Source organism: Candidatus Krumholzibacteriia bacterium (assembly GCA_029865265.1).
In the GTDB taxonomy this organism is placed as follows: Bacteria; Krumholzibacteriota; Krumholzibacteriia; order WVZY01; family JAKEHA01; genus JAKEHA01.
The window spans coordinates 1-57,671 of the sequence record JAOUHG010000017.1; the positions used below are offsets into that span (position 1 = coordinate 1).

At 66.9% G+C, this 57,671-nt stretch carries 43 protein-coding genes (1 of these 43 running past the window's edge); 28 read left to right on the forward strand and 15 right to left on the reverse strand.

All coding sequences use genetic code 11. The features are described from left to right. From OEX18_09200 to OEX18_09220, 5 genes are all read right to left on the reverse strand, one after another. A partial coding sequence (locus OEX18_09200; GenBank protein ID MDH4337432.1) for a phosphoenolpyruvate carboxykinase (ATP) occupies window positions 1-226 on the reverse strand: 226 nt, incomplete at its 3' end. A 172-nt stretch (window positions 227-398) separates the two neighbouring features. Further along, entirely contained in the window at window positions 399-4,355 is a 3,957-nt protein-coding gene (locus OEX18_09205) for an NEW3 domain-containing protein (GenBank protein MDH4337433.1), read from the reverse strand. Next, window positions 4,355-10,048 (reverse strand): OmpA family protein, encoded by a 5,694-nt coding sequence (locus OEX18_09210; GenBank protein MDH4337434.1) that lies wholly within the window; start codon window positions 10,046-10,048, stop codon window positions 4,355-4,357. The genes OEX18_09205 and OEX18_09210 overlap by 1 nt, the downstream gene beginning before the upstream one ends. Before the next feature lie 181 nt (window positions 10,049-10,229). Further along, a complete protein-coding gene (locus tag OEX18_09215) occupies window positions 10,230-12,926 on the reverse strand; it encodes a hypothetical protein (GenBank protein ID MDH4337435.1) in 2,697 nt (898 codons plus the stop codon). Between the two features lie 12 nt (window positions 12,927-12,938). Beyond that, a complete protein-coding gene (locus OEX18_09220) occupies window positions 12,939-13,424 on the reverse strand; it encodes a hypothetical protein (protein MDH4337436.1) in 486 nt (161 codons plus the stop codon). A gap of 440 nt (window positions 13,425-13,864) precedes the next feature. Between OEX18_09220 and OEX18_09225 the strand changes: the two genes are divergently transcribed. The 3 genes from OEX18_09225 to OEX18_09235 all read left to right on the forward strand — a co-directional run bounded on the left by OEX18_09225 (window position 13,865) and on the right by OEX18_09235 (window position 19,324). Next, a complete protein-coding gene (locus OEX18_09225; protein ID MDH4337437.1) occupies window positions 13,865-14,920 on the forward strand; it encodes an ATP-binding protein in 1,056 nt (351 codons plus the stop codon). A gap of 4 nt (window positions 14,921-14,924) precedes the next feature. Continuing rightward, a complete protein-coding gene (locus OEX18_09230) occupies window positions 14,925-16,277 on the forward strand; it encodes a sigma-54 dependent transcriptional regulator (protein ID MDH4337438.1) in 1,353 nt (450 codons plus the stop codon). A gap of 116 nt (window positions 16,278-16,393) precedes the next feature. Then, a complete protein-coding gene (locus OEX18_09235; GenBank protein ID MDH4337439.1) occupies window positions 16,394-19,324 on the forward strand; it encodes a M1 family metallopeptidase in 2,931 nt (976 codons plus the stop codon). Here the strand turns inward: OEX18_09235 and OEX18_09240 are convergent. After that, a complete protein-coding gene (locus OEX18_09240; protein MDH4337440.1) occupies window positions 19,321-20,421 on the reverse strand; it encodes a DegT/DnrJ/EryC1/StrS family aminotransferase in 1,101 nt (366 codons plus the stop codon). The genes OEX18_09235 and OEX18_09240 overlap by 4 nt on opposite strands. Window positions 20,422-20,650: 229 nt before the next feature. Between OEX18_09240 and OEX18_09245 the strand changes: the two genes are divergently transcribed. Next, the gene (locus OEX18_09245) at window positions 20,651-21,778 is read left to right on the forward strand and encodes a glycosyltransferase family 39 protein (protein ID MDH4337441.1); all 1,128 of its coding nucleotides are present in this window, start codon (window positions 20,651-20,653) and stop codon (window positions 21,776-21,778) included. On the opposite strand, the gene gpmI is transcribed toward OEX18_09245, so the two are convergent. Both gpmI and OEX18_09255 read right to left on the reverse strand, forming a co-directional pair. Next, window positions 21,775-23,310 (reverse strand): 2,3-bisphosphoglycerate-independent phosphoglycerate mutase, encoded by a 1,536-nt coding sequence (gene gpmI, locus OEX18_09250; protein MDH4337442.1) that lies wholly within the window; start codon window positions 23,308-23,310, stop codon window positions 21,775-21,777. The genes OEX18_09245 and gpmI overlap by 4 nt on opposite strands. A 2-nt stretch (window positions 23,311-23,312) precedes the next feature. Further along, complete coding sequence (locus OEX18_09255; protein ID MDH4337443.1) at window positions 23,313-25,574, reverse strand: alkaline phosphatase family protein; 2,262 nt, start codon at window positions 25,572-25,574, stop codon at window positions 23,313-23,315. A gap of 146 nt (window positions 25,575-25,720) precedes the next feature. Between OEX18_09255 and OEX18_09260 the strand changes: the two genes are divergently transcribed. Both OEX18_09260 and rfbD read left to right on the forward strand, forming a co-directional pair. Continuing rightward, entirely contained in the window at window positions 25,721-26,599 is an 879-nt protein-coding gene (locus OEX18_09260; GenBank protein MDH4337444.1) for a glycosyltransferase family 2 protein, read from the forward strand. 21 nt (window positions 26,600-26,620) lie between these two features. Next, window positions 26,621-27,484 (forward strand): dTDP-4-dehydrorhamnose reductase, encoded by an 864-nt coding sequence (gene rfbD / locus OEX18_09265; GenBank protein ID MDH4337445.1) that lies wholly within the window; start codon window positions 26,621-26,623, stop codon window positions 27,482-27,484. A gap of 1 nt (window position 27,485) precedes the next feature. On the opposite strand, the gene OEX18_09270 is transcribed toward rfbD, so the two are convergent. Continuing rightward, window positions 27,486-27,737, reverse strand: a complete 252-nt coding sequence (locus OEX18_09270; GenBank protein MDH4337446.1) for a hypothetical protein — start codon at window positions 27,735-27,737, stop codon at window positions 27,486-27,488. On the opposite strand from OEX18_09270, the gene OEX18_09275 reads away from it, so the two are divergent. From OEX18_09275 to atpC, 11 genes are all read left to right on the forward strand, one after another. Next, window positions 27,736-30,480, forward strand: a complete 2,745-nt coding sequence (locus tag OEX18_09275; protein ID MDH4337447.1) for a M1 family aminopeptidase — start codon at window positions 27,736-27,738, stop codon at window positions 30,478-30,480. The genes OEX18_09270 and OEX18_09275 overlap by 2 nt on opposite strands. 299 nt (window positions 30,481-30,779) lie before the next feature. Further along, entirely contained in the window at window positions 30,780-31,040 is a 261-nt protein-coding gene (locus tag OEX18_09280; GenBank protein MDH4337448.1) for an AtpZ/AtpI family protein, read from the forward strand. After that, the gene (locus tag OEX18_09285) at window positions 31,021-31,464 is read left to right on the forward strand and encodes a hypothetical protein (protein ID MDH4337449.1); all 444 of its coding nucleotides are present in this window, start codon (window positions 31,021-31,023) and stop codon (window positions 31,462-31,464) included. Before OEX18_09280 ends, OEX18_09285 begins: the two co-directional genes overlap by 20 nt. Beyond that, entirely contained in the window at window positions 31,461-32,333 is an 873-nt protein-coding gene (gene atpB, locus OEX18_09290) for a F0F1 ATP synthase subunit A (GenBank protein MDH4337450.1), read from the forward strand. Before OEX18_09285 ends, atpB begins: the two co-directional genes overlap by 4 nt. A gap of 44 nt (window positions 32,334-32,377) precedes the next feature. Next, a complete protein-coding gene (gene atpE, locus OEX18_09295; protein ID MDH4337451.1) occupies window positions 32,378-32,611 on the forward strand; it encodes an ATP synthase F0 subunit C in 234 nt (77 codons plus the stop codon). A gap of 65 nt (window positions 32,612-32,676) precedes the next feature. Further along, on the forward strand, window positions 32,677-33,171 hold the full coding sequence (gene atpF / locus OEX18_09300) for a F0F1 ATP synthase subunit B (protein ID MDH4337452.1): 495 nt from the start codon (window positions 32,677-32,679) through the stop codon (window positions 33,169-33,171). A 3-nt stretch (window positions 33,172-33,174) separates the two neighbouring features. Continuing rightward, window positions 33,175-33,723 (forward strand): ATP synthase F1 subunit delta, encoded by a 549-nt coding sequence (atpH, locus tag OEX18_09305; protein MDH4337453.1) that lies wholly within the window; start codon window positions 33,175-33,177, stop codon window positions 33,721-33,723. A 34-nt stretch (window positions 33,724-33,757) separates the two neighbouring features. Further along, window positions 33,758-35,284: a F0F1 ATP synthase subunit alpha gene (gene atpA, locus OEX18_09310; protein ID MDH4337454.1), complete on the forward strand. Its 1,527-nt coding sequence runs from the start codon at window positions 33,758-33,760 to the stop codon at window positions 35,282-35,284. 9 nt (window positions 35,285-35,293) lie between these two features. Further along, a complete protein-coding gene (gene atpG, locus OEX18_09315) occupies window positions 35,294-36,205 on the forward strand; it encodes an ATP synthase F1 subunit gamma (GenBank protein MDH4337455.1) in 912 nt (303 codons plus the stop codon). Window positions 36,206-36,231: 26 nt separating this feature from the next. Beyond that, window positions 36,232-37,653, forward strand: a complete 1,422-nt coding sequence (gene atpD, locus OEX18_09320; GenBank protein ID MDH4337456.1) for a F0F1 ATP synthase subunit beta — start codon at window positions 36,232-36,234, stop codon at window positions 37,651-37,653. Window positions 37,654-37,671: 18 nt separating this feature from the next. Further along, the gene (gene atpC, locus OEX18_09325) at window positions 37,672-37,947 is read left to right on the forward strand and encodes an ATP synthase F1 subunit epsilon (GenBank protein MDH4337457.1); all 276 of its coding nucleotides are present in this window, start codon (window positions 37,672-37,674) and stop codon (window positions 37,945-37,947) included. Between the two features lie 88 nt (window positions 37,948-38,035). Here atpC and OEX18_09330 read toward each other — a convergent pair whose 3' ends face one another. After that, window positions 38,036-39,775: an ATP-binding protein gene (locus OEX18_09330; protein ID MDH4337458.1), complete on the reverse strand. Its 1,740-nt coding sequence runs from the start codon at window positions 39,773-39,775 to the stop codon at window positions 38,036-38,038. Window positions 39,776-39,940: 165 nt separating this feature from the next. Between OEX18_09330 and OEX18_09335 the strand changes: the two genes are divergently transcribed. Both OEX18_09335 and OEX18_09340 read left to right on the forward strand, forming a co-directional pair. Further along, the gene (locus tag OEX18_09335; protein ID MDH4337459.1) at window positions 39,941-42,091 is read left to right on the forward strand and encodes a glycosyltransferase family 39 protein; all 2,151 of its coding nucleotides are present in this window, start codon (window positions 39,941-39,943) and stop codon (window positions 42,089-42,091) included. Further along, the gene (locus OEX18_09340) at window positions 42,088-43,023 is read left to right on the forward strand and encodes a hypothetical protein (GenBank protein ID MDH4337460.1); all 936 of its coding nucleotides are present in this window, start codon (window positions 42,088-42,090) and stop codon (window positions 43,021-43,023) included. The genes OEX18_09335 and OEX18_09340 overlap by 4 nt, the downstream gene beginning before the upstream one ends. Here the strand turns inward: OEX18_09340 and OEX18_09345 are convergent. Then, window positions 43,004-43,756, reverse strand: coding sequence for an RNA pseudouridine synthase (locus OEX18_09345; protein MDH4337461.1), 753 nt, complete (start codon window positions 43,754-43,756; stop codon window positions 43,004-43,006). The two genes, OEX18_09340 and OEX18_09345, sit on opposite strands and share 20 nt — an antisense overlap. 112 nt (window positions 43,757-43,868) lie before the next feature. Between OEX18_09345 and OEX18_09350 the strand changes: the two genes are divergently transcribed. The 7 genes from OEX18_09350 to OEX18_09380 are packed head-to-tail and all read left to right on the forward strand — an operon-like array spanning window position 43,869 to window position 51,986. Then, window positions 43,869-44,795 (forward strand): ABC transporter ATP-binding protein, encoded by a 927-nt coding sequence (locus OEX18_09350; protein MDH4337462.1) that lies wholly within the window; start codon window positions 43,869-43,871, stop codon window positions 44,793-44,795. A gap of 4 nt (window positions 44,796-44,799) precedes the next feature. Continuing rightward, on the forward strand, window positions 44,800-46,050 hold the full coding sequence (gene arcA / locus OEX18_09355) for an arginine deiminase (protein ID MDH4337463.1): 1,251 nt from the start codon (window positions 44,800-44,802) through the stop codon (window positions 46,048-46,050). A 14-nt stretch (window positions 46,051-46,064) separates the two neighbouring features. Beyond that, the gene (argF, locus tag OEX18_09360) at window positions 46,065-47,069 is read left to right on the forward strand and encodes an ornithine carbamoyltransferase (protein ID MDH4337464.1); all 1,005 of its coding nucleotides are present in this window, start codon (window positions 46,065-46,067) and stop codon (window positions 47,067-47,069) included. A gap of 3 nt (window positions 47,070-47,072) precedes the next feature. Further along, window positions 47,073-47,981: a carbamate kinase gene (arcC, locus tag OEX18_09365; GenBank protein MDH4337465.1), complete on the forward strand. Its 909-nt coding sequence runs from the start codon at window positions 47,073-47,075 to the stop codon at window positions 47,979-47,981. A 12-nt stretch (window positions 47,982-47,993) separates the two neighbouring features. Continuing rightward, the gene (locus OEX18_09370; GenBank protein ID MDH4337466.1) at window positions 47,994-49,199 is read left to right on the forward strand and encodes an ABC transporter permease; all 1,206 of its coding nucleotides are present in this window, start codon (window positions 47,994-47,996) and stop codon (window positions 49,197-49,199) included. Further along, the gene (locus OEX18_09375) at window positions 49,200-50,315 is read left to right on the forward strand and encodes an ABC transporter permease (protein ID MDH4337467.1); all 1,116 of its coding nucleotides are present in this window, start codon (window positions 49,200-49,202) and stop codon (window positions 50,313-50,315) included. Window positions 50,316-50,336: 21 nt separating this feature from the next. Beyond that, window positions 50,337-51,986, forward strand: a complete 1,650-nt coding sequence (locus tag OEX18_09380; GenBank protein ID MDH4337468.1) for a M28 family metallopeptidase — start codon at window positions 50,337-50,339, stop codon at window positions 51,984-51,986. Between the two features lie 108 nt (window positions 51,987-52,094). Here the strand turns inward: OEX18_09380 and OEX18_09385 are convergent, their stop codons facing one another. After that, complete coding sequence (locus OEX18_09385; protein MDH4337469.1) at window positions 52,095-52,931, reverse strand: patatin-like phospholipase family protein; 837 nt, start codon at window positions 52,929-52,931, stop codon at window positions 52,095-52,097. Between the two features lie 111 nt (window positions 52,932-53,042). Between OEX18_09385 and OEX18_09390 the strand changes: the two genes are divergently transcribed. Continuing rightward, window positions 53,043-53,585 (forward strand): DUF4136 domain-containing protein, encoded by a 543-nt coding sequence (locus OEX18_09390; protein MDH4337470.1) that lies wholly within the window; start codon window positions 53,043-53,045, stop codon window positions 53,583-53,585. An 11-nt stretch (window positions 53,586-53,596) separates the two neighbouring features. Here OEX18_09390 and OEX18_09395 read toward each other — a convergent pair whose 3' ends face one another. Further along, entirely contained in the window at window positions 53,597-55,102 is a 1,506-nt protein-coding gene (locus OEX18_09395) for an SLC13 family permease (GenBank protein ID MDH4337471.1), read from the reverse strand. Then, a complete protein-coding gene (locus tag OEX18_09400; GenBank protein ID MDH4337472.1) occupies window positions 55,103-55,753 on the reverse strand; it encodes a DNA-3-methyladenine glycosylase 2 family protein in 651 nt (216 codons plus the stop codon). It abuts the gene before it with no gap. A 104-nt stretch (window positions 55,754-55,857) separates the two neighbouring features. Between OEX18_09400 and OEX18_09405 the strand changes: the two genes are divergently transcribed. Continuing rightward, window positions 55,858-57,099, forward strand: a complete 1,242-nt coding sequence (locus OEX18_09405) for a LeuA family protein (protein ID MDH4337473.1) — start codon at window positions 55,858-55,860, stop codon at window positions 57,097-57,099. Between the two features lie 13 nt (window positions 57,100-57,112). Here OEX18_09405 and OEX18_09410 read toward each other — a convergent pair whose 3' ends face one another. Further along, on the reverse strand, window positions 57,113-57,671 hold the 3' portion of the coding sequence (locus OEX18_09410; protein ID MDH4337474.1) for a hypothetical protein. Its footprint extends 119 nt past the window's final position; 559 of the gene's 678 nt are visible here — the last part of the coding sequence; its start codon lies beyond the right edge, outside the window — the gene reads right to left on this strand; it ends in the stop codon at window positions 57,113-57,115.

Here is a 57,671-nt window from a genome sequence, read left to right on the forward strand (position 1 = left end):
TGTCCTTGCTCGACGCCTCCTCGACGACGAACTTGTCCTCCGGGCTGCGACCGGTGTACTTCCCCGTCTCGGCGCACATCGGGCCGTCGGCCGCGATGAGCCCCTCGCCGTTCATCACGAACTCCTCGTAGAGGGTCGCCGGCGTTGCGTTCCACATCACGCCGCCCAGGTTGGTCAGGCCGACGGCGTCAAGGCCGACCTTCGGCGTGAACTCGCTGTTAGACATCGGAACCTCCATTTTGTCCTTTTATTGAAATTCGTCCCGCACGGTGCAGCCCTCCGGCGGTTCACGAAAGAACCGGTTATGTGTCGGGATTTCAGGCGGATACTAGCGTATACCGCGGCTGCGTGCCACTGGCTTTTGGGCGGGTTGTCCCGCCGGGGCCCAGCGGGCGCCGTCAGCGCACGCGCACCCGGTACGTGATGACGCCCGCCTGCCCCGGCGCCAGGTAGAACGGCGCGTTCCTGGAGAAGAGCACGCGCAGCGTGTGATCCAGCGGGGTGAACTGGGCCTCGTCCGCGTCACCCGGGTCGAAGGTGAGGAAGACGGGAGCGCCCGCAGGCGGCTGCCAGCGCAGGTCGAGCCCGGCGCCAAAAGCATCCGGCTCCACGTCCAACCACTGCGAGACCGGGTCGATCAGAACCACGTTGGCCAGGCTGTCCGCGCCGACGTTGGCCAGCCGAACCGCGTACGTGATCACGTCGCCCGGCAGAGCATCGGTGCGGTCGAGTGACTTCTCGATCGAGAGCTTACCAAAACCCGGCGTCACCAGAATCGCGTCGCCGGCGGTAGCGGTGAGAACGAGCGGCGTCCCCGAAACGGTCTGGGTGACGGTGATTGTGAACGTGGCGGTGGCACCCGGCAACGCTCCCGCGGGCACGAACACGCGCAGGATCAGGTTGAGCACGCCACCGCCCGGGCCGGCGGGATCGAGGTCGCCGTCTGCCGGCACCAGGGGACGATCCGCTCCGTCCACGAGCCCGTTGCCGTTCACATCGACGTACCACACACGCGTGAATGCCGAGTCACCCGCGGCAACGATGTCCGCGTGGCCCGCGGTGCGCGCATCCACACGGTGCGCGAAGTCCACCGCCCCGCCCGCCGGACCGCTGATCGTGCCGCCGTTGGTAATGGTGATGACCCCGACGTCCGCAAAGTTCACCGTGATGCTGTCGCCGGACGCCACCACCCCGGTCGACACGATGTCGGGCGTTAGCGACGCGAAACCGGAGGGGTTCTGTTCGGCAACAACAAGGCTGTCGGAGTGCACGAGCATCCTGTAGGTGCCGTCGCCGAGCGTTACCACGGCCGTGCCGCTGCGATTCTCCCGCACCAGCACGCCGCCGAGCCCCACGTCGCCGGCACCGAATACGCCATCGTGGTTGCGGTCGTCAAAGACGGTTCCGCGCACCAGTGCGCGCGTCTCCGTGGTGAGCGCCGCGCTCTCGGCCAGGTTGGGCGGCCGGCTGGAAACGGCGTCGATGATGGCCACGTGGGCGCCGTTCGCGGAGACCGGTACGTCCACCCTGACGATGTAGTTGATGGACTGGCCCGGGTTGAGCAGGCGGCTCCAGAACGGCGCCGTGTGCGTCACCAGCGAATCGCCGACGGTAATGCTGCTGGCCGCCCAGCCCGCCGGAGGGGTCCACTGCACGCGGAATGAGTCCGGGAACGAACCGGCGTTGCGCAGGGCCAGCGCCGCCGTGAATACCGAGCCCGGCGCCGCACCGCGTATCGAACGCCCGCCCAGCCCGGTTCCGGCGGCGCCGAACACACCAAAGCCGTTGCCGTCGATGGCGTAATCGGGGCGCGGGGGGCCCACGACGCTTATGCGCGCGGCCAGACTCTCGAACGAGCCCGGACTGCTCTGCGAGGTGATGTCGAGGATGTACTGGAATGAGGCGATGCTCTCGCCCGCCGGAACCGTCACGCTGAACGTGTAGAGCCGCACCGCGCCGGCGGGAATGCTCCCGGTAACGAACGGCGAGGGTGATCCGTTGAAACGCGCGGTCCACGCGGGAATGGCGTTCCATTGCACGCGATACGAGTCCGCGCTGGGCCCGTGGTTCTGCAGCTCCACGGTGTAATTGAGTGTCGCGGGCGCCGGCGTGATCTGGAGTGAACTTCCGCCCGCGCCGCTGCCGATGGCGCCGAACACGTTGTGCCCGTTGCCGTCGATCAGGCCGTCGACGATCGCGGGCGGTACTACCACCAGGCGCCCGGTCACACTGTCCAGCAGGAACTGCTTGCTGTTCTTGCGGGCGTTCACGATGACATCGAAGGTGCCGCCCATCGAACCGGCGGGCACGATTACGCGGAGCGGGTATGTGCCCGCCGGAATGTTGGTCAGCGGCAGGTAGCCGCCGTTGAAGGTGACGTCCCAGCCCGCGGGAGCGGTCCAGGTGACGTCGAATCCGTTGGTGCCCGAGACATTCCGGATTTCAACCTGGTAGATCACGGTCGCGCCGGGGTTGACCGTCCGCACCGACGTGCCGCCCAGCCCGGTGTTGATGGGACCGTAGATGGCGGCGCCCTGGCCGTCGATCAGCACGTCCATCTCGTTGGCGCTCGCCACGCTGACCGAGGCCGACACGCTCTCCGTGACCACGGACGCCACCCGGGACGCGGCGTTCAGGATCGACTGGTAGGTTCCGAACGCGGCGGCCGCGGGAATCTGGATGCGCAAGGTGTAGAACGCCTGCGCGCCGCCGGCGATGGTCGGGGTAACCGTGGGCAACGCACGGTTGACGCCGTTGATGGTGATGGTCGCCGTCCACCCGGCGGCGGGAGGCGTCCACGAGAGCGAGAAGGAATCCGCGAGCGCACTCTCGTTCTGCACGGTGATGGGAAATGTCACCGTGGCGCCGCGCTCGCCGGCGTTCGAACTGCCGCCGCCGGCACCGGTGCCGCTGGCGCCGTACACGTCGTTGCCGTTGGCGGAGATGATCATGTCGACGCGCGGTTCCAGCAGGCGAAGGATGCCGTGCACGGAGTCGAGCTTGTTGGCGTCCACCGTGGAGGCCGCGGTGAGGTAGAGGTCGTAGTCGTCCCCGCGGTTGGGCGACGGCACCTGCATCTGCAGCGTCATGGCCGCGCTGCCGCCCGCCGGGATACTGAGGGTCGTAAACGAGCCCGTGTACGTGGTGCCGTTGTAGACCACCGACGCGGCCAGACCCGCATCGCTGGTAAACGACACCGTGTACGCGCCCGCCGCGGTGCCGGTGTTCTTGAGCTGCAGTGCGAACGTGGCGGGAACGCCCCACGCGGATGTCTTCAAACCAAAGCCGCCCGCACCGCCGGGACCCACCGCACCCACGCCGTTGCCGTCGATGGTGAGGTCCGCGCCGTAGGTGGCGGCGGTCACGATGGCGCGCAGGCGCGCACTGTCCACGCGGCTGGACTGCGCGGTGCTCTGCGCGTTGACGACCGTGTCATAGGTGCCCGCCGCGGTCCCCGGCGGTACGCGCACGCGCACCTTGTAGGTCACCGACGCGCCCGGCGCCAGCGAAGGCATGACGTACGGGAGCGCCTGCGTGGTTGCCCCGATTTTCAACCAGGCCGTCCAGCCCGCTGGCAACGTCGATGTGAGCCGGTAGGTGTCCGCCACCGTCCCCTCGTTCTCGATGCGCAGGTCATAAGTAAGGGTATCGCCGGCAATCGCGCTCCGGGTCGAGAGACCGCCGTTGCCGCTCCCCAGCGCGCCAAACACGTCGTCGCCGTTGCCGTCTACCGCCAGGTCGACCCACATGCGGTAGATCAGCGACACGTCGTCCACGTAGGTCCACGTCTCGTAGAGGTTGTCGAACAGGTTGGCCTGCTCGAAGTACAGCCGGACGGTCTGGCCGGCGTAGGCAATCACATCGTGCGACACCGGCAGCACGTTGTCGTCGCTGAGCCAGCCGCTGTCCTTGTAGATGTCGTTCCACTCGCTGAATGCGTACAGCAGCACGCGGCGCAGCACCGTGTTGCTGGTGGAACGGATGTCCGCGTAGAACGGGTCGTAGTAGTCGCTATCGTAGCCCTGCATGCGGATCTTGAAGTTGAGCACCGCGCTGGACACGCCGGCCGGGATGCTGACCGTCTGGTACATGTACGCGTGCGTGTCCGTTATCTGACCCACGTACTTGAAACCGAGCAGCGCCGAATAGCTGCCCGAGTACGGCATGTCCGGCTGCACCGAGTGGTCGGCGTAGGTCGCGTTGTTGGTGCCGCCGCGGAAGGCGCCGTGCACCCACGAGGAGCCAAACGTGCCCGTCTCGAAGCCGCCGTTGACCACCAGCTCCCCGGCCAGGGAAGCAACCGGGAGCGTGAGCGCGACCAGCGCCGTCAGGATGCAGAACAGAAGGCGCTTCATCACTTCAACCTCTCAAAGTCGGAGAGCATCCAGTCCGACAGGATCATCTGGATGCGAATGCCGAATCCGTCGCTCCACGCGTCGGTCCCCGTGATGTCGGGATCATTGAAGCCGTTCGCGCTGTAGCCGGCGGCGAGACGCACCGAACGGTACACCATGCGGCCGATCTCGATGCCCGCCCCCGACTGCGACGATCCGCCGCCGCGCAGCACCACCGTGCGGCCCCACAGGTCGAGGTCCCACCCGCGGCCGAAGTGCCATATGTACTGCGCGAGCGCGAGATCGGTGTTGGTGTGTAGCGACACGCCGTAGCTCCAGTCCTCCACGTGCTTGTACGCATACTTGAGGCGCACCTCGTGCTCGGGATTGAACAGCATGTTCACGTCGGCCGACCCCACCACGCGCCAGCGAATCGCGTCCGGATCCACCGGCGTGTAGCGGTCGTAGTAGCTCTTGACCATGGCCAGCGACTGCAACGGCGCGTACGGCGAGCGGTAGGTGCCAGCCAGCGTGGTGTAGCACTGCGTGCCGTCCCGGTTCTGCGCCGCGCTGTTGAGCGCGAGGATGTTCTTGGCCAGCCAGGCAAACCCCCCGCCCAGTTGCTGCGCGGCGGCGATGCGCAGCAGGTGCTTGTCGCCGGGGCGTTCCCAGCGGTACTCGTACCCGCCGTCGACAAAGTAGCGCCCCGGCCGGCGCGCACTCAGCCCGGTGGTGAGGGATACGTACTCCTCGTCGCGGCGGCCTGAGAGCGAACTGAATGTCTCGATTCCGAGGGTGGCGCCGGTGTAGCGCCCCAGCGTGAGCGGCTGCCGGATTCCGCTCACCGCGCCCATGCGCGCGTCGCCCGCCGCGCGGTCCAGGGCGTAGCGCGTGTACGCCTGCGTGCCGCCCGCGGTGGTACCCTCGAGTCCCGCCGTCACCTGGTTGGTGGTGGAGCGCCCGGTCGCGGTGAGGTACTCGTGCGTGACCACCGCGCGGAAGCGCTGCGAGAGCGGCACGCCCAGGGTGGTGCGCAGGCGGTTCGGATAGTCGTCCACGATCTCGTTGCCGAGGTTCTGCTCCCACGTGGTCGCGAGGCCCGTGCCGCTACGGCTTCCCAGCGCGACCCCCAGCAGGGACAGCAACCCCTGGCTGTCGTCCTGCGGCTGGTCGTGTCGCGCCAGGCGCAGACCCGCGGACATTTCCACCAGCCGGCGTCGATAGTCCACGGTGGAGCGCAGTGTGCCACGGCGCTCGCCGGTGCGCTGCAACTCGTGCGAGTATCCGTCGGCGTTGAGTGCGAGCGCGCCGCGTCCCGCGAGGCGGCCCTCGAACCCTGCCTTGAGGCTCGCCAGTTCGCTGTCGGAGCCGCGGAACGACGGGTTGGAGAAGTCGCCGTCGACGCGGCGCAGGTACACGTCGAGCTTCGACATGCCGCGCTGTCCGCCCGCGCTCATCTTGAACGCGTTGCCGCTCCCGGTGAGGTCGTCCTCGCTGCGTGCAAACTCGCCCGCCAGGCGGAAACCGTGCATGCGCGCCTCCCCATCCACGCCGTACAGCGCGTAGCCCGGCGCATCGCCCGCGTTGGCAACCGCCGTGACGCCCGCGCGGTAGCGGTTGCCGCGCACCACGTCGCCGCGCGCACCAAACATGTACACGTCGGCGGCGCCGGTTTCGGTTTCGTAGGTCACCACGATGACGTTGGGATTGAGATCGCGATCCGTCACCGCCACCGGCTCCATAAACAGGATGGATCCGTCGTACGGGTTGATGATGTAGTCCCGGCGCCGCATCATCACCCGCGCCTCCAGCACCTTCTCGGACTGGTAACGCTGGCGCGTTTCTACGATCACCCGCTCGGAGTTCTCCACCAGCGGCGCGGCCGACAGGTAGTAGAACCCGCTGGTGCCGTCCGCGGGAATGTCGTCGGTGCGCGTCACCAGATCGGTCTGCGTGAGGAAGGCCCGGAACTGGTTGGGACCGTCCACCGCGCCGCCAGACAATCCCGTCACCACCTGGTGGTAGGTGAGGAACTCGCCCCGGTCGATGGGGGTCTGGAAGTCCGAGTAGCGCAGGAACGACTGGCCACGATCCAGCGAGACGTAGTTGCCGCCGCGCGCCGGCGCCGCGTACTGCACGGTGGATGCGTCGCCGTAGATCGGGTACTGCTTCTCCGGGTCGGGCTGCTTGCGCAGCGGGTCGTCGTAGCGCTTGCGCGTGTCGAGCCGCGCGGTCACGCGCACCCCGCCCGGTGCCGCACCCTGCACGAACGCGCGCGCTTCCGCCTCGGCGTCGAACCCGTCGCGGTAGTTCTCCACCCCGTCGCCGCTGCCCTCGCCGTGGGTGTGATACGCGCCCATCTTGACGTCGACGATACCGGTGGCAAGCAACGGCCGTTGCGGGTTGACGAAGGCCACCTCGATCTGCGCGCGCATCCCGCTGGACTCCACCGCCACGCGACCGGCACCGGTCTGGTGGCGCGGTCGCAACGGCACCGCGATGATTCCCTCGCGCGTGGCGACCTGCAGCCCGCGCTGCTCGGGCCGCGCGTCTTGCGCCGTGGTCAGGTCCGCACCCTCCACCACATCCACGATGAAGCCGTCCATCACCGGCAGGCCGAATCCGTCCCGTACCGCGAAGCGCAGCGTCGCCGTCGAACGTCCGTCGGCGGCGATCAGCGTGTTGTTATCCAGCGGCACGATCTCCGCGGGTTTCGTGGACAGCGCCACGCGCACGGTGTCCGTCGCCTCGCCGCCGCGTAGCAACGACGCGCGTACCACGATCACGTTCCATCCCCCGCGCAAACGCACGCCGTACCACGTGGTGGTTTCCTCCTGGTGCGCAACGTCCACCGTCCGCTGCCCCACCCGCTCCTCACCGATGGACTCGCCGTCGACAAGGAGCGACACGCGGCTTCCCAGCGGGTGGCGTGCGTGCACCGAAACCTGGTCGCGATCCACCGCAACGAAGCCGTTGAGCGGGTCGAGGATGGAGACGACCCCCTCGTGCGGCGCCGGCGCGGGGTCTCCCGGGGGCACCAGCGGGGCGGGCGGTGCCGTACCCGCCGCGGACGCGGGAACCCGTTCCGTCCAGGTGGCGGCCTGCACCTGCGCGATGCTCGTGCGCGAGTCGCGGGGCGCGATGGTGATGGTGCGCCGCGTCGAATCGGACGGCGCGGCGGCGTCATCCAGCCGCACGACGGCCGCGATGTCGCGGATCAACTGGGTATCCGCCTCCGCCACCATGAACGCAACCACGCAATCGACGCTGCTCCCGCGCGCGAGTTCGTCGATGACGAACTCGCCGCCGGTTTCCGTTACCGGCACGCCGTCCAGCGTCACACCCACGCGCGCCACCTTCAGCGCGGCCGGAATGCTCAGGCGCAGGACCGCGCTCTGCGCGCGCTCCGAGGTGGTGGTGAGCCCCCAGCGCACCGTCGCACCCACCGAGTCGGGCAGTTCGGAAAGATCACGAATGGCCGTACCGATGCGCAGCGCGGGGTCGAGCGAGTTATTGGCGGGCGGGATCACGCTCACGTCGACGCGGCGATTCATGCCCCTGCCATCGGCGGTAGCGTTGCTGGCGATGGGCCGCGTGTCGCCGTAGCCAAGCACCAGGAAGCGCGACGTGGGAACGCCCATCGAAACCAGCACGTCGCGCACCGCCTCCGCGCGCGCCTCCGAGAGCTCCTGGTTGGACGCGAACGGGCCGGAACGCACGGGCAGGTTGTCGGTATGTCCCTCGACCAGCGCCGTGAACCCCGGATGATCGACGAGAAACAGCGCCACCGGCAGCAGCTGGGAGCGCGCGCCAAACAGCAGTGTCGCCTTGCCCAGCGCGAACTGCGAACTGGGCAGGGTGAAGGTGGGGCCGGTGCGGGGGCGCGGCACCACGGTCACGTGCTCTTCGCACACCAGCGACGCGGTGCGCGCCACCGGCGGGACCACCGGCCTGCGCAGCGGGAAGGCCACGCGCACGTGCGCCGGCGCAATCAGGTGTACGAGGCGTTCGTTGGGGCGCTGCACGTGCGATTCCGTGACCGGCGGGCGCACCAGCTCGGTGCCCGCGGGGAGCGTGCTCTCGTCCAGCCGCACCACGCGCCAGCCCTCGAACACGTGGGGAATGGAGAACACGCCCGCGGAGTCGGTCACCGCGTACTCGCCGCTCTCGAGGTAGACAGACACGTTGCCCGCGCCGGCTTCGCCCTCGTCGCGGCGGCCGTCCTCGTTGTCGTCGATCCACACGTCGCCCAGCACGAATCCCTCGATCCCGATTTCCTCGTTGTCGATGCGGATCGCCGCCACCACCTGGCCGGTGCGTGCGCTTCCACCGGTCTGCGCCTGGCCCGCGGCGATGCCCGCCACCCGCGCCCAGCCCTTGGACTCGCGGCTGTTCACGACAAACTTGATCGCGGTGCTCTTCGATTCACCGGGTGCAAGCGTGCCCACCGCCCAGGCGAGCTGGCCGCCGGACTGCGTCACACCGGTCCCCGCGACAAAGTCGAGCGCCGCGGGCGCGTCTTCCGAGACGACCACCTGGTCCACGCGCACCGAGTCGGTGCGGTTGCTGGCGGTGACGACCATGGTGACCACTTCGCCCAGCGAACCCGTGGCCTGACGGAAGGTCTGCTCCAGGCCGAGCATGGCGTACGCATCGGGCGCCCGTTCCACGGTCATCTCGCCGCGCACGCTGTTCACCGCGTTGGTGTCGGCCCGCGACTGCGCGCTGAACAGGACACTCGTCATCGGCCCCATCACTACCCGCAGCGGCGTGCCGGGGCTCGCCACCACCAGCCGCACCAGGCGCACCTCACCGGCCGCCAGTGCACCGATGCTGAAGCGGCCGGGCCGCGGCGACGCCGGATACTGCACGCCGGCCGAATCCGTGCACGCGAGGGTTACACCGGGCGGCAACACGACGCCGTTGGCCAGGAAGACCTCCACGCTGTCCGCGTTGCCGGCGTTCTCGACGTCGGCACTGAACGCCACCGATTCGTCGTACAGGCCCACGGCCGCGCCGATCGCGTCGTCGGGTGATCCCTCGCCGCCGGGAAGCGCGCGCGGATTGCCGGCGGGCCCGATGAACACCAGCGCGGGCCCCGCCAGGCTGGTGACACTCACCACGGTCGCGTCGGTGGTTGGCGCAAGGAGCTTGCGCCGCGCGAGCGGCGCATTGGGATCCACCGCCGACGTGGCGCGCAACTCGACAAATGCGGTTCCCCTGCTCGATGCCGGCACCACGATGCCCACGTCCACCGGTGTCGACATGCCCGCGAGCAGCGAGAGGAATGCCGGGTCGTTCTCTCCCGGGTCAAAGCGCCCGTTGCTGTTGCCGTCGAAGAAGAAGATCACGCCCGGCGTCACGAACGACGACGGCGGAAGATTGGCCGCGGCCATCGACGCGGAGTCGGGCGCGTTGCCCAGGTTGTCCAGCGTGAGCCGGCAGTAGACGGTGTCACCGGGAGCGGCGGAAAGCTGGAACGCCGGCGCCGCCACTGTGCCCCCGGGCCCGACACGCAGCAGATACGTCTCCAGCACGCGCGTGTTGACGCTGTTGGACAGCGAAAAGTCGTTCGCGGAGGCGTTCGTGTAGTCGGCGGTGGCGGTGTTGACGACGTTGGTGCCGGCCGGGGTTACCTGGGCGCGTGCGGCGGACCACGGCACCAGCGGGGTCAGAACGGCGAGGATAGAAACGGCGTAAGCGGTTGCCTTCAAACGAAAAACGGCGAGCCCCGCCGCCGCTGTTTCTGGCGTCTTCCGCCTGCGATTCTGCCCCTCGTTGCACTTCATCTCTAGTAACGCGTTTCGGCCGCCGCACGCGGGGGAGCCTGGAAGGCTCCACCCGCGTACGCGACCGAGTAAGAAGACCGCTTTCTTATGAAAAGCGTCCGATTGTCTACTGGATGCGCACCGTGAACCCCACACCCGCGGTCGAACTGCCGCCCGCGAGGAGATTTCCCGTGAACACCCACCGCACGTTGGTCACGTTGGCGTCGTAACCGGCCGGCGCACCACCGCCGCCGCTCGCCGGTGCGTAGGCCCACGTGGCACCGTTGTCGTCGGAGAACTCGATGGCGATACCCGTCACCGATGCCGGCGCCGTGCCGGAGGTCTCCGAGCCCACCTGGAACTGCGTCCACGTCGGAACCGCGTCATAGATGATGATCGACGTGAGCGAGGCACTGCCCAGGTTCTGGTAGTCGACCGTGTAGGTCAGATCGGTACCCGGGGCCTGGTTGCCGGCGGGGCTGACCACCTTGGTGAGGCTCAGGTTGCCGGCGGTGATGGTGGTAACGTCGGTGGCGCTGTCGAACACCAGCGTCACCTGGCCGGTGGCGGTCAGCACGCCCACCTCCACCGTTCCCACCGAAGCGCCCGCGGGCACCGTGAGTCGAACGCTGATGTTGGCACTGGCACCCGGCGCGAGCAGGATGCTCGTGATGGGCGTACTGGTCGCATCGAGGAACACGTAGCCCCAGCCCTGCGAGGAGACGTAGGTCAGGTCGAAGGTATCGCCCGTGTTACCCGTGTTGGTCACGGTGTGCGCGTAGGTGACGGTACCGCCGGCCGTTGCATTGCCCGCGTTGTCCGGATCGAACAACACCGACGCGAGCGTGTTCACCGTCACCGTGTTGACGATGGTGTCGCTCTGGGTGCCGTTGACCGTGGACGTGGCTGTGAAGGAGACGTTGTTGAGCCCCGGCGCGGTGGCCGCCGGCACAGTGACGCGCGCGATCAGGTTGATTTCAACACCCGCCGCCACCGGCCCCGTTGAGGCGACCGGCGTGAGTTCGCCAGCGTCGAGGATGCCGTTGCCGTTGGCGTCGATGTGGTAGGTGACCGTCCAGCCACCCGGCAGGACCGACGACAGCGTGAAGTTGTCATTGGAACCGCCGTTGTTGATCACGTCGAGCGCAAAGTTGACCGACGCGCCCGGGTTGGCGTTCAGGTTGCGAGCAACGTTGTTGGTCGTCCCGGGGGCGCCGTCATAGTTACCGATATCCACGCTGGCCGGCAGCACCGAGGTAATGCTGTCGGTGGTCAAGTTGTCCGCCAGCGGATCATTGGACGAGCGGGCCAGGATGACTGCGTTGAACGGACCGCCCGCACCCTGCGAGCCCGGAATCACCAGGCGGACGACGATGTCGGCCGTCGCACCGGGGGCCAGCGAGCCTACGTCCGGGGTTCCGTCGAAGTTGCTGTCCGCGAGCGGCGTAACGCCGTCGGCGCGGTAGAACAACACCGACCACGTACCCGGGATGTTGGACGCGCCGTCCAGCAGCACGTTGACCACGTCGGCCGCGTTGCCGTCGTTGCGGATGGTGTTGACGAACGTCACCGACGTATTGGCATACGCGGTGGCGATGGTCTGCACGTCATCGTCGAAACCGGGACCGGTGCCGGCACCCGGGTTGCCCACAGGACCGATGAGCACCGTCGCCAGCGTACCGACCGTGACCGGCGCGTTGTTGGAGGTGACGATGGTCGGATCCGGTGTCACCACGCTGTTGTCCACGTAGGCGAGTGCCGCGGTGTTGTTGAGCACACCGGGCGTCATGCCCACCGGAACCGTCACCTGGTACTGGAACGAGTAGCTCTGCCCCGCCACGATGGCACCGTTGGCGATGTACGCCACCGCGATGTCACCCGCCGCAGGCACGAGGCCCCACGCCCAGGTCTCGGGGCTTCCCGCCGTCGAGCTGCCGGTGGGCAGGTAGAGGACGGTGCCGCCGGCCGGCGAACCAGTGGGTGTTCCGAAGATCGCCAGCGGGTTGCCGCTTGCCGGGTTGAGCGGGATGATGTCGTACATGAGAACGCCGGTCAGGGCCACCGAAGCAACCGTGACGCCGTTCGCGCTGTTGGTGCCGGAGTTGGAACCGGTGAAGGTGTAGGTGATCTGATCACCGTCGTAGACCAGCGCGGGGGCGCCGGCCAGGTTCGCGGTCATCACCGCGTCGTTGACCACGGTGGTGAGGTGGTAGTTGCGCGTGTCAACCTGACCCGCGTCCGCCACCGAGGTACCCTGCACGCCGACGTAGGCCAGCTGGCCCGCCGTGGCCGTGCCCGGCACGGTATACGCGACAATGAGGTTCGCCGACGTGCCGGCCGCCATGGGCCCAAACACGCCCGGGACACCGCCTGCGCTGATCGCGGGCTCGCCCGCGTTGACAACGCCGTTGCCGTTCACGTCGTGATAGATGGTCACGCCCGAGAGCGCGAGTATCATGGTGGTGTTGGCGGCATCGATCAACGGCTGCAGCGTGTAGCTGTCGTTGTCGTTGCCGGTATTCGAGAGCGTGTAGCTGTAGTACACGGTCTGCCCGCCAATGGCGTTCTGCGCCATGGCCGGCGTCACCGGCGGGGTCTCGCCGGAGTCGTCGGGCAGGATCGATACGCTGTACACGGGCAGGACGACCGTGATCACTTCATTGGAAAGCGAGGTATACGTGTTGCCGATCAGGTCCTCGTAGGTGGCAGAGGCGCGGTTGCGGATCTGCGTGCCGGCCGGCGTCGTCTGCGCGAACGCCGAGGCGGCAAACATGGCCACCATAACGAGGGCGAGGACGGCAAGCGAGAGAATGCGCTTGTTCATTGTTCCGTCCTCCTATCGAACGACCGCGCGGTAAGCCAGGGTGACCTGCTCCGCGGGTTCGAGTTCATCGTTGAGGGTCCAGCGGACGTGCGTCACCATGCTGGCGGGCGCGTCCTTCCACACTTCCTTGCCGTCGACAACCGTGCGGATGCGAACCGGCCAGGCATGAAACGTCTTGCCGTTGTCCACGCTGAACGTGACCGCGGCGCCACCCGGCTGCGTGGCCGTGCGGACGACGTACTCGGTTCCCGACGGAATCGGGTCGGTGATCGAAACCGTGCGAACCGCGGTCTCTCCGCCGTTGGCGTAGGTGAGGCGGTACTCGATGAGATCCCTGGGAGAAGCCTCTCCCGCGGGCACGAACAACTCCTCGCCGGTCTCCTCGGCGACGAGCACTTTCCAAGCTTCGATATTCCCCGTCAGCGGACCGGAACCGATGGCGGCACCGGCCACGAACAAGACGGCGAAGATCGTCAGCAACATCACGGCGCGACGCATGGGCGCTACCTCCTGGATGGCGCGAATAGACGAAATGCCGGCGTGACCCCCCTGAGGGGTTCCGCTCCGGCAAGCGCGCGGCAACTGACCGCGCGTCCGCGCCGGTCTCCCCGGCCGCGGTTCACGGTGCAGAGGGCAAGGACCATTCCACAGAAGGGCGCATGGTTCCCCCATGGGTGGCATGGCGCCCCGGCGGGTATCCCTGCGGATCATGGCAACTTATTGTTTCTAAGTTTGTTACAGGGGAAGCTGGGCGGGAATTACAGGCCGCGGAAGAGAATCACGCGGAAGCCCAGGGCACCGCGCCGGCACCGGCCGGGAAATGCAAATTGACCGGTCACCGGCGGCGGGCCGGCCAATATGAAGCCAGCGCGCCTGGCGGGCAGGGGGTGGGACAGAGATTGTTGAAAATTCTACAGCCACTGGACTATATTCCACACATGACGCGACCCATTCCAGGCTGGAGAATCCTCCTCATCGCGGCCATCACCGCGGCGACGGTTTCGTTCCACTACGGGCTCCTCGTGCCCGACTCCCACGGCGGCGTGCTGCACGCCATCCACGGGCGACTGTGCTACATCCCCATCATTCTGGCGGCGGTCTGGTACGGCGTGCGCGGCGGGCTCATCACCGCGCTGGCCATCACCCTGCTCACCCTTCCCTACGCGCGTCTGAAGGGCATCACCGACCACCACACACTGCTGGGCGAGTACACCGAGATGGTGTTCTACGTGGCCATCGGTCTCATGACCGGCGTCCTCATCGAGCGGCAGTGGCGCGAGCGGCGGCGCAGCGAATCCCTGCAACGCGAACTCGCCAGGCAGGAACGGCTGTCGTCGCTCGGCCAGATGGCAGCGGGACTCGCGCACGAGATCCGCAATCCGCTTGGTTCCATCCAGGGCGCCGCGGAGATGCTGGGGGACCGCGCGCCGGCCGGCACGCGCGAAGGCGAGTTGTTCGACGTGTTGCGCAAGGAATCGCTCCGGCTGGGAGCGGTGGTGAACGACTTCCTCGGCTTTGCCCGGCCGCGCCCGCCGGAACTCGCGCCCGTCGACGTCGCGGCGGCGGTCGAGCGCGCCGCAGCGCAGATGGAACTGGACGCGTCGGCGCGGGGCGTCAGCATCGCGCGCTCCGTGGAAGCCGATCTCCCCGTGCTGCAGGCGGACGAGGGACAGCTGCACCAGGTCCTGCTCAATCTGCTGATGAACGCAATCGCCGCCAGCACGGACGGCGGCCGCGTGGAGATTTCCGCCGCGCGCACGCACCGCGACGGCGTGCCCTGCGTGGCGCTGCGCGTGCACGATACCGGCGCCGGCATTCCCGAGGACGTGCTGCCACGCATCTTCGACCCGTTCTTCACCACGCGTGAGAGCGGAACCGGGCTGGGGCTGTCGATCTCGCACGGCATCATCCGTGAGCACGGCGGCTGGATCGACGCGAGGAGCCGCCCCTTCGGGGGCACCACGATTTCCGTCATTCTGCCGGCGGGGGAATAACGCCATGGCCGACCGCGTTCTGATCATCGACGACGACGAAAGCATCCGCAAGGTGCTCGGCTTCATGCTGGAAGAGGCCGGCTACCAGGTGGACAAGGCGGCGTCGGCCGACGAAGGCGCGCGCGCCATCGCGCAGCGGCGTCCCGACCTCGTGCTCAGCGACATCAAGATGCCGCGCAAGGACGGCATGGAACTGCTCGGCGAGATCAAGGCCGCCGACCCTTCCCTGCCCGTGGTCATTCTGACCGCGTTCGGCTCGGTGGAGAACGCGGTGGACGCCATGAAGCGCGGCGCCGCGGACTACCTGACCAAACCGATCTCCCGCGACGACCTGCTGCACACGGTGGAAAAGACACTCAAGCTCCACCGCCTGGAAGCGGAGAACGCGGAGTTGCGCAGCACCATCCAGGAGCGCTTTCGGTTCGAAAGCATCGTGGGACTCTCGCCGGCCATCACCGACCTGTTCGGCGTGCTCCGCAAGGTCGCACCCACCGACGCGACCGTACTGATTACGGGCGAGAGCGGGACCGGCAAGGAATTGATCGCCAAGGCCGTCCATTTCAACAGCCCGCGGCGCGGCGCGCGCCTCGTGGTGCTGAACTGCGCCGCCATTCCCCGCGATCTGCTGGAGAGCGAGTTGTTCGGCCACGTGCGCGGCGCCTTCACCGGCGCCATTCGCAACAAGCCGGGCAAGTTCGAGCTGGCGCACGGCGGCACCATCTTCCTGGATGAAATCGGCGCCATGCCCGTCGAACTGCAATCGAAACTCCTGCGTGTTCTGCAGGAGCGCGAACTGGAGCGCGTGGGCGACGAACGCACCATCGAGGTGGACGTGCGCGTCATCGCCGCCACCAACCGGCCGCTGGCCGCGCGCGTGGCCGCGGGCGAGTTTCGCGAGGATCTCTACTACCGGCTCAACGTGGTCCCGGTGCGTGTTCCGCCCCTGCGCGAACGCGCCGGCGACATCCCGCTGCTGGTGGATCATTTTCTGCGCCGCTTCATGCCGGGCGCGGGCGTCTCCCTCACCGCGGAGGCAATGGGCCTGCTGGAGCACTACCCCTGGCCGGGAAACGTGCGCGAGCTGGAGAACTTCTGCGAGCGCATCGTCCTCATGCGCAGTGGCAACACCATCGACGCCGCCACGGTGGCCGGGCGGCTGGCGGAACTGGCGCGCGAGGCGCCCGCCACCGGCGCACCGACGCTGCACGAAATCGAGCGCAATGCCGTCGTCGAGGCGCTGCGCGCCTCCGGCTGGAACCGTTCGCGCGCCGCGCGCCGCCTCGGTGTCCCCCGGCACGTCCTGCTCTACCGCATGAAGAAGTTCGCCATCCTGGAGGACAACGAGACCCCCGGCTGAGCCCGCGGTGCCAGGGTGGCACAGCACCGGGACTTCGTGCTAACCTGTCGAGCCCGCGCGTGCCGTCACGCGCGACGCAACCACCAACGTCCCCCGCATTGCAAAGGAGTGAACAGTTGCGACGCGTCGTCCTGTTTTGCCTCGCGGCGATCGCCGCTGTGAGCGCGGTGCCCGCCGCGGCGGCGGACTACTTTCAGCAGTTCGTCCACTATACCATCCGGGTTCAGCTCGACACGGAGCGCAAGTGGATTTCCGGCTCGGAGACGATTGTCTATGCGAACAACTCGCCGGACACGCTGCGCGAGTTCTACCTCCACCTCTATCCCAACGCGTTTCGCGACAAGAACGTCCCCTACCAGAAGGACGAGAATCGCAAGTACAACCTGACCCTGCGCGACGTCCCCGGGGACCACAAGGGATGGCTGGACCTGCGCGGGGTGCGCGTGGGTGCGGACTCGGTGACGGTGACGGTGGAGGGGACCCTCGCGCACATGGACCTCCCCCGCCCCCTCGCGCCCGGCGACTCGATGACCATTTCCTTCGATTTCGACGGCAAGGTGCGCAAGGGCGCGGACCGCTCCGGCTACAAGGGGGATCACTACGACTTCGCCCAGTGGTACCCCAAGGTGGTCGTGTACGATGAAAAGGGGTTCCACCCCGACCAGTTCATGACCGGCGAGTTCTACGGGGAGTTCGGCACCTTCGACGTGCACATCGAACTGCCGTCGCATTTCGTCGTGGTCGCAACCGGAACCGTGCAGAGCGGCGACCCGGGCTGGGACTACAACCCGCCGCACGAGAAGAACGCGCCCCGGCGCAAAGCGGACGGCGGCAGCAAGACCGTGCATTTCCACGCCCAGAGGGTGCACGACTTCGCCTGGTGCGCCGATCCCAGCTACGTCGTGCAGGACACCACGCTCGACGGCATCGAAATCCGCAGCGCCTACCGGCGCTCCAGCGCGAAGACCTGGGAGGATTCCACCCTGGCGCACGCGGTGCGCGCCATCAAGTGGTACGGCAGCAAGGTGGGCAGGTACCCCTACCCGCAGATCACGGTGGCGGAGATGCTGCGCGGCGGCGGCATGGAGTACCCGATGTTCGTCATGGACGGCCGCGCCAGCGAGGGTCTGGTGATGCACGAGATCGGCCACGTGTACTTCTACGGAATCCTCGCCAACGACGAGCGGGAGGAGGCGTGGCTGGACGAGGGCTTCGCGACCTTCATGACCGCGTGGTACAACACCGAGACCCACGGACCCTGGGGTGATACCAGCGAGTGGAACTTCTACCAGCGCATCACGCCCCAGTACAACATCTGGGAGAAGTACCGGCGCAACGTGTTCGACCTGGAGCGCCGCCACTACGGCGAGCGCGTCTCGTTCCGCGCCGAGGACTACATCCACTCATACCGCGCCAACGTGTACGACAAGGCCGCGCTCACCCTCAACACCATCAAGTTCGTGGCCGGGGACGAGAAGTTCGTGCAGATCCTGCACGATTACTTCGACAAATGGCAGTTCAAGCACGTCAACGAGGATCGTTTCCGCGAGGTGTGCGAGAACGTGACGCAGTGGGACCTGTCGCGCCAGTTCGAGCAGTGGCTGCACACCACCAAGACGGTCGACTACCAGCTGGAAAAGGTGGGCTCGCGGCCGGATTCGAGCGGCGTCGTCACCGAGGTCCTGGTGCGCCGCCTCGGCGAACTCTACTGCCCCATCCAGGTGGACTACACGCTCCCCGACGGCAGCGTGCGCTCGGAGCGTCTCGACGCGCGCGACCGCACCATGCGCAGCCGCATGAAGCTTCCCGCCGAGCCCGTGCGCGTCGAGATCAACCCGAACAACGAGATCATGGACCGCAACCTGTCGGACAACGTGCTGCCGCGGCGCAAGGACCTGCAGTTCGACTGGCCCAACAACGACTACTATCCCGAGGACGCCTATCAGATCCGGCACCGCCCCGCCATCTGGTACAACGACGTCGACGGCGCCAAGGTGGGCTATCACTTCTCGGGCAGCATGCACGGCTGGTCACGCCGCCTGCAGCTGGGCCTGTACTACGGCGCCATGTCGGACCGCCTCGACTTCTCGGCGTCGTTCGAGCAGCCCAAGTACTGGTTCAAGAGCAACTCGACCTTCCGGGTGGCGGGCTACAAGATGGAAGGCCGCCAGCAGGCCACCGTGGACTTCCGTTTCAACAGGCGCGCCAAACTGCTGGAGCCACCCACCCAGGAGTTCCTCATCGGGTACGGCTACCACGAGTTGCGCGCACCGCGCTACCTCGTGAGCCCCGAGATCTACGACACGTTGCAGGCCGACACCGGGCCGTACTTCGGCTACTCGGTGGACCCGCAGCTCGACGTGGCCGCCACACGCCTCGAAGGCGGGCTGCGGCTGGGACGCAGCTGGTTCGGCGGCGACTACAAGTACGAACGCCTCGAACTGGCGCTCACCACGCACTCGCGCCCGCAAGTGACGGGCGGCGTGGACACGCGCCTGCGTCTGTTCGCCGGCTTCGGGGGCGGCGGCATGCCCACCCAGAGAAGGTTCAACCTGGCGGGCGCGGGTCCGGTGGCGCAGGGAGAGAAGTTCTGGCTGCGTTCGCCGGGCGCGGTACCGCCGGACCTGAACTACCTGGAACCGGGGGATGGAAACCTGCGCGGTTACTTCGATGGAACCTTCGGTGTCAACAAGCTGGTGGCGTTCAACGGCGAACTCGGCACGCGCGTGAAACTGTTCGGTCTTGAGAAGAAGGCGGCAAAGCTGGTGGGAACGTTGTCGTGGTACGGTTTCTACGACGCGGGCTGGATTCTCGACACCAGCAACCCGATTTCATCGAGCGGGCGCGTGCAGTCCCTGGTGGACGGCGGCGTGCTGGATGCAACGCTGCAGGACGCGGGGGTGGGCATCCGCTCACACGTGGCGTGGCCGTTCTGGGATTTCACCTGGCGCCTCGACGTGCCCTTCTGGGTGAGCAACCCCGAGGTCAACGCCGAAACGGACACGGTCGACTTCCGCTACCTGTTCAGCCTGACTGCAACTTTCTAGGACGCCGACGCGATGACCGCCGCGGCCGCCTCGTCGACCATGGCGTCGGAGAGTTCCGCGTACATCGGCAGCGACACGATGCTCGCTACCACCTTCTCCGCCACCGGGAACGCGCCCTGCTTCAGACCCAGATACGCATACGCGGGTTGCAGGTGCAGGGGAATGGGGTAGTGGATTCCCGCACCGATTCCCTTCTCCTTGAGCTGCGCGAGCGTGCGCTCGCGATCCGGAACCCGCACCACGTACAAATGGTAGACGTGCCGCCGCCCCGCGGTTGCGCTGATGGGGACCACCGCCGAGCCGGCGAAGGCCCGGTCGTAACGCGCGGCGCGCGAGCGGCGCGCCTCCGTCCATGCCTCCAGGTGGCGCAGCTTCACGTCCAGCACCGCCGCCTGCATGGCGTCGAGCCGGTAGTTCCATCCTTCGTAGAGATGATGGTACTTCTCGCGGCTACCGTGGTCGGCGAGCGCGCGCATCAACGACGCCGCGTCGGCATCGTCGGTGGCGACGAGCCCGCCGTCTCCGTACGCACCCAGGTTCTTCCCCGGGTAGAAACTGAACGCGGTGGTATCGCCCAGCGTCTTGCCGCGGTCGCCGCCGATGTCGGCGCCGTGCGACTGCGCCGCATCCGCCACCACGCGCAACTTCCTGCGCGCGGCGATGTCGCGCACCGCATCCATATCCGCCGGCTGCCCGTAGAGGTGCACCGGGACGATGGCACGCGTGCGCGGCGTGATGGCCGCTTCGATCCTGGCGGGATCTATCAACTGGGTCGCCTCGTCCACATCCACCAGCACCGGCCGCGCACCCGCGTGGGTGATGGCCTCGGTGGTGGCAATGAACGTGTTGCAGGCGGTGATGACCTCATCGCCCGGCTTCACGCCGGCGCCGAGCAGTGCCAGGTGCAGGGCCGATGTTCCGCTGCAACTGCCAACACCGTGCTCGGCGCCGCTGTAGCGGGCGAAATTGCGCTCGAAACCTCGAACGGCTTCGCCGCCAATGAAGTGACAGCTCTCAACCACGCCCGCTATGGCGGCGTCGATTTCGGGCTTGATGGAGGCGTACTGCGCCTTGAGGTCGAGGAACGGGATGGCCATGTCGATCCTACCTGGAGCTTTCCTGATTAATGAAAGATGGGCACGACGGGCGTTACCACGCGGGAAACACCGCACGATATGCGGCTCGGGAATGCATCGATCGTACCATATTCGCGCGTGCACCGGCAACTCCGTCGGCTTCCCCTCCTGCGGCGCTCGTTGACACCCGGCGGAACCGGCCCGTACACTGCCGCCATCCCCGCGAGAAACGGGGCCGAGGTGCAGCCACTTGACCCCTGACCGCAGAACACTGCTTGCCCTGTTCTCCTTCGCCTTCGGCGTCCGCATCCTGTATGCGGCCCTGATGGGAGGCGATGCGAGCGTCATCCCCTTGCACGAGACCTACGCCTATCTGGTGGCCGCGCGCATGGTGCCGGACTGGAACTGGGTCACCACGCCGTTTTCTCCCGCCGCGCCCGGCTACCTGATGGCGCTGGCCGCGGCGTTCAAGCTGGCGGGGGTGTCGTGGTGGACGGCGGTGCTGCTCAATACCGTTCTCGGCGCGGGAACAGCCCTGTTCCTGTACCGCATCGGCGAGCAGCGGCTGGGGCGCCTGGTGGGGCTCGCCTCGGCGCTCTGGCTGGGTGGCAGCATCAGCCAGATCCACTACGCCGGCCTGGCGGTGCGCGACGTGATGACCACCTTCATGGTGGTGTGGTTCACCTATTCCCTGGTGAAGGTGTTCTCCCGCATGCGCGCTGCGGTGTGGTCGGGTTTCCTCTACCTTCTGCTGGTTTACACCGAACCGATGTTCGTCCTGATGCTGCCGGTGATCGTCCTGTTCCTGGCGCTGCGCGCGACCCACCACCGGGCCCTCAATCTCCAGTATATGTTCCTCTTCCTGGCCACCGTGTTCGTGCTGGCGGTTCCATGGACGATTCGCAATTACGTGGTCTACCGGGATTTCGTTCCCGTCAGCCTGGAGGCGTCGCGCTATACCTCCCCGGCCCGGCTGCAGGACAGGGCCAGCGCCGCTCCCGAGGGCGCACCCGGTTTCGTGCACAACACCGTCGAGTACTGGCGCTTCGCCCGCTTCCGCGAAGCGCCGGGCAATGCGGCCATCGGTCTGCGCCCGGAACCGGCCTGGTCACTGCGCCACAACCTGGCCACCATCGTCAGCTTCGGCCTGCTGCTGCCATTCTTCGCGGCCGGCGTCGCTTTCGCGTGGCGCAAGCGGCAACGCGCGCCCGTGGTGCTGGCCGGCATCGTCGCGTGTCACGCCATCCTGCGCGGTTTCCTGGGCGGGAGCAACGAGGCACGACTGCCCATGGAGCCGCTGATCATCCTGCTCGCCTTCTACGGACTGCGTGAGTTGCTGGAGGCGCGGCGCAGCGCCGGAGACGACGCGAGCGCCTAGGGCGCTGCCCGCAGGTCGCGGCCACTCATGGCCGCCGGGACCGGAACACCCAGATAGTCCAGAATGGTGGGCGCGATATCGCGCAACGATCCGTCGGAGATGAGCGCGCCGCGGTAGGACGGATCCACCAGGATGCAGGGAACGGGGTTGGTGGTGTGCGCGGTATGCGGGCCACCGGTCTTCGGATCCAGCATCAGTTCCGCGTTACCGTGATCGGCGATGACGATGGCCACGTAACGCTTCAGATCCAGCTCGCCCATCACCCGCCCCACGCACGCATCCACCGTCTCGCACGCCGTGATCGCCGCGGACAGCACGCCGGTGTGCCCCACCATGTCGGGGTTGGCGAAGTTGCACACCAGGTAGTCGTGCCGGTCGGCCCGCAGTTCGGCGATGAGCGCATCGCACACCTCGTTGGCGCTCATCTCCGGTTGAAGGTCGTAGGTGGCAACCTTCGCCGATGGAATCAGAATCCGGGTTTCCCCGCCGAACTCGTGCTCCTCGCCCCCGTTGAAAAAGTAGGTCACGTGCGCATACTTCTCCGTTTCGGCGATGCGCAACGTCTTCATTCCGGCGGCGGCAGCGGTATCGGCGAGGATGTCGGTGCGGGACTCGGGCGGAAAAGCCACCGGGAGGTCGAAACCATCCTCGTAGTAGCGCGCCATGCACACGTATCCAACCTTCGGCTTCTTATCGCGCTGGAAGCCGTCGAAGGATTCATCGGTGAAGGCGTGCGTGATCTGCCGCGCGCGGTCGGCGCGAAAATTGAAAAACACCAGCACGTCCCCGTCGGCCACCACACCCGGCGTCCCGCCGGGGGGCACGATGGCCACCGGCTCCACGAACTCGTCGGTGACACCCGCGGCGTAGGAGCGCTTCACCGCATCAACCGCGTCGGTCGCCCGCTCCCCCTTGCCCAGCGTGTACAGGTCGTACGCCTTGCGTGTCCGCTCCCAACGCTTGTCACGGTCCATCGCGTAGTAGCGTCCGATGATCGTCGCGATGCGCGCGTTGCCGAGCGCGGCGGTCTTCTCCTCCAGGAGTTTGAGATAACCCTCGCCGCCATGGGGCGAGGTGTCGCGGCCATCGAGAATGGCATGCACCATGACATTGCCCACGCCCCGCTCCTTCGCCATGTCGAGCAGCGCGTCCAGGTGTCGCTGGTGGCTATGCACGCCCCCGTCGGAAACGAGTCCCACCAAGTGCAACGTGCCACCCTGGCGAAGCGCGTCCATCGCCTCGCGCAGCGCCGGTATCTTCTGGAATGACCCGTCCGCAATCGACCGATCGATGCGCACGATGTCCTGGTACACGATCCGCCCGGCGCCGATGTTGAGGTGGCCGACCTCGCTGTTTCCCATCTGCCCCTCGGGCAGCCCCACCCAGGGACCCGACGCCTCGATGAGCGTGTGCGAATACTTCTCCCACAACGCGTCCACGTTGGGGGTGTTCGCCAGCCGCACAGCGTTGTTCTCGCTTTGTTCGCGCCAACCCCACCCGTCCAGGATCAGGAGCAGTACCTTCCTGCGCACCGTCATTGAGATCCCCTCACCGCGGCCAGTTTCTCCAGGTTCACAAGAGCGGTCTGGTTTCCGGGGTCCAGCCGCAACGCCTCGCGGAACTGTTCCTCCGCCTCGTCGAAGCGGCGCTGCATCGCGTACACCGACCCCAGCGTCACCCGTCCGTTGGCGTAGCCCGGCTCGGTCTTGACCGCCGCCTCGGCAAAGCGCGTTCCCTCTTCGATGTGTCCGGTTTCGATGTACATCACCGCAAGATTGTTCATGGCGTAGAAGTCGTCCGGCTTGAGTGCGATGCACTTGCGCAACGCCTCCTCCGCCTCCGGGTACATCTTGAGCTTGCCGTAGCACACGGCAATGTTGTTGTACGCGCTGTAGAAATTGGGGCGCATGCGGATGGCTTCCTTGTACGCCTCCACCGCCTTCTGATACTCGCCGCGCTGCTGGTAGCGCTGCCCCAGGTTGTTCTGCGCGTCCGCGTTGTCGGGCGTCAGATACCCGAGCGCTTCCAACTTCTTCATGGTTTCTTCGGTGGCGGCGGCGTCTGCGGTTCCGGCCTGGCTTTCGCGCTCCCGGTTCAGGGTGGCAACGACCTCCGGGCTGAAGCCCGCCACCACCTCCGGCTCGAACGCGTCGGTCAGCGGCTGGCCGGGCATGTCGCTCGCGCGCGGCAGCCCCGCCAGCGCGAGTACGGTGGGCGCGATGTCCATGATGGTCGCACCCTCCAGGACGTGCCCCTGCTTCACCCCCGCACCATAGAAACCCACGATCCCGTCCAGGCGGTGCCACTTGGCCGCGTTCCCGGCCCAGATTTCGGGCCGATTGCGCAGGCGCGACTCGTCGGCCTTGAATCCGTGGTCCGAGATCACCATCAGCACGGTATTGTCGTCCATCGCCGCCATCAACTCGCCCAGAATACGGTCCTGCAGCACGTACGCCTCTTCGACCGCGCGATGGTAGCGCTGGTACTCGTCGGCGGGAATGTCCGGCATGCGCGGCGGCGCGTGCAGCATGAACAGGTGACTCATTGCGTCCACCCATTCGAAGTAGACGGCGAGAACGTCAGGTGCGTTCGTCTCCATCGCGTGCAGCGCGATGTTGCGGAAGCTCATCGTCGACGCGTAGAGATGAATGAGATTGTTGACCGGATCTTTGGGGTCGAAGGCGCCACGGTGTCGCTTGATCTCCGCGGGGGTGAGGGCGACGAACTGTGCAATCTCCGGATCGGGCACCGCATCACCGTGCACCACCAGGCGCGACAACTCGTCGTCGCGTGACGACGGATAGACGCTGGTGGCGGCGGCACGCGCGGTATCGGTGGGCGCGTACGCGAGGTAGCCGAACTTGTCGGTGACCATCAGACCGTTGACGGTTTCGGCGGGATCCGTCGCCAGCCAGCCGATGACGGCAACGCTGCGGCCGAAGTCGCCGAGAACGTTCCAGAACGCATCCACGCGGCGGTACAGCCGGCTGATGGGAACGCGCGCACCGCTCTCGGGATCCACCACGGTGAAATTCAGAATCCCGTGGTCCTCCGGGTAGCGGCCCGTGGCCATGGTGGTCCACAGCAGCGGGGACAGCATGGGCTCTTCGCTGCGCAGCGGCCCGGAAGTCCCCTCGCGCACCAGGCGGGCGAAGTTGGGCAGCCGCCCCGCGTCCATCAGCGGCCGCAGATTCAGCCAGTCGCCTCCGTCCACGCCCACGATGATCAACCGGCGCGGCGCCGGGCCGTGAACGCCCGCTGCCGCGGCCTCAAGGGAACGGTCCCCCCAGCGCAGCAGTGTGGCGCCCTTCAGCGCGATGCCCAGGGGCTGGAGTTCGTCACGGATGCGCGCCGTCACACCGGCTGCGAATGCGTCGGCATCGTTGGACGTGGGCGTCGACGCCGCCTCGATCTCCCCCGCCGCAACCACAAGACGTTCGATGCCTCCCTCGAAGTCCGCGGAAAACCGTTCGTAGAGCGGGCGGGCCGAACCGGGCGGGATGTCGAGGTCGATGCGAAAGGCAACCGCCACCGAACGGCTGTCCTGAAAGATGACCGGGAAGGATGCGCCGTCCGCTTCCCCGGAAGGAACGCGATAGCTGCGCGCACCCAGCGGATATCGCACCAGGTGCTTTCCGGGTCCCACGAAGTGCCACCCCGGACCCACCACCTCGAACGCTCCGCCGGGCGACTCGCGCACCGCCTCGAAACCGCCCGGCACGCGCCGCAGGCCGAACGCGGCGGCGAGCACGAGGATGGCCGCGATGGCGGCGATGATCAATCGGGTTGGTTTCATTGGTTGATGCTCAAGGAACGGCGGGCACGAAACCCCGGCGAGACGCGCGTCGCGGAACCTGTTTCAAGGGTACGGCCGCGCGGCGAAGCCCGTCAAGCGGCCACGATTCGATGGTACACCAGCGCGCCACTCTCTATAATGCGTCCATGCCTCCCGAAACCACGCCGGCCATCGCCGTCATCGTCCTCACCTGGAACGGCCGTGACCTCACGCTCGACTGCCTCGACTCACTCGCGAAGGTCACCACACCCGGCGTGAGCGTGCTGGTGGTCGACAACGCCTCCAGCGACGGCACCGTGGAGGCGGTCCGCGAGAGATTCGGTGCGCGCGTCACCGTCCTCTCCAACCCCGCCAACCTGGGCTACGCGGCCGGCAACAACGCCGGCATCCGGCGTGCGCTCGACGACGGCGCCACGCATATCGTCCTTTTGAACAACGACACCCTGGTGGATCCCGCCTTCATCGCCGAGCTCGCCGGCGGCCTCGACGGCACGCCCGGCGGTGGGATCGCGGGCCCCAAGATCTACTATTCAACACCGCCGGACCGGATCTGGTTCGCCGGTGGAGAGGTGTCGATGTGGCGGGGCACGGCGCGGCACATCGGCATCCGGGAGACCGATCGCGGCCAGTACGACACACCGCGGCCGGTGGGCTACGTGAGCGGCTGCGCCCTGATGGCGCGGCGCGAGGTCTTCGAGCGGGTCGGCATGCTCGACCCGTCGTACCGGGCGTATTTCGAGGACACCGACTTCTGCGTCCGGGCCTCCCGGGCCGGGTTCGGGATCCGCTACGTCCCCACCGCGAAGGTCTGGCACCGCATTTCGGCCAGCACCGGCGGACAACTGTCGCGGCGCAAGGCCACGCGCAAGCTCGCGAGCGCGCGGCGCTTCTTCTGCCGCTATGCGCGCCCCTGGCACTGGCTCACCATTCCTTTATTTTTCACCCTCGATGTGATAAGAATAGGCGTCCTGATCCTGGCGGGCCGCATTCGAGATGGCGGCCCACCCCCGCAGTCCACACCCTGAGCCTCGGGCGGTCCTTCCAGCATGAAGATTGCGATCTTCGGTGTCAGCGGTCAGCTCGGCCGTGACGTCGCCGGCGCGCTTTCCGCACACCAGGTGGAAGGCGTCGACCACGCGCGCGCCGACATCCGCGACGAAGACAACGTGCGCCGCGTGGTGGAAGCGCTGCGGCCCGACTGGGCCATCAACTGCGCGGCCATGACCCACGTGGACGGCTGCGAACGCGACCCGCTGGCGGCGTTCGAAAACAACGCCCTCGGCGCCCGCGTCCTCGCGCGCGCGTGCGCGGCGAACAACGCGCGCCTGCTGCAGATCAGCACCGACTACGTGTTCGACGGCTGCAAGGGCAGCGCGTACGTGGAGACCGACCTGCCCCGCCCCCTCAACGCCTACGGGATATCCAAGCTTGCCGGGGAACACTTTGCGCGTTACGAGTGCCCCCGGACGGTGGTGGTGCGGACCAGCGGGCTCTACGGCGTCCACGTGTGCCGCGGCAAGGGGAGCAATTTCGTGGAGACGATGCTGGCGCGGGCGGGCGGCGAAGACGCGATGCGTGTGGTGGCGGACGAACGCCTCACCCCCACCTACACCGCCGATCTCGCGGCACAGATTCGCGGCATGATCGAGGCCGCCGTGGCGCCCGGCGTCTACCACGCCACCAACGCGGGCGACTGCTCGTGGCACGAGTTCACCGTCGAACTGTTGCGGCTTGCCGGCGTCACCGCGCAGGTCCAGCCGATCCGCGCCGCGGACTGGAAATCGCCCGCCCGGCGGCCGGCCAACTCCGTCCTCGAGAATCGCGCGTTGCAGGCGCTGGATCTGGACGTCATGCCCGAATGGCGGGACGCCCTGTCGCGCTACGTGACCGTGCGCGCGACCGCGGCATGACTCAGAACAAGAGATGCAGGAGCATCGCGGCGAAGCCGACCGACAATCCGACGGCCACGAACCCGATCAGCACGGCCACGCCGACGGCAATGGCCGGCACGACCAGTACGGCGGCAAATACACCCTTGAGCAACGCGAAACCGAGCTTCAGCGGAAGCAGCACGATGGCCAGAACGGCATGGAGCACAAACGCCCCCAGCAGGATCGAACCCACCAGGAGACCCATGAGAATGAATGCCGAGAATTCGATCATGACCTCCCTCCCGGGCCGGCGTGACCGGCGCCGTTACGGACCGCTCTACACCGGCACGGCCCGCGCATTCAATGAGGGCCCGGCGCGGCTCCGGGCGGCGCTGCCGCGCGCGGCGGCGGCGGTGGCGGGCATGTTGACGGCGGCGGCGGCCGTTGCGGCCATGGCGGGCGGCAAGCCGGCCTCGCTCGCGCCCGATCCGCTCCAGTACGTGTCCCCCAGCCGCGCCTTCCGCACCCTGCACACGGCGCTCGATCTCGATATCGACCTGGAAGGACAGCGCATCGCCGGCAGCGTCACCCACACCCTCCAGTCTCTTAGACCGCTCGTGGCGGAGATTGGTTTCAACTGTGTCGAACTTACCGTGGATTCGGTCACCGTGGACGGCCACCGCGCCGCGTTCGACTATCCGGTCTCGGCGGGCCAGAACACCTCGTGGATCAGCGGCGCGGCGGAGGCGGTGGCGGACGACCAGCTCGTGGTGAAGCTGCCGCAGGCCCTCGCCCGCGGCGAGGAGGCGCAGGTGCGCGTGTACTACCGGGGCGCCCCCAAAATCGGCCTGTACTGGATCCCCACCGAGAAGGGCATCCCCGAGAAGCGCTGGGAGGTGTGGTCGCAGGGCGAGGGCGAGGACAACCGCTACTGGATCCCGTGCTTCGACTACCCCAACGACCGCGCCACCTTCGAGGGGCGCTTCCGGGTGCCACACGGATACACCGCCATCTCCAACGGCGCCCTGGTCGAGAAGAAAGACGTGGGAGACAAGACCGAGTTCTACTGGAAGCTCGAGCAGTCGCAGGTGAGCTACCTCATCATGCTCGCGGTGGCGAAGTACCGCGTGTACGAACAGAAGTGGAACGACGTGGACGTGTGGTACGTGGTTCCGCCCGACGCGGACGACGCCACCATCCTGCGCGGCTACGGCCTCACCGGCGACATGATGGAGTACTTCTCGAAGGAGATCGGCATCGACTACCCGTACACCAAGTACGCGCAGGTGGTGGTGCAGAACTTCATCTACGGCGGCATGGAGAACACCACCGCCACCACCATGAACATGCGCACGCTGTACGACGAGCGCGAAGGCCTCACGCGCACCGAGCGCTCCCTGGTGGCGCACGAGCTCGCCCACCAGTGGTACGGCGACCTGCTCACCTGCCGCGAGTGGAGCCAGATGTGGCTCAACGAGGGCTTCGCCACCTACTACGCCTATCTCTACGAGGAACACCACGCCGGCGATGACGCCTTCCGCTACAAGATGCTGGAGGCGCAGCGCAAGGTGGTGGTGAGCGACGACGCCGACCCGCGGCCCATGGTGGTGGACTTCTACAACCGCCGCGACGCGCGCAACAACACCAACGTCTACAACCGCGGCGCCAGTGTGCTGCACATGCTGCGCTTCCTCTTGGGCGACGAGATGTACCGCGCCACCATCCACGAATACACCCGGCGTCACGCCCACTCGGTGGTGGAGACGCAGGACCTCATGCGGGCGGTGCGCGACGTGACTGGCGAGAACCTCGACTGGTTCTTCGAGCAGTGGGTGTTCCTGGCCGGCTACCCGAAGTTCCGCGTCAGCAAGGACTGGGACCGCGAAACCGGTGTCCTGCACATGCGCGTGGAGCAGACCCAGGTGGCGGAGGGACTGGTGCCGGTGTTCCGCGTGCCGCTGGACGTGGAGATTGCGTGGGAGGGCGGCACGCGCACGCAGCGCATCGTGGCGGAACGAGCGTCGCAGGACTACTACTTCTCCGTCCCCGCCGAACCGAAGATGGTGGTCTTCGACAAGGGCGGGTGGATTCCCAAGACGCTGGACTTCCCACGCCGGTTGGAAGAGCTGCTGTACACGCTCGAGCAAGGCGACTTTGCCGCGCGCGTGGATGCGGCACTGGCTCTGGGCAGCATGGGCGCCGACGCGCGCACCGCCCCGGTATTGCGCGCGGTGCTGCAATCCGACCAGTACTGGGGCCTGCGCCGCGAAGCAGCGCTGGCGCTGGGCGCGGCGGGAACGCCGGCTGCGCGCGACGTGCTCGTCGAAGGCCTCGGGCTGGATGACGCGCGGGTAAGGCTGGCCTGCGCCGAGGCGCTGGGCGGTTTCCACCGCGACGCGGTGGCCGCGGCCGCGCTGGAAAAGGCCATCAACAACGACCGCGCGTACGGCGTACGCGTGCAGGCCGTCAGCAGCCTCGTGAAGACGGGCGACGACCGCGCGTCAATGGTGTGTGTTGCGGCACTCAAGCAGGAGTCGGACCGCAGCTCCGTGCGCGCCGTCGCCATCGAGGGACTGGCCGCGCTCAAGGACCCCGCGGCGATGGACCGCGTTCGTCCGTACTGCACGCCGGGCAACCGGCGCGACCAGCGCCACCCGGCCATCAAGGCGTACGCATCCCTCGCCCGCGAGCTGACGAAGGAATCCGACCGGCGGCGCGCGGCCGAGTTCCTCGCGCCGTTCCTGGACGACTGGTACCTGCGCACCCGCGAGGCGGTGATCGACGCCTTGATCACCATTGGCGATCCGGGCTCGGTGGGCACCCTGGAGCGGGTGGCGACCGGCGATCCGCTTGCCGCCGTGCGCGACCGGGCCCGCAAAGGCGCCGAGCGCATCCGGGCCGAACACGCCACCCGTTCCGGTAAGACCACCACCGCCGCGGAGCTCGAGGAGTTGAAGCGCCGCGTGGCCACCCTGGAGGACGACCTGCGCGAGGCCCGCAAGGCCCTGGCGGGAAGCGACGGCCCGGACGAGTGACCCAAGGGTTGTGGCCACGAAATTGGGTCTCCGGCATGGTAAGACGCTTTTATGAATAAAGTTACGGGGCTGGCCGTGAACCGGCGCGGCACGTCGGGCCAAGCTGGTGCCCCAGGGGGAGATGGCCCCGCGCCGGGGACATTCTCCCGGCCACGACCTTTGGATTTGACATTGCTAAACCTTTCACATAGTCTCTTAACGGTTGCTGACGGGAGCACCTGTCCGGTAGAGTCGGGCGTCTTGAGGAATGGGCCCAACGGCTCCGCCGGCGCATCGGAGATTATCTCCTGGTCCGGCTCATGAAGCCGGAGAAGGAACGGTACAACTGGGCACGTCAGGCGGGGTTGCTGTCGACGATCCCGTTTCTGATGGCGGTGCCCCCGATCGCCGGTCTTCTGATCGGCCGCTATCTCGATAAGAAGTTCAACCTACAACCCCTATTCACCATCGTCCTGCTGCTGCTGGGGTTCGCCGCGGGTGTGCGTGAAGTTGCACTCGTAATCAAGAAGGCGAATGCCCCCTCCGATGGAGACGACAAGCGTGATCGAAGCACGAAATAGCGTAGCGACCGCCGCCTGGTCGGCCGTCGATGCGGACCTGCTCAGTCGCGTGCGCAAGACCTCGCTCGTGCTGGGCATCGTCGTCGGTATTCCGCTCACCTTTTACTTTGGATTGATGGCGGGCGCGGCGTGGTTGGCGGGTATGGTATGGTCGCTGATCAATCTGGCGCTCATTGCAGCGGTCGTGAAGCGCGTGCTGGCCGATGAACGCGACAAGACGGCCATCGTCATCGCGCTGGCCATCAAGTTTCCCGTTCTATACGCCGCCGGACTGGCCTTGCTGGCGGTGCTGCACCTGCCGGCCGCATGGCTGGTGGCCGGCTTCACCTGGCCGCTGTTCGTCGCCGTCATGAAGGCCGCGGGACGCGCCTACCTCGGTCTCGACGAGACACGCGGACCCCGTAGACAAGGATTGGAATCGTGAGTCTGACCCATCTGATCGAGCGAATCGCGGGCAACGGGATGCTGCGCCTCGTCACCGAGGTCGCCGAAGACGTCGCGCACGGCGAGGCCCACGACATGGCCCACGAGGAAGCCGCCCACGAGCTGCCCAACTGGATCACGCTGATCCTGGAGTTCGTCCACAACCCCGCCGTGAAGGGCTTCCTGCACGAGTGGGAGGGCATGATCTTCTCGTTCGCCATCGCCGGCCTGCTCATCGTGGTGGCGCGGCTGGCCTCGCGCAACCCGCAGATGATTCCGGGGCGCCTGCAGAACGTGGTGGAGATGGTGGTGGAGGGATTGTCGAACTTCATCATCGGCATCCTCGGTCCGCGTGGGAGGCAGTTCGTTCCCTTCCTGGGCACGCTGTTCGTCTACATCCTGGCCATGAACCTCTCCGGTGTGCTGCCCCTGGGCAAGTCGCCCACCGCGAGCCCCAACACCACCGTGGCGCTGGCGCTGTGCGTGTTCCTGTATTCGAACTGGATCGGGCTTCGGAGCAACGGCCCCGTCGGCTATCTCAAGCACCTGGCGGGTTCGCCCAAGAGCCCGGTGGAGTGGGCCTTCGTGCCCATCATGTTGCCGATTCACATTCTCGGCGAGATCGCACGTCCGGTAAGCCTGTCGCTGCGACTCTTCGGCAACGTATCCGGCGAAGACGTGCTGCTGTTTGCTTTCTGCAGCCTCGGCGTCACCGCGCTGTCGTTCGCCAATTCGCCCATCGGCATTCCGTTCCAGGTACCGTTCATCCTGCTGGCATTCTTGACGAGTTTCATTCAGGCGCTGGTGTTCACACTATTGAGCACCATCTATATCCTGCTGTGGCTGCCCCACGAAGACGAGGGGCACTAGTTCCTGTTTCCCAAACCCAAACGTAACCTGAGGAGGTTATTGAAATGGACGCATCAACCGCTCTGGGCTTTGCCCTCCCCATCGGCCTGGGCCTGGCCGCCATCGGCTCGGGCATCGGCTTCAGCCGCGCCATCGGCTCGGCCATGGAGGCCATCGGCCGCCAGCCGGAGGCTTCCGGCAAGATTCAGACCGCGATGATCATCGGCGCCGGGCTCATCGAAGCGCTCACGATCTACGCGTTCGTCACCGTGTTCCTGCTCATGGGCAAGATCCAGTAACCGGGGTTCTTTCCCCTGTCAGACGGCCGTGTGGCGCGTGACGGCGCGTGGCCGAGGAGTGTGAGATGGAACTTCAGTGGAAAGCATTACTGACCCAGGTCGTTGGCTTCCTCATCGTCCTGTGGCTGTTGCGCAAGTACGCGTGGGACAAGCTGCTCGCGTTCATCGAGAAACGCCGCGAGACCATCGCGGCGGAGTTCGAGAGCATCGAGCGCACCAGGGCCGACGCGGATGCGCTGCGCCGCAAGTACGATGAAGAGCTGGCGGGCATCGAGGCCACCCGGCGCGCGCGCATCCAGGAGGCGGCGCACGAGGCCAGCGGCATCGCGGGCAAAATCCGCGACGAGGCCCGCCAGGAAGCCGTCGACATGCGCGTCAAGGCCACCCAGGACATCGGCATGGAAATGGACAAGGCCAACGCGACCTTCCGGGACCAGATGGTCGACGCCGTGCTCACCGCCACCGAGAAGCTGATCCGCCAGCGGCTCGACGACGCGCAGCACCGGCGCCTGATCAACGAGTACCTGGACGAAGTGGCCAACCGGCCGGCGGGACGATAGACGATGGTCCTTTCCGGAGTCGGCAAACGCTACGCGGTGGCGCTGTTCAATGCGGCCAGGGCGGAGGACGTGCTGGACCAGGTCTACGGCGACGCGGTCAGCTTTGCGAGGGTGCTCAAGGCGGAGCGTTCGTTCAAGCGCTTCCTGGAGTCTCTGCAGGCCACGTCGGACGAGAAGAAGGACCTCGTGGTCAAGGTCATCGGCGACCGCGCGTCCGGCCTCTTCGTCAAGTTCGTGCTGCTCCTGATCGACAAGAAGCGCATGGCGAACTACGCGGAGATCGAGAAGGCGTTCGAGGCGTTGTACGACGAGGAGCGCGGCATCGTGGAGGTGGCGCTGGTGACCGCCGTTCCGCTGGACCTCGAACTGGAGCGCAAGGCCAAGGCCACCATCGAGAAGCGCACGGGCAAGACGGCCAAGATTGTCAAGCGCGTGGACCCCGGCGTGATCGGCGGCGTGATCATGATTGCGGGCGACCAGATCATCGACGGCAGCATCCGCAACCATCTCGCGGAGATGCGGCAGGAGCTGCTCGCGTTGCGGGTACGTTAGAGACACATCGAATAGAATACCGAGGAGTGAGAGCATGGCGTTTCGACCCGAAGAAGTAAGTTCCATCATCCAGGCGGAACTGCAGAAGTCCGACGTGAAACTCGAAATGGAGTCGGTCGGTACCGTCCTCCAGGTGGGCGACGGCATCGCCCGCGTGTGGGGACTCGAAGACGCCATGTCGGGCGAGTTGCTCGAGTTCCCCGGCGGGGTGGCCGGCATGGTGCTGAACCTCGAGACCGACAACGTGGGTGCGGTGCTGTTCGGCGACGACGCCGGCATCAAGGAGGGCGACACCGTCAAGCGCACCGGCAAGGTGGCGCAGGTCCCGGTGGGCAAGGCCCTGCTGGGACGCGTGGTCAACTCGCTGGGCCAGCCCATTGACGGCAAGGGCCCCATCGTCACCGACACCTTCAACCCGGTCGAGGCCGTGGTGCCCAACGTGGTGCAGCGCCAGCCGGTGAAGGAGCCGCTGCAGACCGGCCTTAAGGCGGTCGACTCCATGATCCCCATCGGCCGCGGACAGCGCGAATTGATCATCGGCGACCGCCAGACCGGCAAGACGGCGCTGTGCATCGACACCATCATCAACCAGAAGACCAGCGGTGTCATCTGCATCTACGTCGCCATCGGGCAGAAGGAATCCACCGTGGCGCAGCTGGTGCGCCGGCTCGAGAAGCACGGTGCGATGGAGTACACCACCATCGTGAGCGCGTCGGCCAGCGATCCGGCGCCGCTCCAGTTCCTGGCCCCCTACGCCGGCGCCGCCATGGGCGAGTTCTTCCGCGACAGCGGCGGCCACGCGGTGTGCTTCTACGACGATCTTTCCAAGCACGCGCAGTCGTACCGCCAGATGTCGCTCTTGCTGCGCCGTCCGCCGGGCCGCGAAGCCTACCCCGGTGACGTCTTCTACCTGCACTCGCGGCTCTTGGAGCGCGCCGCCAAGCTGTCCGAGCCGCTGGGCGGCGGGTCGCTCACCGCACTGCCCATCATCGAGACGCAGCTGGGCGACGTGACGGCGTACATCCCGACCAACGTGATCTCCATCACCGACGGGCAGATCTTTCTGGAGGGCGACCTGTTCTACGCCGGCGTGCGGCCCGCCATCAACGTGGGTATCTCGGTGTCGCGCGTGGGCTCCAACGCCCAGACCAAGATGATGAAGCAGGTGGCGGGACGGCTGCGTCTCGCGCTGGCGCAGTACCGCGATCTGGCCAACTTTGCGCGCTTCGGCTCCGACCTCGACAAGTCCACGCTCGCTCAGCTCACGCGCGGCGAGAAGATGGTCGAGATCCTCAAGCAGGACGAGGACGAGCCGCTGCCGACCGAGCGCCAGGTGCTGCTGATCTTCTGCGCCAACGAGGGTCTGCTGGACGACCTGCCGACCGACAGCCTCAAGCGCTACGAGAAGGAGTTCTACGCCTTCATGGACGGGAAGTATCCGGACGTGGTGCGCAAGCTGCGCGAGAAGAAGGCATTCGACAAGGAGCTGGAAGCCGAGGCGCGCAAGGCGTGCGGCGAGTTCAAGGCGGACTTTGCCCGTGGCCTGGCGGCCGCGAAGTAGCGCAATCCAATGGCGACACTACTCGATCTCAAACAGCGCATCCGGTCTGTCGAGAACATCGGCAAGATCACGCGCGCCATGCAGCTGGTGGCGGCCGCCAAGCTCAACCGGGCGCAGTCGCGCGCGCACGGGGTTCGTCCCTACACCGACGAGCTCGACCGGGTGCTGGGCGGACTGGCCGGCGGCGGCATGGAAGAATCCGAGGACGTCTCGGTGGAGTTCACCTACGCCGACGAAAGACCGCCGGTGCGGACCACGCTGGGGCGTCTGTTCTCGCAGCACGAGGTAAAGAAGCCGGGCATCGTGCTGGTGACCGGCGACCGCGGGCTGTGCGGCGCGTTCAACACCAACCTGATCCGCGCAGCACAGCAGTTCATGAACGAGAATTCGGACAAGGACTGCAAGCTCATCACCATCGGCAAGAAGGGGCAGGCGTTCTACCGCCGCCGCTCCACACCGGTCGTGTTCAGCAGGACGGGTATCAGCGACAAGCTGGAGCTGGCCGAGGTCAAGGAGATCACCGGCAAGCTGATCGAACTGTACGCGAACGACGAGGTGGACGCGCTCTACTTCATCTTTGCCAAGTCCATCCGCGCCGCGCTGTACAAGATTACGGTGCAGAAGTTCCTGAGCATCCCGCCGGTGGCAGGCGCGGGCGCGGACGACAACTACATCATCGAGCCCGGGCGAGACGAGCTGTTCGCGGATCTGCTGCCGCTCTACGCCACCTCGCTGGTGTTCTCGGCGCTGGCGGATTCGTTCGCCTCCGAGTACGGCGCGCGCATGGCGGCCATGCAGCAGGCCACCAAGAACGCGGAAGAGAAACTGGGAGACCTGGTCATCGAGAGAAACCGGCTCCGCCAGGCCACGATCACGCGCGAACTCGCGGAGATCGTGGGCGGCGCCGAAGCCCTCAAGTAGCACCCTGAACGGGAGAGGAAGACAGAATGGAATCGAACGCGAAATCGAACGCAAACGTCGGCAAGATCGTGCAGGTCATCGGACCCACCGTCGACGTTGAGTTCCCCTCCGGCCACCTGCCGTCCATCTACAACGCCATCAGCATTGTGGACAAGGCACGCAACATCGACCTGGTGTGCGAGGTCTCCCTGCACGTGGGCGACAACGTGGTTCGCGCCATCGCCATGAAGTCCACCGACGGGCTGGTGCGCGGCATGAAAGTCGTGGACCAGGGCGGACCCATCAGCGTTCCGGTGGGATCGCAGTCGCTGGGGCGCATTTTCAATATTCTGGGCGAGCCCATCGACGGCAAGGGCCCACTGCCGGAGCCGGACAAGCGCCTCCCCATCCACCGTCCCGCGCCCTCGCTGGAAGACCAGGCCACCGAGATTCAGCAGCTGGAGACGGGCATCAAGGTGGTCGACCTGCTGGCGCCGTACGCCAAGGGCGGCAAAATTGGATTGTTCGGCGGCGCCGGCGTGGGCAAGACGGTGCTCATCCAGGAGCTCATCCGTAACATCGCCACCGAGCACGGCGGCTACTCCGTGTTCGCGGGCGTGGGCGAGCGCACGCGCGAGGGCAACGACCTGTGGCTCGAAATGAACGAGTCCGGCGTGGTCAACAAGACCTCGCTGATCTTCGGACAGATGAACGAGCCGCCCGGCGCGCGTCTGCGCGTGGGCTTGACCGGCGTCACTGTGGCGGAGTACTTCCGCGACGCCGAGAACCAGGACGTGCTGTTGTTCATCGACAACATCTTCCGTTTCGTGCAGGCGGGCTCGGAAGTATCCGCCCTGCTCGGCCGCATGCCGAGTGCGGTGGGCTACCAGCCCACGCTGGGCACCGAGATGGGCGGCCTGCAGGAGCGCATCTGCTCCACCAAGAAGGGGTCGATCACGTCGGTGCAGGCCATCTACGTGCCGGCCGACGACATCACCGACCCGGCGCCGGCCACCACCTTCTCGCACCTCGACGCCACCACCGTGCTCTCGCGACAGATCGCCGAGCTCGGCATCTACCCCGCGGTGGATCCGCTGGCGTCGACCTCGCGCATTCTCTCCCCCTCGGTGGTGGGTGAGGAGCACTTCAAGGTGGCGCGCCAGGTGCAGGAGATTCTGCAGCGCAACAAGGAGCTGCAGGACATCATCGCCATCCTGGGCATGGACGAACTGTCCGAAGATGACAAGCAGGTGGTCAACCGCGCGCGCAAGATTCAGCGCTTCCTCTCGCAGCCGTTCTTCGTGGCCGAGGTGTTCACCGGTTCACCGGGCAAGTACGTGAAGATCGCGGACACCATCCGCGGCTTCAGGGAGATCATCGAGGGTGTGCACGACGACATCCCCGAGCAGGCGTTCTACATGGCCGGCTCCATCGACGACGTGATCGAGCGCGCCAAGGCGATGGCGTAGGCGGAGAGGAACCGACGTATGGTCACGCAACCCAAGTTCAGCTTCAAGGTGCTCACCCCCAACCGCAAGGCGTTCGACGGCGACGTCGTGTCGATCGTCGCCCCGGGCGGTGCGGGCTACCTGGGCGTGCTCGCCAACCACGCGCCGCTCATTACAACGGTGCAGACCGGCGAGCTCACCGTGAAGCTCCCCGACAACCGCGTGAGCCACTACACGGTGGGACGCGGCTTGTTGAAAGTTGCCAACAACCAGGTGGTCCTCTTGACGGAATCGGTGGAGGAAACGAAGGGGTAGGCGTACTCGCGTCCGTTGGTATGAATGAAGAGGGCCGGCTCTGGCGAGTCGGCCCTTTCTTTTGGTTGGGACGTAGTGTTGAACGGTCTTACGCGCCGTCGATGATGTCGTGCGTCTCCGGCATGGGGGTGGTGCCCATGGTGGCGCTGCCTTCTTCGTGGCTGCGCAGGAAGTCGGTGGTGCCCACCGGCACCATGAACGCGAACACGCTGCCCGCGCCCGACTTGCTCTCCACCCATATCTTGCCGCCGTGCAGCTCCACGATGTGCTTGGCGATGGCCAGCCCGATGCCCAGCCCGCCCCGGCGCCGCGTGGACGAACCATCGAGTTGCCGGAAGGTATCGAAGATACGCGGCATCTTCTCCTCGGGGATCCCCTGCCCGGTGTCGGCCACCCGCACCACCACGCCCTCGTCGGTGCGCTCGGTGACGAGGGTCACGTGTCCGCCCGCCTCGGTGAACTTGATGGCGTTCTGCGCCAGGCACATCACCACCTGGCCGATGCGGCGGTTGTCGATGTACACCACCGGCACGTCGTAGCCGGGCTGGAAGGTGACCTGGATGCCCTTCTCCTCGGCGGTAGCGAGGATCTTGGGCCACAGCGAGCGCACCACGTCGTGGATGTGCGACAGGGTGAAGCTCAGCATGGTGCCGGTGACTTCGAGCTTGGAGAGATCCAGCAGGTCGTTGATGAGGCGCAGCAGGTTGCCGCCGTTGTCTGCGATCACGTCCAGGAAGTGGCGGCGGTCGGCGTCGCCCACGATGCCGTCGCGCAGCGCCTCGGTGTAGGCGATGATCACCGAGAGCGGCGTGCGCAGCTCGTGGCTGATGTTGGCCAGGAACTCGGTCTTCATCTCGTCCACTTCGCGCAGCTTCTGGTTGGCGTCCTGCAGGTTGCGGTTCTGCAGGATGATCTGCTGCTCCAGCATCTTGCGCTGGGTGATGTCGTGCACCAGCGCCTGGATGAAGGTGTCCTTCTTGATCTGAATCAGGCTCGCGCTGATGTCCACGTAGAGCACGTTGCCGTCGCGGCTCACCAGGCGGCGGTCGGTGAACAAGCGCGACTTCTGGCTCATGATGTTGATGAAATCGCGCCGCGCCTGGAACTGGTCCTCGGTGGGAAACAGGTCGAAGAACGACTTGCGCAGCAGGTCCGCCTCGGGCAGCCCCAGCACCTCGCAGCACTGGCGGTTCACCTCCACCAGGCGGCCGGTGTTGCGGTCGATGAGCATGATGATGTCGCTGGCGTTGCGCTGCAGGGTGCGGTAGCGCTCGCCGAGATCCTTGGCGTCGCGCAGGAGCAGCGCGTGCTCGATGGCGCCGCTGGCGATGTTGCCGCAGTTGACCATCTTCTCCAGGTCGGTGTCGCTGAAGGCGTTGGCGGTGTACGAGCCCGCGTTGAGCGTCCCGATGACGTTGCCGTGCGCGATCAGCGGCACCACCATGTCGCAGCGCAGGTTCTCCTCCTGCACCACTTCCGTGAAGCGGCCGTCCGAGGCGACGTCACGCCGCAGGAGCGCCCGCTTGTTCATCGCCACCCAGCCGATGATGGTGGTCTCGTCCAGCGGCACCGGCCGGCCCTCGCCGATGCGCTCGCCCCCGACGTCCTCCTTATAGATGTGCTGCAGCGACAGGTGCCGCCCGCCGCTCTCCATCAGGGCGATGCTGGAGCGGTCGAAATCGACCAGCAGGGAGAGCTCGCGCGTGATGGCGGCGAGGATGTCGTCCAGTTCCGTGTGCTGGAGGATGGTGCTGGCAATGCGCACCATGGCCAGCAGTTCCGCGTTGAGGCGGCTGGTGGACGATGGTTTCTTTGTGCGGTCGCTCATGGTGCGCAACGCCGGGGGATACCGGTCCGTACCCGGATGCGGCGCATGCCGCCCGGGAAGGACCGGGTTTCCGGTCGTTCCCGGATGTGCACGAAGCGTTCCAAAGGGGGCGATTGTTCGCGCCGTAACCATATGCTAGACTGGCAGTTCTAACCGACGACCGGCATGGCGAAGTCAAAGAAGCAAAAGAAGTCACACGCCACGGGTGCGGGCACTCCGCGGCCCGGCGCCCGCGACCGGCTCGACGTGGCGACGCCCTTCTCGTGGCGCAACCACGCCGACCGCATCGATGTCGCCATCGTGCTGGGCGTGGCGTTGCTGCTGCGCCTCACCTTCTTCTTTCTCAACCAGAAGCTCAACCCGACCTTCAGCTTCCCCATCATGGACGCGCTCTACCACCACGAGTGGGCGCAGGACCTGGTGGCGGGTGGCACGCGCGGCACCGATGCATTTTTCCGCGGACCGCTGTACCCGTATTTTCTCTCGTTTCTGTACCGGGTGAGCGGGTCGAGCATTGCCTTTGCGGTGTTCGTGCAGCACGTCATCGGCGCGCTCACCGCGGGGCTCATCTACCTGACCGCGCGCGAGCTGTTCTCGCGCACCGTGGCGCTGGTGGCGGGGCTGACCACGGCGCTGTACTGGGTGCTAGTGTACATGGAAGGCGATCTCCTCATCGAGACCACCTTCATCTTCCTGAACACGCTGGCCATGCTGCTATTGCTGCAGGGGACCAGGCGGCACTCGCTGGTTCGCCTGGCCGTGGGCGGGTTCGTGCTGGGACTGGCGACCATCGATCGTCCCAGCATCCTGGTGTTCTTCCCCGCCATCCCCATCGCGCTGTACCTCGCGGGCCGCCGGCGCCCGGCGGGCGCGCGCGGCTGGCTGCGGCAGACAATTGTAGTGGCGGTGGCGTGTGCCATTCCCATCGCGCCGGTGATGGTGCGCAACTACGTGGTCGCCCGCGCCATCGTTCCCGTGGGCGCATCCGGCGGCGTAAACTTCTACATCGGCAACAACCCCGCCTCCGACGGCTCCACCGCCATCGTGCCGGGAACGCGCGCCGACTGGTGGGGCGGCTATAACGACGCCATCGCCCTCGCCGAGCGCGCCACTGGCAAGAAGCTCACCCTGGCCGAGGTGTCCGACTACTACTTCCAGCGCGGCTTCGACTACATCCGCACCCAGCCGGAGCAGGCATGGCGCCTCATGGGCAAGAAGTTCATGATGTTCTGGGGAGCGGGCGAACGCGCCAACGACAAGTACATCTACTTCTTCTGGCATCTGGCGGGCATGAAGTACGTGCCGTTGCCCGGCTTCTGGCTCATCGGGCCGCTGGCCCTGCTGGGCGGGTTCCTCCTGTGGCGGCGCCGCGCAGAACTGGCCATGTTCTACCTGTTCGTCATCGTCTACTCGCTGGGCGTGGTGGTGTTCTTCGTGAACGCGCGCTTCCGGCTGCCCGTCATCCCCGTGCTCACCCTCTTCTCCGGCTACGCCACCGTGTACCTGGTGCGCGCATTTCGTGAGCGGCAGTTCGGCGTGGTACGCGCAATCGTGGTTCTCGCCGCCGCGGCCCTGCTGGTGAACTCGGACTACGCCTACCAGAAACAGATGCGCGCCTACTCGGACGCTTTCTCGAACTATACGCTCGGCAACGCCTACCTCAAGATGGGGATGGAAGGCACCGCGCTCAATCACTTCTCGCGCGCCGCCGAGATCAACGCCGAATCACCCACCCCGGCCTACCGCGCCATCCAGCGCGAGGTCGACTACAACCTCGGCGTGCTGTTGTGGAAGAGCGGGTTGTGTTCGCGCACCATCGAGGTGCTGGAACGCGTGGGCGGCAACGACGAACTCGCCCGCCACGCGCTCGACTGCCTGGGCGACTGTTACCTCAAGCGCCAGGACCTCGCCAGCGCGCAGCGCGTGTACGAGCACCTGCTGCAGCTCTCTCCGTCGGACCAGCGCGCCATCACCGGACTCGCCCGCTGCGCGGCCATGACGGGTGACACCGACAAGGCGCTGAGCATGCTCAACGAGATCGTCGATCCCACGCGGGCCGTGTACCCGCCGGCCTTCCTGGCGCTCGCGGAGATCCAGCGCAGCACCGGCAACATCGACGCGGCCATCGAGAGCTACACCCACATCGCCCAACTGCTGGGCTATGAACGCCAGGGCTACATCGCGCTGGCCGAGCTGTACAGCCGTAAGGGCGACAAGGCCGCGGCACTGCAGGCGCTGGAGCAGGCCGCCTTCCACTCCCCGCCCAACGACCCCACCATCCAGCAGCTCTCGGCCGCCATCCGCGCGGGACGATGAAGCGCGCCGCAGGCGCACCGCGCATCGCGGTGCTCGACATCGGCACCAACTCCATGAAGCTGCTGGTGGCCACCAGCGACGGCCGCCACGTGCGCCCGATCCACTTCGCACGTGTCACCACCCGCCTCGGTACCGGCCTGCACAAAAACGGGCGCATCTCGCCCGCGGCCACGGCACGCGCGGTGGATGCGGCCCGCAAGCTCGTCGCCGAGGCGCGGCGAAACGGCGCCACGCATGTGGTCGCAGTGGGAACCTACGCATTTCGCGCGGCGGAGAACGGCGCCCGGGTGGCGAAGAAGATCGAACGCGCCACCGGCGTCGGGGTGCACATCCTCTCCGGCCGCGAGGAGGCGCGCATGGCCTTCCTCTCAGCACGCTCGCACATGGAACGCGCGCCGGCGTCGGCGTTGATGCTCGATGTGGGGGGCGGGTCGGCGCAGCTCGTGGCCGCGCGCGGCACCACCATCGTGGGCGTCACCTCGCTGCCGCTGGGCGCGCTGCGGTTGACCGAGCGCTTTCTTCACCACGACCCCATCGAGCCCGGCGAGTACCTGCAAATGAAACGCACCATCGAGCGTGCGGTTCATCCGGTGATTGCGAAGCACGCGCTCCGTGCGCCGCGCGCGGTCTTCATGGCCGTGGGCGGCTCCGCCACCACCGCGCTGGCCATGGCGCGGCACGATGCGAGCGGGCGTCTGTGGCAGGGAAGCATGACGCTGGCCGAACTGCGTCAACTGGAACGGGCATGTCTGGGCAAGACCATCGCGGCACGAAAGCGCATGCCGGGGCTTCCTGCCGACCGCGCAGACATCATCCCCGCCGGCATTGCTGTGGTCCTCGCCGTCATGGGCGCGGCGCACAAGCGCGTGGCGCACATCACCGGCGGCGGCGTGCGCGAGGGCGTGGTGCTGACTATGGCGCGGGAGAATTGAGCCAGCGCGCGATGGCCGCGCCGAACAGCGTCCACGGGATGACGTCCGGCGGCGCCGCGGCCAGCTCAACCGTCTCTCCCCCCACCGGGTGCGGAAAGCGCAGGCGCGCGGCGTGCAGCGCGATGGCGCGTTCCGGCAACGGCTCGGGCGCGCGGTACTTCAGGTCCCCCAGCAGCGGAAATCCTGCCGCCGAGAATTGCAGCCGGATCTGGTGGTGCCGCCCCGTGCGCGGGTTGATCTCCACCAGCGATACCATCCGCGCCGGCGCCTTGCGGCGGCGATCGCGCGTCGGCAACGTCAACTCGGAGCGAGCCAGCACGCGGTATTCGAGCGACGCCTCGCGGGCGCGCGGGCCGTCCGCAGCGGCCATGCGCGAGCGGGTGTGCGTGCGCTCGATGAAACCACTCAACTCGCCGGTGTCGTCCGGCATCGATCCCACCACCACCGCAAGGTAGCACTTCTCCACCACCCGGTCGTGAAACGCGCGCGCCAGGCGCGACGCCGCCTTGGAGGTGCGCGCAAATACCATTACGCCGGACACCGGCCGGTCGATGCGGTGCACCAGCCCCAGGTACACGTCGCCGGGCTTGGCGTAGCGCTCCTTGATGTACGCGCGCGCCTGCGCCAGCGCGGTCGGGTCGCCCGTGCGGTCGCCCTGGGCCAGCAGGCCCGCCGGTTTGAGGACGCCGAGCAGGTGGTTGTCTTCGAGGAGGACCTGGATGTGTTGCGTCATGGGTTCCCGGGAATGGGCCCCGGCGCCCGCCGGGAGCCACCCGGCCTCGCTTGACCGCCCATGCCCGCTCCACCTATACTCCCCAGATTGCCCACACGAGCAAGTGCAAATCATGATAGAAGTTAGCAGTCTAACCAAATCCTACGGCAAAGTCGAGGCCGTGCGCGGCGTCTCCTTCCGGGTGGCCCCCGGCGAGGTCTACGGCCTGCTGGGCCCCAACGGGGCCGGCAAGTCCACCATTATCGGCATCCTCTCCGGCCTGGTGCTGCCTTCCTCGGGCGAGGCGCGCATCGGCGGGCACGACGTGGTGCGCGATTCGCTGGCCGCCAAGCGCATCCTCGGCGTGGTGCCGCAGCAGTCCATCGTGATCGAAGAGCTGAGCGCCCTCGCCAACTGCATGTTCTTTGGTTCCCTCTATAATGTGGAGGCGCGCGTGCTCAAGGAGCGCTCCCGCGAACTGCTGGACTGGATGGAACTGTCCGACCACGCCGGCAAGCCGGCGGGCACGTTTTCCGGCGGCATGCTGCGTCGGCTCACGCTCGTGCTGGGCATCCTGCACGAACCCGGGGCGCTGATTCTCGACGAACCCACCACCGGGCTGGATCCCCAGACACGCCTGCTCCTGCTGGAACGGATACGCGATATCGCCGGCAAGGGCACGGCGGTGCTCATGAGCACGCACCACCTGGAGGAGGCCGAGCGCCTGTGCAGGCGGGTGGGCATCATCGACGAGGGACGCATCATCAAGGAAGGCACGCTGGAGAGCCTGCGCGCGGAGGTCTCCGACGTGCAGCTGTTCAGCCTGCGCGGCACCTTCGACCGCGCGCGCCTGCGCGGCGTGGTCGCAACCCTCGCCGGCGCGGAGATCCTGCTGGACGAGGCGGACGAGGCTGTGGTGGCGGTGCCCAGCGGGAGCGCACACGCATCGCGCCTGATCGAGCTGGCCGCCTCTCTCGAACAGGTCAACGAGGTCGCCATCAAGCCCCCCTCGCTCGAGAGTCTTTTTATCCGGCTCACCGGGCGTGAGCTCCGGGAGTGATTCGATGATCCAGTATCGCGTGGACTCCGAAGTCGGGAAGCTTCGCAAGGTCCTCGTGCATCGCCCCGATCTGAGCCTGCGCCGCCTGACCCCGTCTAACTGCGAGGAACTGCTCTTCGACGACGTGCTGTGGGTGCGCAAGGCCCGCGGCGAGCACGACAAGTTCGTGGGCCACCTGGAGCGGCGCGGCGTGGAGGTGTACTACCTCGACGACCTGCTCGCCGAGGTGCTGCGCATTCCGGAAGCACGTTCGTTCGTGATCGACAAGACCGTCACCCGCCTCACCGTGGGTGCCGCACTGGTGAAGGACTTCCGCGCCTACCTGATGGAACTGGATCCCCGGCGCCTCTCCGCCATCCTCATCGGCGGGCTGGCGCGCGTGGAGATCGACGACAGCTTCCTGCGCAAGCACTCGCTCACCCTGGCCACCATGGACCCGTTCGACTTCGTGCTGCCGCCGCTGCCCAACTCCATCTTCACGCGCGACGCTTCGTCGTGGATCTACAACGGCGTATCCCTCAACCCCATGTACTTCGAGGCGCGCCAGCTGGAAGTGGTGCACGTGGCCGCCATCTACAACTGGCACCCGATGTTCGCCGACGCCGACTTCGAGTTCTGGTTCCCCGACCAGGACGAGCAGGGCCGCTTCATCCAGGAGGACTGGGGCCGCGCGTCGCTGGAGGGCGGCGACGTGATGCCCATCGGCAACAAGACGGTGCTGGTGGGGATCGGCGAGCGCACCACCGCGCAGATGGTGGAGCGGCTGGCGCAGTCGATGTTCCGCTACGAAGCCGCCGAACGCATCATCGCCTGCCAGATGTCCAAGGATCGCGCGCACATGCACCTGGACACCATCTTCACCATGGTGGACCGCGACGCGGTGACACTCTACCCCAAGGTGAGCGACAAGATCCGCGCCTTCAGCCTGCGCCCGGGCGACAAACCCGGCCAGCTGGACGTCACCGTGGAGAAGAACTTCCTGGAAGCGGTCGCCGACGCACTCAAGGTAAAGAAACTGCGCGTGATCGGCACCGGCGGCGACGAGTACCAGGCGGAACGGGAGCAGTGGGACGACGGCAACAACCTGGTGGCCATCGAACCCGGCGTGGTGGTGGCCTACTCCAAGAACGAATACACCAACAAACGCCTTCGCAAGGCGGGCATCAAGGTGCTCACCATCGACGGCTCGGAACTGGGACGCGGTCGCGGCGGCGGTCATTGCATGACCTGTCCCCTGCTGCGCGATCCCATCTGATTGCGGAGAACAACATGGGCAACATCGACCTCAAGAACCGGCACTTCCTCAAGGACCTCGATTTCTCGAAGGAGGAACTGCTCTACCTGCTCGACCTGTCGAAGGCGCTCAAGCAGGAGAAGAAGGCGCGGCGAGAGATGCAGCGCCTCAAGGGGCGCAACATCGCGCTTATCTTCGAGAAGACCTCCACGCGCACGCGTTGCGCGTTCGAGGTGGCAGCCTTCGACCAGGGCGCGCACGTCACCTACCTGGGGCCCTCCGGCACCCAGATCGGCCACAAGGAGACCATGAAGGACACCGCGCGCGTGCTGGGGCGCATGTACGACGCCATCGAGTACCGCGGCTTCGCGCAGACCACGGTGGAAACACTGGCCGAGTTCGCCGGGGTGCCGGTGTACAACGGCCTCACCGACGAGTTCCACCCCACCCAGGTACTGGCCGACGTGCTCACCATGGTGGAGCACTGCGACAAGCCCATCGAGCAGATTTCTTTCTGTTATCTGGGCGACGCGCGCAACAACATGGGCAACTCGCTCATGGCCGGCGCCGCCATCCTGGGCATGGATGTGCGGCTGGCCGCACCCCGCTCCTGCTGGCCGGAGGAAGCGCTGGTGCAGCGGTGCCGGGCCATCGCCGAAAAGAGCGGCGCGCGCATCCTGCGCACCGAAGACGTGGCCGCGGGGGTCAAGGGCGTTGACTTCCTGTACACCGACGTATGGGTTTCCATGGGCGAGCCCGAATCGAAATGGGCGGAGCGCATCCAGGTGATGAAGCCCTACCAGGTGAACCGGCGCGTGCTCGATCTCACCGGCAACCCCGAGGTGAAGTTCCTGCACTGCCTGCCGGCCTTCCACAACCGCGACACCAGGGTGGGCGAGTCGATCTACCAGCAGCACGGCCTGGACGGACTGGAAGTCACCGAGGACGTGTTCGAATCGAAACACTCAATCGTGTTCGACCAGTCCGAGAACCGCCTCCACACGATCAAAGCAGTGATGGTTGCCACCATCGGCGAGTAAGTCATGCCGCGCCGCCGCATCGTCATCGCACTCGGAGGCAACGCCCTGCTCAAGCGGGGCGAGCCGCTCACCGTTGCCAACCAGCGCGCCAACGTGCGCGCGGCGGCGCTGGCCATCGCGCCCATCACCGACGGCAACGACATCGTGATTTCGCATGGCAACGGTCCGCAGGTGGGCATGCTGGCGCTGCAGGCCGCGCACTCCGATTCGGGCACGCCGCTCGACGTGCTCGGCGCCGAGACCGAGGGCATGATCGGTTACATGATCGAACAGGAACTCGGCAACTGCGTGCCCTTCGAGCGCCCCCTCGCCACCATGCTCACCATGGTGGAGGTGGACCCGGACGACCCCGCATTCCAGAACCCGACCAAGCCCATCGGACCCATGTACACCGAGGCGGAGGCGAAGCAGCTCGCCGAGCAGAAGGGATGGACGGTGGCCGCGGATGGAACCGGCTGGCGGCGCGTGGTGCCGTCTCCGCTGCCCAAGAGAATCTTCGAGATCCGCCCCATCAAGTGGCTGATCGAGAAGCAGACCATCGTGATCTGCGCCGGCGGCGGCGGCATCCCCACCATGTACCGGGGCGAGACCCTGGTGGGCGCGGAGGTGGTCATCGACAAGGACCGCGCCAGCGCGGTGCTGGCGCGGGAAGTGAACGCGGATCTACTGGTGCTGGCCACCGACGTGGCCGGCGTCTTCGCGGACTGGGGCACGGCGAATCACCGGCTGATCCGGCACGCCACGCCCGCGCAACTGCGTGAACAGCGCTTCGGCGCCGGCTCCATGGGACCCAAGGTGGAGGCGGCCATTGCCTTCGTCAAGGAAACCGGCAAACGCGCGGCCATCGGGTCGCTGGAAGAAATCGGGCAGATCGTCGCGGGTGAGGCCGGGACGATCATCGAACGCTCGTAAGGCCCTGGGACGATGCACTTCCTGCGCATGTACTGGCGGCGCACGCTGCGCAAACCGGGCTCGATCCTCCTGTGGCTCGCCGTTCCCTTCGTGTTCATGGGCATCTACCAGCTCGCGTTCGGAAACGACGGGGGCACGCCGCGCATCGGGATTGCCATCGTGGATCAGGACAGTTCGCTGGTGAGCGGGCTGGTGCAGAGCGCATTCGACCGCGGCCCGGTGGGCGACATCATCACCACCATCCCCGCCGCGAACCTCGCCGAAGTCGAGGCACGCTTCGCAGCCGGTGATGCCTCGGCGGCTCTCGTTATTCCCGCCGGCTTCGGCGACCGCCTGCTGCGCATGGAGCCGGACACGCTGCGTCTGCTGCGCAATCCGCGCCACGCCATCGGACCCCAGGTGGCGGAGGGCGTGGTGGGCACGCTCATCACCGTCGCCAACGGCGCGCTGGGACAATTCGCCGCCCCCATGGGAACGGTGCGCGGCCTGCTGGAGGGCGGAGAGCCTCCGACGGGAGACGAGGTCGGCGCCGTATCGCAGCAGTTCTACGCCGCCAGCCGCAACGTCACCGGTTTCGGCGCGTTGCAGAACGTCGACGTCACCGTCGTCGACGACGCGGGCGCAACCGACGATTTCAACATGGCGGCGCTCTTTTTTCCCGGGCTGGTGATGTTCGGACTGCTCACCGTCTCGCTTCGCCTCGAGCACGCGTTTCTCATGGATCGCCGCAACCACGTGACGCGCCGCTTTGTCACCGCGCCGGTGTCGCCGTGGCGGGTGGCACTGGAACAGCGTCTGTATACGGCGTCGTTCGCCTACGTGGTGGGCATCGTGGCGGGAACCCTGGGCGGCATCATCTGGCGCATCCCCCCGCACGGCCTCTTCACCGCCAACCTGGTGGTTGCGGCGCTGGCCCTGTTCATCGCCGGCATCAACGGCATCATCTTCTCGCTCAACGACTCGCCGCGCGCGGTGGGCGCCATCAGTTCGCTGGTCATGATCTTTCTCACCATTCTGGGCGGCGGTTTCTTTCCGGCCGAGTTTACGCCCGGGACCTTCAAGGCCATCGCAGCCTGGATTCCCACCGGAACCGCCAACCTGGCCCTGACGCGTGCGCTGACCGGGCGGGAGATCGGCGTGTCGCTGCCGTTGTACGCGCTGACCTGCGTGGCCTTCTTCAGCGCCGGTGTCCTGTCCGGCCGACGGAGGATCATCTAGATGCGCCCCGCGTGGTGGACCATCGCCCGGCTGGAGCTCACGCTCGCCATCCGCGACCGCGGCTCGGTGATCTGGTCGTTGATCGCGCCCATTGTCATGGCGTGGATATTCGGCTCCATGTTCGGCGGCAACGCGGACGCCCCCGCGCCGACGCGCGCGGCCCTCGATGGCGGCGCCAATCCCCCCGCGGTGGTATCGTTCGTGGCCGGCGTGCTCGGCGCACACGGCGTGGTGGTCGACTCGGCGGGCGCGGTACGGGTGGAGCTCCCCGACAGTCTGCTCGCGAAGCTGCGCGACGGCCAGGCCGCCACCGCCCGTATCCACAAGGGCGACGCCAGCGACCTGCGCGCGCAATCCGTGGGCGCCAACGTGCGCGACGCCCTGTACCGCATGGCCTTCGAGCGCCGCACCATCGAAACGGCGGTCCGGGAAGGGCGCACGCGGGTGTCGCCGGCGGGTGACACGCCGCTCGCGCTGAAGATGGAGACGCTGGGCGCGGCGCCCCGGATCCCGACGGGTTCCGAGCACACCCTCCCGGCCATGCTGGTGATGTTCATCATGTTCCAGCTCACCACCTTCTTCCTGGGGATGTGGGTGGAGGATCTCAGGAGCGGAAAAACACGGCGCATCACCATGAGTCCCACGCGCACGCGCGACATCCTCTTCGCCCAGATCGTGGCGCGGCTGGCGTGGGGCACCCTGCAGGTGGCCATCATTCTCGGCCTGGGGTCGATGATCCTCGGCGTGCACCTGGAGGCCGCGCCACTCCCGCTCGCCGCGTTGATCGGCGCGTACATGCTTGCGGCGGCGTCGCTGGGGATGCTGCTGGCCTCGTTCTTCAAGTCCCCGGAGAAGGCCGGCGCCATCGGCGTGATCGTTTCGCTGGTGATGGCCGCACTGGGCGGTTGCTGGTGGCCGCTGGAGATGGTGCCCGACGCCATGCGCCGGGTGGCGCTGGTGTTCCCCACCGGCCAGGCCATGGACGCGCTGGGAGAGATGACCGCACTGGGCACCGCCGCGCCGTTTCCGCTGTCAAACGTGGTGGTGCTGCTGGCGATGGCGTCTATCATGATGCCCTTCGCCACGCGCCGCATGCGCATTCAGATGACCAGCTGATGTTGGTGGAAGGAGATTCCCGTGAAGACGTCCGATCTCGCACTCATTGCGGCGGCGGCCATCGCAGCCGCGCTGTCCATTGCCACCGCCGCAAATACCGGCATGTCCGAAGCGCGCATGCGCGAGCACATCCGCTACCTCGCCTCCGATGAGCTCGGCGGCCGCGCACCCGGTTCGCGGGGCGAGGATCTCGCCGTGACCTACCTCACCGAGCAGTTGAAGGCGGTGGGTTGCGCACCCGGCAACCCGGACGGCAGCTTCACGCAGACGGTCCCACTGTACGGCTTCACCGTGACCAACGCCCCCACCCTCACCGTGAACCGCATGGACGGAGGGTCGAGGGAGTTTGCATCCGGCAGCGAGTTCGTCGGATGGACGATGCGCCAGACCACCTCCAGCGCGGTCGAGGACGCGGAACTGGTCTTCGTCGGCTACGGCGTGGACGCACCCGAGTACAACTGGAACGACTACCGGGACACCGAGGTGGCCGGGAAGATCGTGGTGATCCTGGTCAACGACCCGCCGCTCGAGGACGCGTCGATGTTCGGCGGGCGCGCCATGACCTACTACGGACGCTGGACCTACAAGTACGAGGCGGCGGCGGAGAAGGGCGCGCTGGGTGCGATCATCGTGCACAACACGCAGGACGCGGGCTACCCCTGGGCGGTGGTGGAGAACAGCTGGTCGGGCGAACAGTTCGACGTGGTGCGCGCGGACGAGGGTGCCGGCCGTTGCGCGCTGGAGTCGTGGATCACCGAGGACGCGGCGCGCGAACTGTTTGCGATGGCGGACCGCGACTTCGACGCCGAGAAAGCCGCGGCGGCGACGGCGACGTTCCGGGCGTACCCGCTGGGCCTGCGCGCATCGGCCCGCATCGAGAACGCGGCGCACACCATCGAGTCGCGCAACGCCGTGGCGCGGGTGGAAGGGTCCGATCCGGTGCTGCGAAACGAGATCGTCGTCTTTACCGCCCACTGGGATCATCTGGGCATCGGCAAGCCGGCCGACGGGGATTCCATCTACAACGGCGCCCTCGACAACGCCACCGGTGTCTCCGGCGTAATGGAAATCGCCGCGCGCTTTGCGGAGGAAAAGAAGTCGTTGAAGCGCAGCGCCCTGTTTGTCTTCACCACCGGCGAGGAGAGCGGCCTGCTGGGCGCCACGCACTACGTGGAGAATCCGCTGTATCCACTGACGCACACCGTCGCCGTGATCAATGTGGATGGACTCAACGTGTGGGGTCGCACGAGCGACATGGTGGTGGTGGGGTACGGCCAGTCGGACCTCGACCAGCTGCTGCGCGACGTGATCGCCGCCATGGACCGCACCATCGCACCCGACAGCGAACCCGAGAAGGGTTACTACTACCGTTCCGACCACTTCCCCTTCGCCCGCGCCGGCGTGCCCGCGCTGTACGCGGACAGCGGTGTGGAGTTCCGGGAGCGGCCGCAGGGCTGGGGAATGGAGCGCCGGCGCGAGTACGTGGCCCAGCGCTACCACAAACCGCAGGACGAATACTCCGAAGCGTGGGACCTGTCCGGTGCGCTGGAGGACATGGAGGCGCTGTTCCAGGTGGGTTACACGCTGGCCTCAACCGACCGTGTGGCGCAGTGGAGCGAGAAGAGCGAATTCCGCCGCGTGCGCGAAGACATGATGCGCGGCTCCAAGTAACCGGGAGGGTGTGACGTCACTTCGCGGCGAGTTCCGCAGCGCGACTGCCAGATGGAGTTCTGTCGCGCGAGGACTGTCTGAGCAAGCGAAGAGACGTCGCGCCCGACCCTACTGCGTATCGCGCAGCGCCTGCTCGCCCGCGGTGAGTTTGGCTTCCGCGGCTTCGTAGCCCGCCTTGACCGCCTCGTCCATGCGGTTGTAGTCCTCGATCTTGAGGTCCGGATCGAGCGGCGGGCGGATGAGTACCTCCGGCGGATTCAACGACAGGCGCATCGACGTCACTGGGCCCTGCGGAATGTCGATGGACTTCATCAGCATCTCAAAAATCAGCGGACGCTTGCCGCGCTTGAGCGGCGTGCGCACCTTCTCCCACAACGACCGCTCGTCCTCGAACACCAGCCGGCGGTCCGCCGGCGCCGAGGTATCCACCGCCACCACCGGCGCCAGCGTCATGCTGCGAATCACGTCCACCGGCAGGTTGTTGAGCAGGCTCCCGTCGATGAGCACCCGCCCCACGTGTTTCACGGCGGCGAAAATTCCGGGCAGCGCGCTGGTGGCGCGCAGCGCGGGCAGCAGTTTGCCCTGGTTGAGGACCACCAGGCGGCCGCGCTGCACGTCCACGGCCGTAACCGCCAGCGGAATCTTGAGGTCCTCGAAGTTCTGCGGCAGGTGCTTCTCCAGGTGGCGGGTCACCCCCTTGCCGCCGATGAGCCCGCCCATGCTGCTGCGGTCCAGCAGGCCCATGAGATCGAGCCCGCCGAACATCTCTTCGATCTGCGCCGCCTTGAACCCGGCCGCGTGCAGCGCGCCGATGATGCCGCCCATGGAACAGCCGGCGATGGCCTGCACGCGCAGACCGCGCTCTTCGATGGAGCGAAGCACGCCGATGTGCGCATAGCCGCGCGCACCGCCGCCGCCGAGCACCAGACCCACCCTGACCGCCATGAAGACCTCCGTGTTTCGCGGCGGTGATTATTCGCGCTCCCGCCGCCCGCTGTCAACGAGTGATGCGCGCGGCCTTGACCCGTTTCCGGCCGGCGGATAGTATCGGCGGCGATGCGTGCCCTGTTCCTGCCGATGCTGCTCCTCCTGCTCACCGCCTGCGCCACGGTGCAGTACAGCCACGACTGGGACGTGACGGCCGATTTCGGCCGCTACCGCACCTACGCGTGGATGCCAGCACCCCCCGACAGCACCCCGGCGAACGCCGATGCCGCACGCGCCGGCGGCACCCTGATCGAACGCCGCGTGCGCGCGGCGGTGGACGCCGCCATGCTGGCGCACGGGTTCAGCGCCGACGAAGACCACCCCGACGTGCGGGTGGCGTATCACACCGGTCTCAAGGACAAGATGAACATCACCGACTGGGGCTACCCGTACGCCGGCAACTACTGGGGATGGGAGGGTCGTGACGTCGACGTGGAGAACTACACCGAGGGAACCCTGGTGGTCGACCTGCTCGACGCGGACTCGCACGACCTGGTGTGGCGCGGCATGGCCAGCGGCGAAATCCACCCCCGCAGCACGCCGCAGGAACGCGACCATGCCATGAAGCAGATCGTCGCGAAGATGTTCGAAGAATACCCACCGAAGCGCTGACCCGCCCGCGGCTAGCGCGCGGCCGCGAAGTCCAGCCCCAGCACCCAGCGCGTCCACGTGTAGGTGAACAGCGTCACCAGCACGATCCCGATCCAGTCCACCACCCAGCCCGCGCGCATCATGTCGCGCGCGGTGACACGGTGCGTCCCGTAGACGATGGTGTTGGGCGGTGTCGCCACCGGCAGCATGAAACCGCACGAGGCGGCGAGGGTCGCGGGCAGCATGAGCAGGAGCGGGTGCATGCCCTTGGCGGTCGCCAGCGCCGCCAGCACGGGCAACGAAACCTGCGCCAGCGCGGTGTTGGACGCCAGCTCGCCCAGAAAGCAGATGCCCGCCACCAGCAGGAAGATCATCAACAGCGGCGGCACGCCCGCGAGCCCCCCCAGGCTCGCACCCAGGTAGTCCGACAGGCCGGAGCGCTGGAACGCGTCGGCGAGCGCAAAACCGCCGCCGAACAGGATCACCACGTCCCACGGCAGCTTGCCGAACGCGCTCGCATCCAGAATCGGTCCCGGCCGCGAGCGCGCCGGCACCATGAACAGCAGGATGGCCACGCCCACCGCCACCACACCGTCCCCCACCCGCCCCGCGAAGCCGCCCCGCGATGCCCAGCCGCGCACGGTCGTGTCGCCCAGGGTGAGGTCCGCGCGCGTGACCACCAGCGCCACGAACACGAAGAACAGCACCATCACGACGCGTTGCTCGAACGGCATCCGTCCCAGCCCGGCGTAGTCGCGGCGCAGCAACCCGCGATTGACCACCACCGCACAGCCGCGCAACGCCGTGGCACGGAAGTACAGGAACAGCAGCACGAACATCACCACCGACACCGGCGCCGCCATCAGCATCCACGACAGGAAGGTCACCGGCGTCACCCCGGGGGCGGCCATGGCGTACACGCGCGAGAAGACCAGGTTGGGCGGGGTGCCGATGAGCGTGGCCATGCCACCCACCGACGCCGCGTAGGCAGCGCCCAGCAGCATGGCCCGGGTGAGTCCCTGCGCGGCGGCGCGGTCCTCGTGTTCAACACTTCCCACCAGGGAGAGGATGATGGGGATCATGATCAACATGGACGCCGTATTCGACACCCACCACGAGATCATCCAGGTGACACCCATCACGCCCAGCAGGATCATCGCCGGGCTCTTGCCGATCCACACCAGGATGCGCAACGCGATGCGGCGGTCCAGCCCGGTGGTCTGCATCCCGATGGCCAGCATGAAGCCACCCAGGAACAGGAAGATGATGTCGTTCATGTAGGCGGCGGCAACCTGGCCCGCGCTGGCGAACGCAAACAGGGGCAGCAGCACCACCGGGAACAGCGCGGTGACGGCCAGCGGCACCGCCTCGGTGAGCCAGTACATCGCCATCAATACCGCGACCGCCAGGGTCCGCCCCACCTCCGGGCGCTCCGGCACCGGATTGACACCCACCAGCACCAGCACGAACAACACCAGGCCCAGCAGGAGCGCCAGAATGCGCATCCGCGGCCACCAGCGGGAACGGTCAGCTACCATCTACACTCCGTCGTAGCCACGCCACAGGTAGAGTGTGCCCACCGTCCGGTACGGGCGCCAGGCCTCCGCGATCCGCTCCAGGCGACCCGGCTTCGTGCCCCGGCGCAGGCGGTAGCGCGACGCCATCGCCTTGCGCAGACCCAGGTCGCCCACCGGAAAGACATCCAGACGGTTGAGCGCAAAGATGAGAAACATGTGTGCCGACCAGTCCCCCACGCCCTTGATCGCCGTCAGGCGGGCGATCACCTGTTCGTCACTCATGCGGGCAAACGTACGCAGCGTGACGCGATTGCGGGAGAAGTCCTCGGCGACGTTGCGCACGTACACCGCCTTGGAACGCGACAACCCGCACGCAATCAGTTCCTGCGGCGAAAGCGCCAGGATACCCGCCGGGCCCGGCCGTCCGCCCCCCAGGGCCGCGGCGAGGCGCGCGTAGATGGAGCGTGCGGCGTGGGTGGAGAGCTGCTGCGAAACGATCGTCTCCAGCATGACCTGGAACGCGTTGGTGGTGGCGTGCAGATCGTAGGTGCCAAAGCGCTGCACCAGATCCGCCACCACCGGATCGCTTGCCCGCAGGTGTGCGGCCGCGCGCCGCATTTCGCGGTCGAGCCCCGCCTGCCGTGAAGAACTGCGCCGGTCGAGCCATGCCATGCCGCAATCATATCCGCACGGCGCGCGCCGGGAAAGGGGATGCTTCGCCGGAAGTTCCATTGAAGCGACGGGCCGGTTCTGCTAGCGTGGGTGCCGGAAGGCCTATGAGCGCGCCCGACGAACACACCATCATCCACGAGTGGAACCCGCGCCCCGCGGCGCCTCCCTACCCGCTCAAGCTGAACGACGAGACCCTGCGCGACGGCCTGCAGTCGCCGTCGGTGTTCAATCCCGCCATCGCCGACAAGCTCGAGATTCTGCACTTCATGGAGGATCTGGGGCTCTACTCCGCCGCCATCGGCCTGCCCGCCGCCGGACCCCGCGCGTTCGAGGACGTGCTGGCCATCGCGGGCGAGATCGCGCGGGCGCGGCTCAAGATCTACCCGTACTGCGCGGCGCGCACGCACCAGAACGACATCCTCCCCATCATCGACATCCAGCAGAAGACCGGCATCAAGGTGCAGGCGGCGCTGTTCATCTTCTCCAGCCCCATCCGCCAGCTCGCGGAGGACTGGACCGTGGACAAGCTGCTCAAGGTGAGCGAGGCGGCCATCGAGTTTGCGCACAAGAACGAGGTGCCGGTGATGTACGTCACCGAGGACACCACGCGCGCCCAGCCCGAAACCCTGGAGCGTCTCTACCAGATGGCGATCGACATGAACGTGGAGCGCCTGTGCATCTCCGACACCGTGGGCCATGCCACGCCGGGTGGCGCCGAGACCCTGGTGCGGTTCGTGCGCTCCCTCGTCACGCGTTCCGGCAAGGACATCGGGGTGGACTGGCACGGGCACCGCGACCGCGACCTGGCGGTGGCCAACGCGATGGCGGCGTTCTACGCCGGCGCGGACCGCATCCACGGATCCATGCTCGGGATCGGCGAGCGGGTGGGCAACGCACCCATCGATTCGCTCATGGTGAATTTCAAACTGATGGGCGTGTTCGATCAGGATCTCACCCGGCTCCCCGCCTACGCGCGCAAGGTATCCGACGCGTGCCGGGTGCCCATCCCCGACAACTATCCCATTCTGGGCAAGGATGCCTTCCGCACCCAGACCGGCGTGCATGCCGACGCCATCGTCAAGGCCTACAAGAAGGGTGACGCGTGGCTGGCCAACCGGATATACAGCGGGGTTCCGGCCGACGAGGTCGGCCTCGCACAGGTCATCGAAGTGGGGCCGATGAGCGGGAAGTCCAACGTGCGCTACTGGCTGGAATCACGCGGCATCGAAGCCACCGACGCGATGGTGGATCGCATTTTCGAGCGCGCCAAGCAGGTCGACTACATTCTCCCTGATGGGGAGATTATCGAGATCGTCGAGAAGATCCGGGGCGGGGCGGCGCGCTGACGGGCGTCGCCGCCTACTTGCGATACAACGCCTTCACGCCACCCCAGGTGGTCGCTTCGACGCCGACCACGTTGTCCTGCGCGACGATCCGGAAACGCGGAGTGCCTTCGAATGCACCGTTGGCGTTCTTGTCCGAGAACGCGATGATCTCCAGACCCGTTGAGCCCACCCAGGTGAAGCGGTGCACGCCCGTGTCCGAGTAGAAACCATTGCCGATGCTGGTCAGGACCTCGATGGGCGCGAGCTGCGACGTCAGCGCGCCGATGGGGGCACCGTCGATGAACACCTGCACCAGCGACGAGGGCGGGTCCGGCCAGAAGCGCAGACACAGGCTGCCGAGCGTGCGCGGCGAGGTGCCGAAACCGTCCACGATAACGTCGAAGTTGTTGCCCAGCGTGACGTACTCGTTCTGCCCCGAGGGCGACGGCTCGAACGCGGTGATAATGGGTGCGCGGTAGAGCTCCACCGGGATGCGCGACTCCGCACGGTCCCACAGCATCTGCCCGCCGACCGCATAGGCAGCATCGAAGCGGGCGTCGCCGGGCGACACGAGTTCATAGCGTCCCGCGTCG

Coding starts and splice junctions, on each gene's coding strand:
- OEX18_09255 (MDH4337443.1), bottom strand. CDS start 25,574: ATGAAACCAACCCGATTGATCATCGCCGCCATCGCGGCCATCCTCGTG.
- atpC (MDH4337457.1), top strand. CDS start 37,672: ATGGTCACGCAACCCAAGTTCAGCTTCAAGGTGCTCACCCCCAACCGC.
- OEX18_09280 (MDH4337448.1), top strand. CDS start 30,780: ATGAAGCCGGAGAAGGAACGGTACAACTGGGCACGTCAGGCGGGGTTG.
- atpF (MDH4337452.1), top strand. CDS start 32,677: ATGGAACTTCAGTGGAAAGCATTACTGACCCAGGTCGTTGGCTTCCTC.
- OEX18_09225 (MDH4337437.1), top strand. CDS start 13,865: ATGACGCGACCCATTCCAGGCTGGAGAATCCTCCTCATCGCGGCCATC.
- OEX18_09350 (MDH4337462.1), top strand. CDS start 43,869: ATGATAGAAGTTAGCAGTCTAACCAAATCCTACGGCAAAGTCGAGGCC.
- atpA (MDH4337454.1), top strand. CDS start 33,758: ATGGCGTTTCGACCCGAAGAAGTAAGTTCCATCATCCAGGCGGAACTG.
- OEX18_09345 (MDH4337461.1), bottom strand. CDS start 43,756: ATGACGCAACACATCCAGGTCCTCCTCGAAGACAACCACCTGCTCGGC.
- OEX18_09260 (MDH4337444.1), top strand. CDS start 25,721: ATGCCTCCCGAAACCACGCCGGCCATCGCCGTCATCGTCCTCACCTGG.
- OEX18_09340 (MDH4337460.1), top strand. CDS start 42,088: ATGAAGCGCGCCGCAGGCGCACCGCGCATCGCGGTGCTCGACATCGGC.
- OEX18_09230 (MDH4337438.1), top strand. CDS start 14,925: ATGGCCGACCGCGTTCTGATCATCGACGACGACGAAAGCATCCGCAAG.
- OEX18_09385 (MDH4337469.1), bottom strand. CDS start 52,931: ATGGCGGTCAGGGTGGGTCTGGTGCTCGGCGGCGGCGGTGCGCGCGGC.
- atpE (MDH4337451.1), top strand. CDS start 32,378: ATGGACGCATCAACCGCTCTGGGCTTTGCCCTCCCCATCGGCCTGGGC.
- OEX18_09240 (MDH4337440.1), bottom strand. CDS start 20,421: ATGGCCATCCCGTTCCTCGACCTCAAGGCGCAGTACGCCTCCATCAAG.
- OEX18_09405 (MDH4337473.1), top strand. CDS start 55,858: ATGAGCGCGCCCGACGAACACACCATCATCCACGAGTGGAACCCGCGC.
- arcA (MDH4337463.1), top strand. CDS start 44,800: ATGATCCAGTATCGCGTGGACTCCGAAGTCGGGAAGCTTCGCAAGGTC.
- atpG (MDH4337455.1), top strand. CDS start 35,294: ATGGCGACACTACTCGATCTCAAACAGCGCATCCGGTCTGTCGAGAAC.
- OEX18_09215 (MDH4337435.1), bottom strand. CDS start 12,926: ATGAACAAGCGCATTCTCTCGCTTGCCGTCCTCGCCCTCGTTATGGTG.
- OEX18_09220 (MDH4337436.1), bottom strand. CDS start 13,424: ATGCGTCGCGCCGTGATGTTGCTGACGATCTTCGCCGTCTTGTTCGTG.
- OEX18_09330 (MDH4337458.1), bottom strand. CDS start 39,775: ATGAGCGACCGCACAAAGAAACCATCGTCCACCAGCCGCCTCAACGCG.
- OEX18_09275 (MDH4337447.1), top strand. CDS start 27,736: ATGACCTCCCTCCCGGGCCGGCGTGACCGGCGCCGTTACGGACCGCTC.
- OEX18_09370 (MDH4337466.1), top strand. CDS start 47,994: ATGCACTTCCTGCGCATGTACTGGCGGCGCACGCTGCGCAAACCGGGC.
- OEX18_09335 (MDH4337459.1), top strand. CDS start 39,941: ATGGCGAAGTCAAAGAAGCAAAAGAAGTCACACGCCACGGGTGCGGGC.
- OEX18_09375 (MDH4337467.1), top strand. CDS start 49,200: ATGCGCCCCGCGTGGTGGACCATCGCCCGGCTGGAGCTCACGCTCGCC.
- OEX18_09395 (MDH4337471.1), bottom strand. CDS start 55,102: ATGGTAGCTGACCGTTCCCGCTGGTGGCCGCGGATGCGCATTCTGGCG.
- argF (MDH4337464.1), top strand. CDS start 46,065: ATGGGCAACATCGACCTCAAGAACCGGCACTTCCTCAAGGACCTCGAT.
- OEX18_09205 (MDH4337433.1), bottom strand. CDS start 4,355: ATGAAGCGCCTTCTGTTCTGCATCCTGACGGCGCTGGTCGCGCTCACG.
- atpD (MDH4337456.1), top strand. CDS start 36,232: ATGGAATCGAACGCGAAATCGAACGCAAACGTCGGCAAGATCGTGCAG.
- OEX18_09390 (MDH4337470.1), top strand. CDS start 53,043: ATGCGTGCCCTGTTCCTGCCGATGCTGCTCCTCCTGCTCACCGCCTGC.
- arcC (MDH4337465.1), top strand. CDS start 47,073: ATGCCGCGCCGCCGCATCGTCATCGCACTCGGAGGCAACGCCCTGCTC.
- atpH (MDH4337453.1), top strand. CDS start 33,175: ATGGTCCTTTCCGGAGTCGGCAAACGCTACGCGGTGGCGCTGTTCAAT.
- rfbD (MDH4337445.1), top strand. CDS start 26,621: ATGAAGATTGCGATCTTCGGTGTCAGCGGTCAGCTCGGCCGTGACGTC.
- OEX18_09270 (MDH4337446.1), bottom strand. CDS start 27,737: ATGATCGAATTCTCGGCATTCATTCTCATGGGTCTCCTGGTGGGTTCG.
- OEX18_09400 (MDH4337472.1), bottom strand. CDS start 55,753: ATGGCATGGCTCGACCGGCGCAGTTCTTCACGGCAGGCGGGGCTCGAC.